The organism is Hyphobacterium marinum (genome assembly GCF_036330325.1).
Lineage (GTDB): Bacteria > Pseudomonadota > Alphaproteobacteria > Caulobacterales > Maricaulaceae > Hyphobacterium > Hyphobacterium marinum.
In genome coordinates this window covers 281411-337645 of record NZ_JAZDRO010000001.1, presented here as the reverse complement: position 1 = coordinate 337645, position 56235 = coordinate 281411, and the positions used below count along the sequence as shown (strand labels likewise).

The window sequence follows — 56235 nt, the reverse complement described above, 5'->3', positions numbered from 1 at the left end:
GGGCTGGAAACCGCATCCCGCCAGAAGTGCGGTGAAAGCCAGAAGGGCGGCGAACGGGAGGAATCGGATCAGGGTCATGTCGCCACTATATTCACGATCCGCCCGGGAACCACGATCACTTTTCTGACCGTCAGCCCTTCAAGCGCCCGAACAACCCCTTGGGTCGCCAGTGCGGCGGCCTCCGCGGCGTCTTTTCCGGCGTCTTTGGCAAGCACGATCTCGTCGCGCCGCTTGCCATTGACCTGTACGGCAATGGTGACGGTATCGTCCTGCAACAGGGCCGGATCGGCGTCCGGCCAGGGTGTTTCGACCAGAAGGCGCGAGCCACCCAGGCGGCTCCAGCATTCCTCGGCGAGGTGCGGCATGAAGGGCGAAATCATGCGCGCCAGCAGGCCGAGCGCTTCGCTGCGTGCCGCCAGAGCCGGTCCGTCAACCGGTTCGGTGTTCAAACGGCGCAGCGCATTGACCAGGTCGTGAACGCGGGCAACGGCATTGTTGAACCGGAAGCCCTCGATGGCCGCCGAAACATCGTGAAGCGCCTTGTGGGCGGCCCGGCGCAGTTCCAGCGCGTCACCCTCGGCATCTGTTGCAACCGAATCAGGCCCGGGTGCGCCCCCGGGGTGCGCGTCGACCAGCGACCAGATCCGCTGGATAAAACGCCATACGCCTTCTACGCCTTCATCAGTGTACTCGACATCACGTTCGGGCGGAGAGTCCGACAGAACGAACCAGCGTGCGGCATCGGCTCCGAAATCCTCGATGAAAGCGTCCAGATCGACGACATTCTTCTTCGATTTCGACATCTTTTCGACCGCGCCGACCGTGACCGGTTTGCCGGTCGCAATTTCGACGATCTTGCCTGACCGGCTCTCCACCTCTTCCGGTAGTAGCCAGCGGCCATCTGCGGCCCGATAGGTCTCGTGGGTCACCATGCCTTGCGTGAAGAGGCCGGCAAACGGCTCACCGCCGGGCATGTCGATCAGACCGCAATCATGCAGGGCCCGCGTAAAGAAGCGCGCATAAAGCAGGTGGAGAATGGCGTGTTCGACACCGCCGACATACTGGTCGACCGGCATCCAGGCGGCCGCCTCGGCCGGATCGAACGGTGTGTCCGTCGTCCACGGCGAGGTAAAGCGCAGGAAATACCAGGACGAACACACGAAGGTGTCCAGCGTATCGGTCTCGCGCCGCGCCGGCTGGCCGCACTCCGGACAGTCCACCGCTTTCCAGCTCTCGTGCCGGGTAAGCGGATTGCCTGGCTTGTCGAACGTGACGTCTTCAGGAAGGGTCACCGGAAGCTGGTCCTCGGGCACCGGAACCACACCGCAGCTGTCGCAGTGGATGATCGGGATCGGGCAACCCCAATAGCGCTGGCGGGAGACCAGCCAGTCGCGCAGCCGGTACGTGGTCGCGCCCTCGCCCAGCTTCAGCGATTCCAGCCTGGCAATCGCGGCCTCAATCGCCTCGGCGGACGTCAGCCCGTTGAGGAATTTCGAATTATAGATCGTACCGTCACCGGTATAGGCGGTGTCGTCGATCGCGTGACTGTCGGCATCCGCACCCGGTGGCAGCACAACCGGCGTCACCGGAAGATCATATTTACGCGCGAAGTCGAGATCGCGCTGATCGCCGGCTGGCGAGCCGAAAATGGCTCCGGTTCCATAGGAGGACAGCACGAAATTGGCTGACCAGACGGGGATTTCCCATTTCGGATCAAAGGGGTGGCGTACCTTGACCGACAAATCGAACCCGCGCTTGGGCGCCTTCTCGATCTCTTCCTGCGAGACGCCGGTGCGCTGGCAGTAGTCGGCAAAGGCCTCGATCGACGGATCGTCTTCGGCAAGCGCCTTGACGATGGCATGGTCGGGTGCAAGTGCCAGGAAGCTGGCCCCGAACAGCGTATCGGGCCGGGTCGTGAACACCTCGATCCCCGGTGCGCCGAAACGTTTCTCGTCGTCCTTTTCCACGAAGGGGAAAAGGACTTTCGCGCCGCGCGACCGTCCGATCCAGTTGCGCTGCATGACCCGGACCTTGTCCGGCCAGCGCTCGAGCGTGTCGAGCCCGTCCAGAAGCGCGTCGGCATAGTCGGTAATCTTGAAGAACCACTGGTCGAGTTCACGGGTCACCACTATGGCCCCGGAGCGCCAGCCGCGGCCGTCGACGACCTGCTCATTGGCCAACACGGTCTGGTCGACCGGGTCCCAGTTCACACTCGCCTTCTTGCGGTGAACCAGTCCGGCCTTGAACAGCTTCACGAAAATCGCTTGCTGGTGCTTGTAATAATCCGGGTCGCAGGTGGCGACTTCACGGGACCAGTCGATGGCCAGGCCCAGCCGCTTGAGCTGGTCGCGCATGACCCGGATATTCTCATGGGTCCAGGCACCGGGATGTACGCCCCGGTCGCGCGCCGCATTCTCAGCCGGAAGGCCGAACGCATCCCACCCCATCGGATGCAGGACGTTAAACCCCTTGGACCGCTTGTAGCGGGCAATGACGTCGCCCATGGCGTAATTGCGGGAATGGCCGACATGGATGCGCCCCGACGGATAGGGGAACATCTCCAGCACATAGTAATTCTCGCGATCGCCGCCGGTGGCCGGACCGGCTGTGTCCACACCGGACTCAGCCCAGCGGGCCCGCCATTTCGGCTCGGATTCGCGCGGATTGTATCGGGTCATGACTTTCGGGTGCGCCGACTCTTCAGACTCGAAACGGCGCGACCGGCTCCCTAGCCCTCAAGTGTCGCGATACGCAGCTGGCGCGCGCGCGTGAGGATGGCGTTCTCGATCTCGATGGCGGTTTCCGGGTTGACGTTGGCGTCGACCCATTGACCGTCCGCGCCCTGTTCCTGGCGGAACACGCGCACGGCCAGCGCATCGGCGCGTAGTCGTGTATCCAGGATATAGACCGTCGCCTTGAACCGTTCGCTGGGAAGCTGGGGATTGGCATACCAGTCAGTGATGATGACACCGCCGAACGGATCGACTTCCTGCAGCGGCATGAAGCTGATCGTGTCGAGACTGGCGCGCCACAGGAAGCTGTTCACGCCGATCCCGGCCACTTCCTCATTCTGCGAACCGCCAAAGCCCGGAACGCTGGGAAGCCGCAGACCGCTTCCGGACCGGGCTTCGGTTTCGGCGTCATCGCCGCCGCCAAAGGTCGAGCAGGCCGGCGTCAGGGCCAGCGCCGCGCCCAGCAGCGCCCAGGATATGATACGGTGAGCGGTCATCAGGCGGAACTCCCTAGAAGGTCGGGTAAAAATCTCTTTTCCACGCGTTCGGATCAAATGCGCAAGCCCGCTCTATAACACGCAGCGCGCGCGGCGCCAGCGCCAAAGGGCACTCGCCCCCACCACCGCCGTCTGTTGCGGCCCAGCAACAGCCCGCCACCGTTTCGCCGCAATTGTCGTCAGCCAGCCTTGACGGCAAGCGCGGGCTCGCCTCCCTTAGCGCTCGAACGTCCGGGGGGACGGGGCCGATCGGTGAGGCCGCGAGCATCACATGCCGAACGCAGGCGCAATATATTCCGGCGCCGTGATCGCCATGCTCGCGGCCACGCCGGCGCACTCTCAGTCAGACAATTCCACTACGAATAGTGCCCGTTTGGGAGCGTTCGAGCTCGAGTCCGATTTCGACGCCGGACTGGTCGCTGCTGCGGGGGATTCCTTCGGCCGGTTCTCAGGCCTGTTTGCCGATCTTGATGCCCGCATACAGGCCGAGGCGATCACCGATGCCGGCGTACGCTGGGGTGCCGTCGTGCGCCTGCGCGCGCAGGCGGATCATGGCCGTAACGGGTTTGACGGCCAGGCCGGAAGCTGTCTTGCCACCGGGCCGGGTTCGGATTGTCACGGATTTGGGGCGCGCAGCCTCGCCACGGGCCGCTACAATTCCGTCGAGACCGGTTCGCCGGACCGGATCCAGGCCGCTGCCGAAGCGGCCTATGGCTATGTCCGCTTCGGCTGGGGCGAGATCCGCGCCGGGCGGACGCAGGGCGCGGCCGCGCTCGACCAGCCCCTGCCGCCGTCGGCCTTCCGCCTGGTCAACGCCGGTGGCGGACCGATCGACCCGACGGGCCTGGAAGCCGGCCTAGCGCGCAACTCGCTTTCGGGGTTTAGCACGCGGGTCCTGGTGCGCAGCGAGCGCGTTCTGGGCCTGCGCGCGGCGCTTTCCTATACCGGTCAAAGCGAAGGCTGCGGGGTCGATTATTGCGTTCACGAGACCACAGACGGGACCGTCACACCGCCGGTGGGTGCCCCGGTGCCGGTCCGGCTGCAGGGCAATACGCTCAACTCCGTGATCGAGGCGGGCGTGAGTTTCGACCACACCTTCCGTGATGCGGGCCGGGTCGAACTGGGCGCCGGCCTTCTGCTGGCCGAACCGGACCGCGCCGCGCCGGGTTCCGATGATGTTCGGTCCTGGTCGGTCTCCGGGCGCTGGACGTTCGAAGACTGGTCAGCCGGTTTCTCCCATCTCGACGTGCGCCAGACCGCCGGTCAGGCCTATCAGGCGACGGCCGCCGCGATCAGCCTCGACCGGGGCGACTGGCGGTTTGCCGCCGAGGGCGCGCTGTCCAGCGACGATTTCCTGCATGAGGAGTCCCGGCTGGTGCAGATTGGTGCGTCGCGCCTGGTCGGCGATCATGCGCTGATTGGAGCAGGGGTTCGAACCATCGACACCGATGGCGCGTTGAGTACGGCGGGCGGGCGCGTACAGGTGCGCCGGTCGGCAACCAGTTTTTTCGTAGAGCTGGGAGTCCGTTACTGAGAATCCTCACCTGGGGGAAAAATCACAACGAGGACCTTCGCAGGCGCGAGTCATTATCGTATATTGGAGTCCGTTGAGGGAGCAGTTTCGTGGACAAGATCACGAAATTCAAAGGGTTAGCGACTGTTTTGTCGGCTGCGGCTTTGCTGGCTGCGGCCCCGTGCGCCTTTGCGGACCCCGACTTGACAGCCGGTGATGACGCCCAGCCCTGGTATGAGGCCTTCACCTTCTCGACCGATGCGACCATCGCGCCGGGTGTGACTCTCAACGACACCGAGACCCAGATCGACTGGAATGCCGGTGAGCGCTGGGGCTTCACCCTCGGCATCGATAGCGATCCGGATTCCCAGCTCAATCTCGATACGATCGAGACGGGCGTCTATTTTGACGTCGGCAGCCGTTTCCGCTTTCGCGGTGCGGTCCGCCTGACTGCTCCCGATGCGCTCTATGTCGGCACCCATGACGACGAACGCGCCCCGGAAGTGAAGTTCGAATCCGCGCTCCGCTTCTAGTCTTTCACACCTGACACCGTGGCAATGCCGGCCAGGCCGAGCCGATTGGCATGCGCGATATCCCGCGCGCGCATCCCGCCCAGCGCATAAACCGGAAGGCCCGCACGCCGGGCCATCAGGCCTGCCCGATGCAGGCCCAATGGCGAACCGGCGCCCGGGCTGAGCGTGGGACGAACGGGTGACAGAAAGGCCGCGTCCATACCGGCCTGACCGGCACGGCGCAGGGCGGAGGCCGAATGCGCCGATGCAGTCATGACAAATCCTGGACAGCGGCGCTGCCACGCGGCGGCATGGGTCAGGCGCGCTTCCGGCCAGTGCACACCCGCCGCACCGCACTCAAGGGCAAGGTCAGCATCGGCGGCGATCAACAGTGTCCAGCCCCGGCGAACAGCCTGTCGGGACAGCCAGCCCGCCTCGTTGAAGCGCTGCGAATTGCCAAAATGGCGATAAACGAGCCCCCAGTCCTCCGGTACGCGCCGCGCCCAGGCCGTGAGGTCAGGGAAACGGCGCGGATCGCTGAAGGCAAAGGCGGACGGCAATTCACGAGCGCTTGCCGCGCGCCCGCCTCTGCCATAACACCGCCTCGTCATGTCCGATTCCGCCTCCGATATCGCGTCCCGCCGCGCCGCAATCCTGTCGCAAGCCGCCCGCGCGGCACAAGAGGCCGGGCGCAAAGCCGATGACGTGACACTGGTCGCGGTCTCCAAGCGCCAGCCCGACGCCCGGATCGATGCCGCCCTGAAGGCCGGGCAGCGCGTCTTCGGGGAAAACCGCGTCCAGGAAGCACAAGCCCACTGGGCCGTGCGGCGTGCCGATTATCCGGATCTCGAATTACGCCTGATCGGATCTTTGCAGAGCAACAAGGCCGCCGATGCAGCCGAACTCTTTGATGTCATCGAGACGCTGGACCGGGACTCGCTCGCCAAGGCCCTGCGCAAGGCGTTTGATGCCGGTTCACCGGTGCCGCGCCTCTATGTGCAGGTCAATACCGGCGCGGAAGACCAGAAATCGGGCGTCGCCGTGGCTGAGACACAGGCTTTTGTTGACCGGATGCGGCACGAGTTCGGGTTTGAGATCGAGGGTCTGATGTGCATTCCGCCGGTCGGGGAACCCGCCGGGCCGCACTTCGCCCTGCTGGCCGGTCTCGCACAGGCCGCCGGTGTCGAGAAACTCTCCATGGGGATGAGCGCGGACTTCGAGACCGCGATCCGCTTTGGTGCGACCTCGATCCGCGTCGGCTCGGCACTCTTCGGGGCGCGCGAGGCCTAAGCGATCACGAGATGATCGCCGGGCTGTGCCCTGGCGAGAAAGGCTTCAAGATCGGATTTCTGCAGCGCGATGCAGCCTTCGGTCGGCGCGTAATCTTCCCGCGCGCAATGCAGAAAGATTGCGGAGCCCATTCCCGGCACCGGCGGGTCGTCATTATGCCCCAGGACAACGACGATGTCGTAAAGCCCGTCCTCCCGGATCATGCGCTCGCAGGACGCCGGATAGGGCAGTCGGACCGGTCGGTTATAGCCCGGGTCGCCGGGCGCATCGCACCAGCCATCGTCAGCCTGAATGGCGCGAACCGGCAACGCGGTTGCGGGCCGGTCACCCCGGTCCGCGCGATAGAGAACCCGGCGGATCGCGTACCGCCCCAGCGGGGTCGCGCCATCGCCCTCGGCCTTGTCGGTTTCGGGTTTGATGCCCCCCTTGCCCAATGCGGCGCGGACACCCAGCCCGTCAGGATCGAACAGGCCTTTCGCGGTGACAGTCCAGTCGGTCATGACGGAATCCCTGCCGGGAATGGCGGACAGCGGAGCGGTGGTCGGCGCGGGACGCCGCTTCCGGCCCGAACGGTCCAGACCGGCGTCCCGATGCGCCTCCCCCACCACGGAGGTTCCGCACGGTGGGAACTCCGCCGCGCGTTGAGCGTTAACCCTGCAATTTCCTTGCCGTTTCACCAGGCTGTGATTGGCCTTCTGCACCATGTCCGGGCAGTAAGAACCGGCAGAATGTGCCGGGCAAGCGCGTCCGGTCGGCAGGAATTGCCTAAGTCAGAAAAACCGGCATGATCAGGCGCGATGACCGTACAGAAGACCATTCTCATCATCGATGATGATGACGATCTGCGCGAAACGCTCGGCGAGCAATTCGCGCTTCACCAGGAATTCAATGTCCGCGATGCGGCCACGGCCGGCGGCGGCATGCAGGCGGCCCGTGACGAACGCATCGACGTGATCCTGCTCGACGTGGACCTGCCCGACATGGATGGCCGCGAAGCCTGCCGCATGATGCGCAAGAATGGCGTCACGGCACCGATCTGCATGCTGACGGGACAGAACACCGATGCCGACCAGATCCTTGGTCTCGATTCCGGTGCCAATGACTATGTCACCAAGCCGTTCAAATTCTCGGTTCTTCTGGCCCGGGTGCGCGCACACCTTCGCAGCCATGAGCAAAGCGAGGACGCCGTTTTCCAGATTGGCCCGTATGAATTCCGGCCCTCGATGAAATTGCTCCTGACGGCGGACGAGAAGAAAATCCGTCTGACCGAGAAGGAGGCCAATATCCTCAAATACCTCTATCGCGCGGGCGGCAAACCGGTCCCGCGTGATGAGTTGCTGCACGAAGTCTGGGGCTATAATCCGGCGGTGACGACCCACACGCTCGAAACCCATGTCTACCGGCTGCGCCAGAAGATCGAACCGGATCCGGCCCATGCCCGCATCCTGATTACCGAGAGCGGCGGCTACCGCCTGCAGGGGTAGAGCCGATGCCGGGGGGCGGGATTTTGTCACTTGCAGCCATCCCGACGACCGACCGGTTGACCGTCCTGGCCGGGGCACTGGCGGTGTTCATTTTCGTGTCGGGTGCCAGTGCCAGTCAGGATGGACGCGTGACGATCTCCGAATCCGAAAGCGAAAGCCATTACGAGGTCACCGGCCTGACGCCGCGCCACCTGGCCAACTCCTTCCGCAACCAGCCCCGGCGCGGGGAAATGGCCCGCACCGATGGCGGCCTGTCGCTGGCCTTTGATTTTGCCTATGGCGGTGAGGGCTGCCGCCTCACCGGCGGTGACATCGCCATTACCATCCACACCACCTATCCGCGCTGGCGCGAACGGGATCGGGGTCCGCAAGTCATGCGCGAGGAGTGGGATCGCTTCATGGCCGCCTTGCGTGAACACGAGACCATCCATGGCGACCTGTTCCGCGACGAGGCGCACCGGCTGGCGGGCCGGCTCGAAAACCTGCCGCCATCCCCCAGCTGCGACGGGTTGCACCAGTCCATCGCAGCCGAGCGTGAGCGCTTTGACCGCGATATCAATGCGGCGCAGGCGGCCTATGAGATCCGGACCCGCAATGGCGCCAGCCAGGGTGCCCGGCTGCGATTCCGCGAGATGGGCAGCGCTGACTAGAGCGACAGCCGCAAGGTGACCGGGACGTGGTCGGAGGGCTTCTCCCGGCCGCGTTCGGCTTCCCAGATGGTGAAGGCGTCCCGTCCGGCAGACAGGGCCGCATCACGCAGGGCCGGCGAGACCCAGATATGGTCGAGCCGGCGGCCCCGGTTCGAGGCGCGGTAATCCCGGCTGCGGTAACTCCACCACGTGTAGAGTTTTTCTGGCTCGGGAATGAGTTCGCGCGCGACGTCGAGGAAATCAGCGGATTTGCGGACCCGGTCCAGGCCTTCGGTTTCGACCGGCGTGTGGGACACCACTTTCAGCAACTGCTTATGTGACCAGACATCGTGCTCATACGGCGCAATATTGAAATCCCCGACCAGCACCATCGGCGCGTTCTCGGCCTTGCGGGCCGCGAAACAGTCCGCCATGCGCGCGATGAAATCGAGCTTGTGTTCAAAGCGCGGATTGATGGCCGGATCGGGTTCGTCTCCACCTGCCGGTACATAGAAATTATGCAATTCCACACCGGCGACCCGGACGCGTTGATGGCGGGCTTCGCCGCGCAGGCACATGTCTTCGTCCGGCAGGTCTTCCAGCGGCAGGCGCGAGGCGATGGCCACACCATGCATCCCCTTCTGCCCGCGGACATGGAAGTGGGAATACCCCATCTCGCGGAAGGCGGCCTCGGGAAACTCCTCGGTCCGGCACTTGATTTCCTGCAGGCAGAGCACGTCGGGCTTCACCCGCTCGACATAGGGCGCGATCAGCGGCCCGGCCCTCAGGCGCACCGAATTAACATTCCAGGTGGCGATAGTGATCGCGGCCATGGGCAAATTCCTCGGGTTTCTCGGTCCTACAGAATGTTCAGCGTCGTGCCGGCCAGCCCGATCGGCCAGCGTCCGCGGGCAAAGAGCCGCCAGCGGGCAAGGAAAGGATGGGCCGGATCGTCGTCTTCGGCCTCAGCCAGGATGACCAGCGCGGCTCCGTCCGCAGCGCGCACGATCATGCCGGCCGCGGCATTGCGCAGCGCCTCGTCCTCGACATCCTCGAACAGCGAGCCTTCCCCGGTCGCATATTGCGCGGCTTCTCCGGCCTGCATGGAGACATAGGCCAGCAGGGCCTGGATCGCTTCTTCGTCCAGCCGTTCGGCTGCCCGGTCGACAAGGCCGGCGCGCAACATCTCCTCGGCCTCCCAGCCTTCTGGGTCGCGGTCCAGCGCTTCGGCCGCATCAGCCGCCTCGTCCCAGTCCGATACCAGCGCGGCCTCGGCATGGGGAAAGCCCAGCCCGTCGAGATAAGCGCGGGCGAGGTCGGCTTCGCGGGCGTCGAGCCGCTCACCGAGCCGGGCCATCAGCGGCAGGGTCGCAAATCCGTCGGCAAAGGCCCGGGCCTTGTAGAGCAGCGGGATTTCATCAAGCAGGCGCGGAAGGTCGATATCGGACATGGGACAATCGGGCCGGATGGGTTCGGGAGGGCCCTGTCTAGCTTTCCTGCGCCCGGCCCGCCACCATGAAAAACGCCCGGCCGCGAGGGGGAGCGGCCGGGCGTCAATCAGAGCTCTGCGCAAGGCCTGCGCAAACGCCAGAAGGGGTTAGTCTCTCCAGCGTGGCCAGCCATCCTCCAGATCCGCAAGCGGGGGGACGACGCCGATCCAGTGACGGCCAACCAGCCGTCACATTAAAGACACGCCAGAAAACTTTTTCAAATGAAAAATTCGTCAGCTATTGCGCGTTGCAATAACGCAACATTGCAAACTGTTTCAGCGACGCCGGTCGCGGCGATCCCCGGTGTCATCCTCAAGGACAAAAAGCCGCGGATCGAGATCGATGCCGGTCTCGATATCCTCGAGCATGACCCGTGTAGTCAGGCCCAGGGAATCCACGGCAAACCATTGCGTCAGCTGGTAGGTGGCGGCGTCGAACAGGAACACCACCTCGCCGTCCATCTCGCCGTCGGGGTCGGCCAGGGTCGCGTAAACAAAGCCGTCCTCTTCCCAGAGACTGACAATCTCGGCGTCGGCCGCCAGGTCGACCTCGTCCTTCAGCAACCACCAGAGCGGCGTGGACCGCAACGGCGCGCGATCTGTCGTGCCAAGCTCGGCGTCACGAATCGCGACCGTGCCGCCGCCCGCCACGACCAGCAGCGGTGACGGTTCGGCATATTCGAAGCGCAGCCGGCCCGGGCGGCGCAGGCTCAGTACGCCATGCTCGGCCGTCCCGTCGGGCGAGACCTGGGTGAAGTTCGCGCGCAGCGTCTCAACATCATTGAGCGCGGCATTGATCCGGTCGAGCGCGGCCTCGGGGTCGAAAGCGTCCGACGTCACAACGGCCTCGCTCCCAGCCGCATCGGCAGACGCGGTACTGGCCGGTTCAGCCTCCTGGGCGAAAAGCGTCAAGGCGAGAAGAAGTGCGTGTGTCATGGCGGTCTTTTAACGCGCCGATTGCGGCGCGGTCATGGCGAAACCGTACAGGACTCAGTCATTCACGACGATGTCAGCGGCGCTAACCTCGCCTGAATTGAAGTGAGGCGTATAGACCCGGTTTCCGACGATGGTGAAATCATTGGTATAGGTCTCGTCCGCACGGACGTCTTCCAGCACCGTCACCGTGCCATCCTCAGCGATATGATAGGTCTGGCCCGGCCATTCATTCCCCAGATAACCGCCACCGGGCAGAGGCGCGATGCCGTCCCCATCCCCAATGCCGGTGGCGATCTCGGTGACGTTCCGGCTCTCCCGGTCTATGGCAACCAGGCGGCCGGCCATCGTGATCAGCAGCATGCGATCCTCTTCCAGCCACAATCCATTGGCCGCGGCCATCAGCGGGTCTTCGGCCCAGACGCTGACGATACCGCCGGAAAGCTGGTAGATGCGCGCCGTTCCGGAATCCGAGACATAGATCGTGCCGTCCGCCCCGGCGATGGCGTCATTCAGGAAACGCGACCCCTCAGCCAGGTGCCGGCTCAGCACAGCGCCGGTGGCCAGGTCGATTTCCACAATATCGGTGATATCGGTGACATAGATCCGGTCTCCATGACGGGCGAGGCCTTTCGGCGCGTTCAGCCCCTCTTCGGCCCAGCGCAAGGTCTCGATCTCACCATCGAGCGTCATCCGGGAAATATAGCCGTTCCCGTCCACATCGCCGCCTTCGCCTGCGACGTTCGACACGTAGAGAAAACCGGTTTCGGAGACGAATAGCGCACTTTCGGGATTCTCGAACCCGCCCGTGCGCCACACCGGCTCCAATGTGACCGCCAGCGCACCAGCGTCCTGGGCCCAGACCGGTGTCGTGGCAGTACCGTACAGCAGAATTCCGGCAATGAGTGAACGCATGAAAAAGCCCTCCGCGAGATGATCTGGCGGAAAGCTGGCACAGGCCCGCCCATGTCCCATCTTAAATTCTATTAAGGCGTCAGGCGGCACCGCGTTCAGGTAGCAGGATTTCACGGCGTCCGGCGTGGTCGGCAGGCCCGATCATGCCTTCTTCTTCCATCTGTTCGATGAGGGTGGCGGCGCGGTTATAGCCGATCTGCAGACGGCGCTGGATATAGCTGGTCGAGGCCTTGCGGTCGCGCGCGACGACGGCGACGGCCTGGTCAAAGAGCGCGTCGCCCGTGCCTTCATCGTCGCCGAAGAGACTGCCCTCGCCGCCCTCGCCATCATCTTCTGTAATCGCGTCGAGATAGTCCGGCGCGCCCTGTTTGCGCAGGTAGGCGGCGACGTCCTCAACTTCCCGGTCCGAGACGAACGGGCCGTGCAGGCGCCTTATACGGCCACCGCCGGCCATGTAGAGGAGGTCACCCATCCCCAGCAGCTGTTCGGCCCCCTGGTCGCCCAGAATGGTGCGTGAATCGATCTTGGAGGTGACCTGGTAGGAAATCCGGGTCGGGAAATTGGCCTTGATCGTGCCGGTAATAACGTCGACCGAGGGGCGCTGGGTCGCCATGACGACATGGATACCCGCCGCGCGCGCCATCTGGGCGAGGCGCTGGACCGCGCCCTCGATTTCCTTGCCCGCAACCATCATCAGATCGGCCATCTCGTCGATCACGACGACGATGAAGGGCATTTTCACCGCTTCGATGGATTCGGTCTCGTAGACCGGTTCACCGGTTTCCCGGTCGTATCCGGTCTGCACGGTGCGCTCGAGCGGCTCACCCGTCTCCAGCGCCTCGGCGACCTTCTCGTTGAAGCCGGCCACATTACGCACGCCGATCTTGGACATGCGCAGATAGCGGCTCTCCATCTCGCGCACCGTCCATTTCAGGGCGGCGACGGCCTTCTTCGGATCGGTGACGACCGGCGAGAGCAGGTGCGGAATTCCGTCATAGACGGACAATTCCAGCATTTTCGGGTCGATCATGATCAGCCGGCACTCTTCGGGCGGCAGCCTGTAGAGCAGCGACAGGATCATCGCATTGATCCCCACCGACTTGCCCGACCCGGTCGTCCCGGCGATCAGCAGGTGCGGCATGCGCGCGAGATCGGCCACGAAGGGCTCCCCGCCAATCGTTTCACCGAGCGCCATGGGCAGCTCGGCCTTGGCGTCCTCGAACGCCTTCGAATTCAGAAGTGCGCGCAGGAAAACCGTCTCGCGGCGCGGATTGGGCAATTCGATACCGATTGCATTTCGGCCTGGAACGACGGCCACGCGCGCCGCCGTCGCGCTCATCGAGCGGGCGATGTCGTCGGCCAGATTGATGACGCGGGAGGATTTCACACCCGGGGCCGGTTCGAACTCGTAGAGCGTCACCACCGGTCCGGGGCGGACTTTCACGATATCACCCTTGACGCCGAAATCGCCGAGCACGCCTTGCAGCAGTTCGGCGTTTTGTTGCAGCGCGGCTTCATCGATGGTCTCGGCGCGCGCCTTCGGCCGGGCCAGCAGATCGAGCCGCGGCATCTTGAACGCATCGGATTTGACGAAGGGCAGCGCGCCTTGCGCCTCGCGGGCTTCGCGGCTCGATTCGGCCGGCTTGCGCTGGGGCGCGACCTTGACCGCGGGGGTGTCGGCCACGCGCCGCGGCCTGGGTGTCCGCGATGGGCTGGGCCGCCGGGCCGGAGCCGTCACCACGTCCTCGGACATCGTCTCTTCCTCGCCGCTCCGCCAGGGAATGCGGCCGAGCGCACTGTCCCACCAGACCCGAAGCGTGGCCCAGGCCAGGGCCGCGGCATCACCAGCGGCAACCAGATCACTGGTCCGCAGGCCGAAGGTGAAGAAGACGCCGGCGACCGCAAGCATGAGGCCTAGGGTCACCGTCACACCGGTCGCCGCGGGCAATCCGAGACCGGCCAGCGGTTCGGCAATGGAAAAGAGCATCAGATCGCCAAACGCACCGCCCAGGCCGGCGGCGAAGGGCCAAGCGTCCGGAATGGGCAGGGCCGAGAGCGCGGCGGCAAATCCGGTCACGCCCAGGCAGCCGGAGATGAAGCGCAGCGTCATCATCGACCCGGAGCGTTTGCGCGGGCCCCGGACCAGCAGGATTCCGCCCCAGACGATGAGCGCCAGGACCGGACCGCCAGCGGCCCAGCCCAGCGTCTGCAACAGCAAATCGGCCCCGATGGCGCCGGGCAGGCCCAGCGGATTGAGCGGGCTGGCCGATGTCGCGACATTCCAGCTGGGGTCGAGCGGGTTGTGCCCGAAGATGGCGGCCCCCAGGCCGGCCCCGGCGGCAATCATGACAAGTCCGAAAAAGCCGGTACGCAGCCGCGCGCCCAGCCCGCGGTCTCCGCTGGCGCGGACACGGGAGGTCAGATCATCTTGCGGGGCGGCGTCACCGGCTTTCATGACAGCAAATCTAGCGGGCAAAGCGTGAGTCAGAGGTAAACACGCGTTAACGTCATCACAGCCGGATTCGCCGGTAGCCGGAGGTCGCGCCCGCCATGAAGAATTTCAATTTCCACGACACGGTCGGCGCGCTGCGCCCGATGATCGAACGCGCCGGTTTTGTCGAGGCGCCGCGCCAGACTCCCGGTCACAAGAAACGCCCGGTCTACAACGACCATGCCGATGCGACGCGCTTTACGCTCGGCGACCGGGAGATCGCGCTCGCCAGCGAAAAGGGCGATATCCGGATCATCCTTGTTGAGGCCGATGAAGACCCCGACCGCATCGACCTCGATTGCCCGAAGCGTAGCGCCGGAAAGGCGCCCTCGCCGGTCTATACCGCCTCGACCCTGCGCTGCCTGAAGCGCAAGCTAAACCGCTGGTTGTAGGCTCGGGCCGCACCTGCGGCAGCGCGCCCGCTTTCCTTCTGCGCCCGCACGCCTAAACTCGCGTGCCATGACGCAATCTTATGCCTTCGATGGAGATGTGACGGTTCTGGGCGGCGGCCTCGCTGGCCAGACGCTGGCGCTCGCGCTGGATCAGGCCGGGCTCTCGGTTGCACTTGTCGACGTCCTGCCGTTCGAAACCCAGCTCGAGCCCGAATTCGATGGCCGCGCCTCGGCGCTCGCCTATACCAGTTTCCGTATGCTCGATGCGCTGGGGGCCGGTACGGCGCTGCGGCCCCATACCCAGCGGATCGAGGATATTCTCGTTGCTGATGGCCGGGCACATGGCGGATCTCGGCCCGGCGGACCCGGCCCCTTCACCCTGCATTTCGACCGGCGCGAAATTCACCCCGATGCCGACGGCGAACCGCTCGGCTGGATGGCCGAGAACCGGCATATCCGCCAGGCCCTGTCGCTGACGCTTCAGGACCGGCCCGGCATAAATCTTTTCGCTCCGGCGCGCGCCGACCGCTGGGAGCGGGTCCCGGGCGGTATGCATCTCCACCTTGCCGATGGACGGGTTTTGAAATCCTCGGTTCTGGCCGCCTGCGACGGCCGGTTCTCGCGCAGCCGCCGGCAGGACGGAATCCGGTCTGCGGGTTGGAGCTATGGCCAGAAGGGCATTGTCGCCACAGTCGAGCATGAGCAGCCCCACAACGGGGTCGCTTATGAATATTTTCTGCCCGGCGGTCCGTTTGCGATCCTGCCACTTCCCGGAAACCGGGCCTCTCTGGTCTGGACCGAGAAATCCGGCACCGCCGATGCAATCGTGAAACTGGACGTGAGCGGATTCCAGCGCGAGCTTGATGCCCGTTTCGGCGATTTCCTGGGATCCGTGAAAGAGACCGGGCCGCGCTGGGCCTATCCGCTGGGCCTGACCATCGCCGAGCAATTCTGTTCCGACGGGATCGCCTATTGCGGTGACGCGGCGCGCGGCATTCATCCGCTGGCCGGGCAGGGCTTCAATCTCGGGATCCGCGATGCCGCCGCGCTGGCCGAGACGCTCGCTGAAGCCAAACGCCTGGGACTCGACCTCGGATCGCGGGTCACGCTACGGCGCTATGAATCCTGGCGGAAATTCGATTCCCTGTCGCTTGCGGCCGGGACTGACCTTTTCAACCGTCTGTTTTCCAATGACATTACACCGCTTCGGCTGGCGCGGGGCGTCGGTATGTCAGTAGTTGACAGGATACCGGCGGCGCGGAAATTCTTCATGCGCCAGGCGGGCGGAGAGACCGGCGACCTGCCACGACTCCTCAAGGGTGAACGCCTCGACGCCGCTTAGGGTCGCGACTCCCCGAGCGCATAGAGATAGTCCCAGGTGAAGATGCCGCTGTCATGGCCGTCGTCGAAAGTCAGGCGGACGGCGTAGCGACCAACCGGATCGGCCGCTGTGACCTGAACGTGTTCCTTGCCCGTCACGGTCTTCTTCTCGCCGGGGCCATGACCCTGCACTTCGGCGCTGGGCGATTCGGTGCGCAGCGTCTCGAAGGGAATGGAGAATCGCTTGCCGTCGTCAAAGTTGATGTCGAGGGCCCGGTTTTGACGCGAAAACCGCAGCAATTCTGGCCAGGGGCGCGTCTCTACCGGCATTCCGCGTCACTCAGTTCGCGGGCTTCGTCAGCCAGCATGATCGGCACACCGTCGCGGATCGGATAGGCGAGCCTTGCCTGCTTGGAAACCAGTTCTCCGGCCTTGCGGTCATAGGTCAAAGGCCCGCGCGTGACCGGGCAGACCAGGATTTCCAGAAGCCGCGGATCCACCGCGCTGTCGCCCCCGGTCATTCCGGCGTCTGTCCGGCCGGCGTCTGTCTGGGGTGTGTCACTCATGGCGAAGCTCCTGTCAGCCGGTCCGAGCGGTCCGGGTCAGTTGGCCGACCCGTTCGCGCCCTCGGCGATACGGTGTTCAAGTATGTCCGACATCACGTCAAGGCGGCGGCGGACATGGCGCGCCTCCAGGAGGCGCTGGCGTTCGGCCGCGGTAAAGGGGGCGACCATGGCCATGCGGTCGACGACCCGCGCCAGCGGCGCAGCCGCGACGCTGTCCCAGTCGGTCTCGACATGTTCATTGGCAAACCAGAGGCGCAACAGTGACTCCAGTCGCTGCCGATCAGTATCCAGCAGGGTTTCCGGGACGTCGAGATCGGCGGCGAAACCGGCATAATCGGCCACGCCGGTTCGGTAGGGGGCGGGCCGGTCCGCTTCGCCGGTAAGCCGGAAACGCGACAGGCCTTCCAGTGTGATCAGATAGCGCCCGTCCGGCGTCTCAGAATGTTCGCCGATACGCCCGGCCCCGCCGATGGATTCCAGGTCGGGACGATCCAGTGTGCCGCCGGGGCGTGTCTGCACGATGCCGATCATCCGGTCGGATTTGAGCGCATCATCGACCATGTTGAGATAACGCGGTTCGAACACGTTGAGCGGCAGGACCTCGCCAGGCAGGAGGATCGTTCCGCCAAGCGGAAACAGCGGGATTTCACGGGGCAAAACCTGTGTCATGCCTTGAAAAATAGGGCCTAGCCCGCGGCCCGCCAAGGCCTGTGCTTCAGGAAAACAGGATGGAGGACAGCTTCCGCCGCCCGGTCTTCGCGGTCTGTGACGCCGCCCCGGCCGCGTCGAAGACACGCAGCAGCAGCGCCTTGGCCGCCCCGTTTTTCCACTCGCGGTCCCGCGCGATCATGCCGAGCAACACCTCGCTCGCCGCATCCAGCGCGCCGCGCGAGATATAGGCTCGTGCGAGTCGCAGGCAGGCGTCCGGGTCGTCGGTTCGGGTGGAGTCTTCGAGATCATCAGGATCGCCCGCATCAGCGGTTTCCTCGGCCAGCGCCAGCGCGGTTTCCACGCCCTGGACTGCCGCGTCCGACCGCTTGTCTTCGGGCACATGGGCCAACGCGGCGCGCGCCTGTTCCAGTTCGCCGCCGGCCATGTAGCAACGGGCGAGACCGGCAATCGCGGCCGGGTTCTCCGGGTCGGTCTGGGCCGCCGTGGCAAAATCCTGCGCCGCGCCGCCGATATCGCCGGCATCCAGGCATTCCTGTGCCCGCTTGAGCAGCGCCTCGATCGCTTCGGCATCCGGCCCATCGCCAGTCAGGCGGGCGATGAAATCCTTGATCTGGCTTTCAGGCAGCGCACCCATGAAACCATCGACCGGCTGGCCGTTGCGGAAAGCATAGACGGCCGGGATCGATTTGACCTGCAGCCGCCCGGCAATCTGGTTGTGCTCGTCGATATTGATCTTCACCAGCCGGATCTTGCCGCCGGCCTTGCGCACGGCGTTCTCGATGGCCGGGCCGAGCTGGCGGCAGGGACCACACCACGGGGCCCAGAAATCAACGAGAACCGGGACCTCTTTTGACGGCTCGATCACGTCGTCCATGAAGCTCTGGTCGGTCCCGTCACGCACTAGCACATCCGCGTCGGATTGCGGTTGGGGTTGGGAACCGGCGGTGAAGGTGAAGTCAGTCATGGCGGAACTCTCGGGCCAGCGGGTATCGGCCCCCTACTTGGCGCGCCGCGACCATTCGTGCAAGCCGGTCAGGCGTCTTCGGCCAGTTCGGCGAAGTCGATAATCACCGGCTCGTGGCCGGTATCGCGGGCGAAGGCGAGGAGGTCTTCTGCGGAAACGGCGGTGGTGGCGGTGTTTTCCAGCGGGTGGAAATTGACCGGGTCGGTCGCGAGGAGCGCCTTGTCGACAACAAAACGCACCGCGCCCTCGGTATCGTTGATCAGCGCGAAGGCGGTGACCGAACCGGGCCGTACGCCCAGCGCCTCGAACAGCACGTCCTCGCGCGCAAAGGAGAACCGGGCACAGCCCAGCCGCTTGTGCAGGCGATTGACCGGAACCGCCGTGTCGCCGAGCGCCGACACCAGGACCAGCGTGCCTTTCTTGTCCTTCAGGAACAAATTCTTGGTATGGCCGCCGGGCAATTGCGCCTTGATGGCCTGACCTTCCTCGACGGTGAAAACGGCGTCGTGCTCGACCGTGGAATGGGAAATCCCGAGACTGTCGAGACGGGCGAAGAGATCGGAACGGGTGGCGGTCATGGTGGTGTTGAAACCCGCCGCGCGGGCCCGATCAAGCGCTTCTTTCGCGCGGTGCACTCAGCCGCTTGCAATCGGGCGCACTTTGCGCGATATACCCCGCCTCCCGGCGCACAGCCGGTACCCTTGTTGAGCGGGCGTAGCTCAGGGGTAGAGCGTCACCTTGCCAAGGTGAATGTCGTGAGTTCGAATCTCATCGCCCGCTCCATTCTCTTCCCTCGTTTTATCAAACAGTCGCGTCTAGTGCCGATTGCCGCCATGAAACCGCCGCCAAACGGTTTAGGCTTGGTTTCTCCTGATCATTCCGGAGCGCGTCCATGATCCCCTATCGCCCCGTGCTGGCGGCCCTGTTTCTGATGGCCCTGCCGGCTCACGCCACGGCGAACGAGCCAGCGCCCGTTCGGGTTTCCGCCGATTATTCCGCTTCGGTCCTGATTTTCGAGGTCGGCGAGATCACCCTGTCCGCCGAGCTGGGCCACACCCATTACCGCGCCAGCGCGCATGTCGAGGCGGCGGGGCTCGCCGCCCTCTTCACCGATTTCGAGATTGATTCCGAAGTGGCCGGGCAGCGCTCGGCAGCCGGTCCCCAGCCGGGACGCTATGCCCATATCGAGCGCACGGGCCGCAAGCGCCGTGATATCGAGGTGACGTTTGACGGGGGTACCGCCCGATCCGTTGCCACGCCGGAGTTTTCCAGCTGGGGTGAGCCGCCCGCCAGCGAGGCCGACCGGACCGGCGTGGTCGATCCGATGACGGCGACGCTGCTCTTGTCCGAGATGGTCTCGGCCTCGGGCGGAGAACCGTGTTCGGGCTCGATCCCGGTCTTTGACGGCAAGCAGCGCTACAATCTTCGCCTCACGTCTCAGGGGCAGGAGACAATCCGGACCCGCGCCTGGCGGGGCGAAGCGCTGGTGTGTGACGCCTACTATGAGCCGCTGTCGGGCTATGATCCGGAGGACTGGCCGACGCCGGGAGAGACCCGGCACCCCTTGCGGATGTGGATCGCGCCGATTGCGGACGGACGCGCCTATCTGCCGGTCCGCCTGCATACCCGCGCCGGCTTTGGCGGGGTCACGATCGAAGCCCGGCGAATCCGCGTGAGCGACTGATTTTCCTTGGAATCTGAATGCTCTGTAACTTTCCTGTGAACCTGTCGCAACACGCACCGCCTATGTCTTAGTGTGACGCGGAATTTGCGGGGGGAGCAGGCAGTGGACATCTCATGTACCGGTCTTTGATCGTCGTCGACGACGTTCTCGACAATGTCGATGAATTGCGTCGGGCTGCGCTCGGGCTGGACTTCCCCGAGCCGGATGCGCCGACCTATTTCCCGGGCCGGAATTCATCCCAGGCCTTGCGCGTGCAATTGCTCGAGGAAGCGGCGATGCGCCTGACCGGCGAACGCCTCTACCCGGCGACCGACAGCCACGCGAAATGCCGGATCACGCTCGCCAAAGACGTTGGCGAAGGCGATGTCCATGTCGATGAATGCCACTGGTCGGGGATCTATTACCTCTCCAAACCCGAAGACTGTCAGGGCGGGACCGACTTCTTCCGTCACATCCCGACCGACAGCGAGCATGCTCCCTATCACCCGGACCATTTGAAAGCGTGGGGGTATGAGAGCTATGCCGACTTTGTCGAGAAGGTCTCCAAGCCGCACTCGAAAGACCCCAGCCAGTGGGAACGCGTCATGCGTGTCCCCATGAAATATAACCGGCTCATCCTGTTCCGGCCCTGGCTCTGGCATACGGCCGGCCCGGCCTTCGGCGACCGGCTCGACAATGGCCGGCTGATCTACCTGCTCTTCTTCGGCTCGGACGGCCCGCTCTAGTCCACGAAGGGATCAGAAAAACGCGGATCGGTCAGGAAGCTGTTATCGGTCAGCGTGTGCAGGAAGGCTTCCAGCGCCGCCTTCTCGTCATCGGTCAGGTTCAGCCGCAGCGGCTGGCCTGGCCCCTGCCGCAGGCGCGGGTCCAGATCGGGGCTACCCACCACACCGGAATTATAGTGCTCGATCACTTCGGCGAGCGAGCTGAACCGCCCGTCATGCATGAAGTGGGTCCGTACCGCGACATTGCGCAGTGACGGTGCCTTGAACGCGCCATTGCCCGCACCGTCGTCAACCGGCGGATTTTCAAGACCGATATTGTGGACCGCGTCGCTGATATGGGCGAGCGTGTTGTGGCAGGCCCCACAGCCGACATCATCAATCGCGGAACCCGGCACCGGCATGAAAAGCTGGAGCCCCAGGAATTCCTCGGCGGTGAAATTGGCTTCAAACGCCGCCGACCCCAGCGGACCGTCTGCAAGGGCCTGGTCGAAGCGTGAATTGGCCGAGGTCATGGCCCGGACAAATTGCGCCATGGCCAGCGACATGCGTTCCGACGTCACCTCCGGATCACCGAACGCGGCCTGGAACAGCGCGCCGTAGAAATCTTCCGCGGCGACGCGCGCAACCGCCTCTTCCAGTGTCAGGCCCATCTCCACCTCGCTCTGGATCGGTGCGAGCACCTGGTCTTCGAGCGTGGCGGCGCGCTCGTCCCAGAAGAAACGGCCATTGTCGTAATAGCGGGCGTTGGACAGCCCCGGCGAATGCCGGCCCGTCAGCTCGCCGGCGAAACCGGCCGAGAATTGCGCGCCTTCGGAAAAGCCCGTGGCCTGGGTGTGGCAGCTGGCGCAGGAGACCGTGTTGTTGGCCGACAGCCGCCGGTCATAGAAGAGCACGCGGCCCAGCGTTGCTCCGGCATTGGTGATGGCATTGTCGATCGGCGTGTTGTCCGCTGCCGCAACCGGTCCATTGCGGAAATGGGCGGGCAGGGTGACGTCGGAATCCGAATAAAGGAAGGAAATGTCCGGAAGGACCGGTTCGCTCATCAGCGTGCGCACCGCCACCGTGGTTGAGCCGCGCAAGGCGGCCCCTTCACGGAAGGACACCTGGATCCGGTTCGTCGCCGGGGCAAAAGCGACCGGAATGTCGCCGATGGCGAAAAAGGCGAAGGTCGGGGTCGCGCCCGGCCCGATGGTCAGGCTGACACTGTCGGTAGGTGTGGCCAGACAGGCCCCGGTGCCCGGATTGGTCTGGCAGACGCGGACCGAAACCGGCAGGGCTTCATTGGTCGGCGCAGCCGAAACCGTGATCTCTCCGGAAACACCGACATTGGTCGTGGCCACCACGAAGGCCCCGTTGCGCTGGCGGTCGATAATGTCGACGACACCCGCCGTTGTATTGAGGCCGGACCCCGCGCCAACCTCGGAAATGGCGATGATGTCGGGAACGGCGGCGGCAGACGCCGAGAACCACAGCGTGTTCACACCCGGCGTAATGGCGGCCGAGGCCTGGTTGGTACAGGCAAATTCGAGCGGCAGGTTTCCGCCCGGCTCGAACACGGCCGAAGGCGTGAACGCGAAGAGGAAGCTCTGCGCTGCGCCCGGTCCGATATCGACCGTTCCGTTGACCGCGCCGACCGGCGTGTTGGCCGCATCCGTGGTCTGAAAGCTGAACGTGCCGGCCGGGTCGGCCCCGGTCAGTTGCAGGCCGCAGGACGTGGCTGTTTCCGCTCCGGCATTGATGATGGTGGCGAAGGCCGTGGCCGTGTCGCCGACCTGAACCGCCCGGCTGTTGGGCAGTACGGCAGCGACGATGATTTCCGCTGACATCGTATCGAGCGTGGCAAAGGCAATACCGGGTTCACCGCCATCCGGCGTTTCCCGGACAGCACCGAGCGTCACGCGCCTGTCCGACCCCGTTTCGGCCAGTTCGGAATTGACCACTTCGGCGAGATACTGGGCGCGCAATTGCGCGGCGAGGCCGTGACGGCGGACGAAGGCGGGGGAAAGCCGCGCTTCCAGCGTGACCGGACCGGCCTCCTCACCGAGCAGGCGCCGCGCAGCTGAAACAACCTGTCTTTCCTCGGCGGCGAGGTCGCGCGCGCGCAAGGAGGACGCCTCGAGCCAGACACTTCCGCCCGCACCATCAGGGGCGAGATAACCGGTGCCCGCATCGCCCGTGACACGTCCGAACGCGCCCATGCCGCCGGAGACCAGCAGAACCCCGGTTTCGCTGCCAATGCCCGATGCGGTCAGGATATGCTGACCCAGAAGCCCGTAGTCCGCGCGGCTGATCGCGACCGCGTCGCGGTGACTGCCGATCACGACAGAGGCCGCATCACCCGGTCGGAATTCAGCTGTGCGCAAATCTGTCGCGCGGCCGTCAGCGGAGACTGTCCAGACCGGAGCGCCGGGCGCAAACGGTATCGGACCGGCCTGGCCGTCCGATGGTGCGGTGATGAAAAGAAAAGCAAAAGCCAGACCCGTCCCGGCCTGGCGGACACAATCCTGCAAACCCATGTCGCGCGGTCCTTCCCTGTCCTCGACACGCGCCGTCCCCGAACACTGTTACGGGCCGGACGGGTAATTCCGTCGCGGGAAAGGAAAAAATATCGCTAAGAAAGCCGGAAAACCGTCACCGCCGGTTCAGTCGGTACGGTGACCTTCAGCCCCTTCGGCCACGTCATCGGGCTGATGGGTGAAGCCTTCAAGGTCACCCACATCATCAGCATCACGCCGGATTTCGACCTCGCTGAGTGCATAGGCGGTGAGCAGACGCGCCACCGAGTCCAGCGCATCGATATGCGTGCGCTCATAGCCGTGCGAGGCATCCACGCCGAAGGTGACAAGGGCGGTGCGCACGTCGGCCCCGCCTTCCACAGCCGAGGCATTGTCCGAGCGGTAATGGCGGAAATGATCGCGCTGATGACCGATATCATGGGTCTCGCAGAGCTTGATCAGCTTGCGCGTCAGGTGAAAGTCGAACGGGCCGGTCATGTCGCCCATCCCGATCGTCACACCGGTTTCGCGTGAGCCCTGTCCCGGTGCCACCGCGCCATTGTCCACCGCGACCAGCGAGGCGATGTCGTGGGTCAGGATGGAGGACGCGCCCGAACCGACCTCTTCGGAAATCGAGAACAGGAAGACGGTCCGCACCACCGGAACCGACCCGCTGTCGATCAGCGCCTTCATGGCCGCGAGGACGGCGGCCACGCCGGCCTTGTCGTCGAGATGGCGCGAGACGATGAACCCGTTGTCGAAGAATTCCGGTTGGGGGTCGACGGCGAGAATGTCGCCGACACCGATCCCGGCGGCCTCGGTGTCTGCCGCGCTGGCAAAGGGCGCATCGATGCGCACTTCGACCTGGTCCCAGTTGACCGGTTGTTCGTCGATGGCGTCGGCATAGACATGGCCGGACGCTTTCAGCGGCAAAATGGTGCCGCGATAGGCCCCGTCAGGGGCGAAAATCGTTACCCGCGCGCCTTCGGCAAACCGGGAAGACCAGTGCCCCACCGGCGCGACCGCAAGCCGGCCATTGTCCTTGATCCGCGTGATGATCGCGCCCAGCGTATCGAGATGGGAAACGATGGCGCGCGCCGGCTGGTCGTCCCGCCCCTCCAGCGTCGCCCGGATCGCCCCGCGCCGCGTGATCTCGACCTGAAGCCCCAGCCGCTCCAGCTCGTCGCCGACCCAGTGCACAATCCGGTCGGTGTAGCCGCTGGGGCTGGCAATGGAGAGCAGCGTCTCCAGCGTGTGGGAAAGATAGTCGGTATCGATATTCGGCAGGCTCATTTCGAAGTTGTCTCCGTCGTGTCGGTCCGGGCGGTCTGGGGGAAGAGCAGGTCGACAAAGCGCTCTGCGGTCGGCTGGGGTTCATGATTGGCCAGACCCGGGCGTTCATTCGCTTCAATCAGCACAAAGTCGTCGCTTGCCGGGTCCGGTGCCATGAAATCGAGGCCGACGACCGGGATGCCGATGGTCTCGGCGGCTTTTAGCGACGCCTCGGCGATGGCCGGTCCGAGCTCGGCGGTCACGTCATGCAGCGTGCCCCCGGTATGCAGGTTCGCTGTCCTGCGGACTTCGAGGATCTCGTCTTTGGGCAGGATGTCGTCAAACCCATAACCAGCGGCGGCAATGCAGCGCTCGGTCTCGGCATCGAGGGGGATCGCAGACTCCCCGTCGCTGGCCGCCACGCGGCGTCGCGACAGGCCCTCGGTCAGCTTGCGGATCGTGGTTTTCCCGTCGCCCAGGATGGAAGGCCGGCGGCGCAGAGCCGCAGCGACAACCTCGCCGCCAATGACGATGACACGCAAATCCTCGCCTTCGGCGACCTCCTCGACGATGACGTCGGGGCACAGCTTGCGGGCTTCGGCGACGGCCCCCGAAACCTCATCCGGTGTCGACACGCCGACGGTCACGCCCCGCCCCTGCTCGCCGCGCGCCGGTTTGACGACGACCGCACCCGAGCGGTCCAGGAGCGCCTTAACGGCGGTCTCGTCTTCAGCATCAACCGCTTCGGGAACCGGCAGCCCCGCTCCGGCCAGCAGGCGGCGGGTCGCGGACTTGTCGTCACACAGACTCATCGCCACGGCGGTGGTCAGTTCGCTCAGGGATTCCCGGCACACAATCGTTCGTCCGCCATGCGAGAGGCGGAAAAACCCGCTCTCGGCATCCAGGACCTCGACATGCACGCCGCGGCGGCGCGCCTCGTCCGTGATGATGCGGGCATAGATGTTGAGCTCGGCTTCGGGTGCCGGTCCGGTAAACAGCCGCTCATTGATCGGGTTCTTCCGCTTGATCGAGAAAAAGGGAATGCGCTTGAAACCAAGCCGTTCGTAAAGCGCGATCGCGCCTTCATTGTCGTGCAGGACCGAGAGGTCCATGAAGGCCGCGCCCCTTGCCCGGAAATGGTCGGCGAGATGCAGCGTCAGGCTCTCCCCGATGCGCGGCCGTCGCGCGCGGGGGTCGATGGCCAGGCACCAGAGCGAGGAACCCTTCTGCGGGTCATTGAAGGCGCGGGCATGGTCGACCCCGGTGACCGATCCGATCACGTCACCGGTGCGTACATCCTCGGCCACGAAAATCGTCATCTGGCGGGAGTCCCGCTTCGTCCACAGAAAACCGGGATCGACCGTGACCATGTTGCAGGCCGCATAGATCCGGTTGACCGCTTCGGCATCGGCTTCGGACGCCAGCCGCCGGATCACAAAGCCGCTGGGCCGTTCCGGCGCGGCTCGCTTCTCGGTCAGGCTGAGCCGGTAGGTGTGTGACGGGTCGAGAAACAATTCCTGCGGTGCGAGCGCCAGCAGCACGTGCGGGTCGCGAATGTAGAAGGCGATGTCGCGCCGGGACTGGCCTTCACCGCGCAACTCCCCGGCGATGGACTCGTTGTCAGGAAAGGTCTGGGCGAAGACCAGCCGGCCCCAGCCGCAATCGACGACAGCCTGTTCACGCAACGGTTCCGCGCCGGGGTCGCGGCGCTTGACCGGTTCGCGCCCGGATGTGTCGCGCAAGCGGCGCAGCCGGTGACCAAGCCGGCGGGGGGCCTGCCCCGGCCTCATGCGGCCCGGGCGCGGGCACGGGCCGGCGCGTCATGTTCGGCAAGCCACAAGGCGAGCACCCCGACCTGCCAGAGTTTCGATCCGCGCAGGCGGGTGATCTGGCCTTCCGGGTCGGCGAGCAGTTGATCGATATAGCCCGGCTGGATCAGGCCACGATCACGAAAGGCGGACGATGTCACGGCGTCGCGTACCATTTCCAGATAGGGGCCGCGCAGATATTTCAGCGCCGGGACCGGGAAATAACCTTTCGGCCGGTCGATGACGGCATGGGGGACATGGTCCCGGGCGATGGTCTTGAGTATCCCCTTGCCGTCTTCGGCCAGCTTGAGCCGCGCCGGGCAGCGGGCGGCCAGTTCAACCAACTCGTGATCGAGGAAGGGGACACGCGCTTCGAGCCCCCAGGCCATGGTCATGTTGTCGACCCGTTTGACCGGGTCATCGACCAGCATCACGTGGGTATCGATGCGCAGCGCCTTATTGACCGCGTCGATGGCCCCGGCTTCCTCGAAATGCGCGCGGACATAGGCCGCTGCGTGATCCTCCCCGATGTGGGCAGCGTGCAGGACGTCGCCCATCTCCGCGTGGTCGCGATCAAAGAAGGATTGCGCATAGGTGTCGAAGGCGTCATTCGCGCCATCCATGGGCGGATACCAGTGATAGCCAGCGAACACCTCGTCCGCGCCCTGGCCGGACTGGACCACCTTCACGTGCTTCGAGACTTCCTGGGACAGGAGATAGAAGCCGACACAGTCATGGCTGGTCATCGGTTCGGACATCGCCTGAATGGCCCCGGAAAGTGCCGGCAGGGCCTGGGAGGTCTCGACCGGGATCTTGTGGTGGGTCGTGCCGAAAGCGTCCGCGACGATGTCGGAATACTCGAATTCGTCGCCCTTCTCCTCGCCGACGGTCTCAAACCCGATGGAGAAAGTGTTCAGCCCGGTCGCCCCGGCTTCCGCGAGCAGGGCCACAATCAACGAGGAATCGAGCCCGCCCGACAACAGCACGCCAACCGGGACGTCGGCGACGAGCCGCCGCTTCACCGAGGCGCGCAGTGCCGCTTCGATGCGTTCGCGCCAGTCCGTATCGGACAGCGATGTTTCGTCATCTCGCGGTGCATAATGGGGCGACCAATAGTGTTGTTCGCGGCGCTGACCGTCCGGCTCGATTTCCAGAACGGTCGCGGGTGGCAGCTTGCGCACACCGGCGAACAGGGTGCGGGGCGGCGGCACCACGGCGTGAAAACTGAAATAGTGGTGCAGCGCCACCGGATCGATGGTCCGGTCGATATCGTCGCCCGAGGCCAGCAGCGCGGGCAGCGATGACGCGAATCGCAGCCCGTCGGGCGTGTCAGCCAGATAGAGCGGCTTGATCCCTAAACGGTCGCGCGCCAGCGTCACCCGGCCTGAATCGCGCTCGACAATGGCAAAGGCGAACATGCCGTTGAGACGGTCAACGACCTTCGTACCCCAGGCATGGAACCCTTTCAGGATGACTTCGGAATCCGACGTCGAGAAGAAACGGTAGCCCTTGCCTTCAAGTTCGCCGCGCAGTTCGCGGTGATTGTAGATGCAGCCGTTGAAAACCAGAGTCAGGCCGAGCTCGGCATCCTCCATGGGCTGCCGGCCGGCCTCGGACAGATCGATGATTTTCAGCCGCCTGTGGGCCAGTCCTGCGCTGCCGCGAAAGACAAGACCCTTGCCGTCAGGTCCTCGCGGAGACAGGCAGTCGGACATGCGCATCAATGCTTCGACACTGGACGGATTTGAAGTAAAACTTAAATCTCCGGCAATGCCGCACATGCTCAACCCTGCTTTTGTCTTTGTTAAACACCAAAAATCACCGTGCACGGAAAGCCCCCGCGCGCGGTGATGTTGGTAGTCAACGCAGACGCTACATTCAAGGTTCCATCCAGATGGGAACGAAATCTGGAATTATCCGTTGAATTACTGTGATGGCAGCCTCATATGGTTGCCAGGCGTGACGGGATTGCCTATCCCCCGCCTGATCAGACCAAAGTTGCGTTTGCCGTTTCCGCGCAGAGTGCGAGGAAGCCGCCTGCGCTCGAAGGAGGATTTGTGAATAGATATTCCCGCAAGAAAGCGCCCCGCCGGGGGCATATCGCCGCGATCGCACCGCAAGGCTTCAATGCCGACGATCTGATGCTGGCGACCGGTCCGCTCGACCGGGCCGGTTTCGACGTCGCGGTCGTGTCCGACACGGACGGCATGCTGTCCGCCCGTGCTGGCGAAACGGATGTGAATTACGTGCCGGCCTCGACGATCGGCGACATGGATTTCGACCGCTATGCCGGGCTTATTCTGCCGGGCGGGTCGAGCAAGATCGCGGACTCGGCGAAAGCTGCTGTCGCGGTATTCCTGAAAGCCGGCAAGCCGGTGATCGCGCTGTCAGACGGCGTCGGCCTGCTGGCCGAGGCGGCTAATGCGCCCGATACGGCCGAGGCGACAGCGGCGATCTCAGCGCGCGGCCAGGTCTTCGCCGCCGGCGGCGAAACCGCAGCGGAAGATGCCGTTCAGGTCTTCGCCGACGCGGTCCTCAGTGCCGTTACCGAGACCCGGGCGGCCTGACCGCCCGAGGGCAATACGCATTGGCGCGGGTGACCGCCCACACGATGATGTCAACGCCCTGTCCGAATATTCATTTTCGGGCAGGGCGTTGTTGCGTTTAGGCTTCCGCGACCGGGGCGGGCTGTCCGCCGGAAAGTCTGTCTGAAACCGTCGCCGAGGCCAAACCATGATCCGTACGTTCAAACTCGCCGCCAGCGCGCTGGCGCTCGCAACCGCTGTGCCTGCCCTGCTCGTCGCCTCACCGGCGTACGCCATCCAGGCCGAAAGCGCCGACCCGGCTCCAGTGGTCTGGGACCTGACCGATCTCTATGCCTCGCCGGACGCCTGGCGCGCGGCCTATGACGAGCTGCAGCCGCAGATAGACGCTCTGGCCGATCTGGAAACCCGTTTCTCGGAATCGGCTGAAGGCATGGCCGAGGCGCAGGAGACGATGAATGATGTCGGCAAGGAAGCGGTCCGCCTTTTTGTCTATGCGACACTTCTCGCCGATGAAGACACCCGCATCACTGATAACCAGGCCATCCGGGCCCTTGGCGCGCAGATGTTCTCCCGCTTTGGCCGGGCCACGTCCTGGACCGGACCGGCGACGCTGGCGCTGGGCGAAGACACGGTCGAGGCGTGGATCGCGTCAGAACCGCGTCTTGAACCTTATGCCTTTGGCCTGCGCGGCACGCTGCGTCTTGCGCCGCACACGCTGACACCCGACCAGGAACAGATCATGGCGCTCGCCTCCTCGGTGACGAATGGCGCTGGGACGATCTATGGCCAGTTGTCGAACTCCGACATTCCCTGGCCGGAAATCGAGATCGAGGGCGAGACGGTCACGCTGAACTCGCAAGGCTATGCTTTCCACCGCGCCAATGGCGACCGGGAAGTGCGCCGTGACGTGTTCCAGACCTTCTGGGGCGCGTGGATGCAGTACCAGTCCTCGATGGGGGCTGCGCTCAACACCCATATCCAGGGCCATATTTTCAATGCCCGCGCCCGCAATTATGAAACCGCGCGCGAAGCCGCCCTGTCGCCCAGCAATGTGCCGGTCGCGGTCTATGACCAGCTGATCGCCCAGACGCGGGAAGGCCTGCCGACCCTGCACCGCTATTTCGAGCTGCGCGGCCGTATCCTCGGCGTCGATGACCTCGCTTATCACGACATCTATCCGCCGCTGGTCTCGCTGGGGACGGAATTCACGCTTGAGGACGCAGAACGCCTCACGCTCGCCGGTCTCGAACCCTTCGGCGAGGAATATATCGACATCCTCGAACACGGATTCTCGCAGGACTGGATGCATGCCTATCCGCAACCGGGCAAGACGTCCGGGGCCTACATGTTCGGGGCGGCCTACGATGTGCACCCCTATCTGCTCCTGAACTTCCAGGGCGATTATGACGGAGTGTCGACCTTCGCCCACGAATGGGGCCATGCGGTCCACTCGGTCCTCGCCAACCGCAACCAGCCCTTCGCCACGGCGGGCTATGCGACATTCGTTGCGGAGATGGCCTCGACCATCAATGAATTCCTGCTCCTGGAATACATGGTCGAAAACGCGCAAAGCGACGAGGAACGCCTCTTCTATCTCGGCGAGGCGCTCGAACAGTATCGCGGCACCTATTTCCGCCAGGCCATGTTCGCCGAATTCGAGATGCGGGCACACGAACTCGCCGAATCCGGTGAAGCCGTCACCGGTGCGGCCCTGACCGATATCTATCTCGAACTCTTGCGCGACTATCACGGCGCGGACGCGGGCGTGATGGAGATCGACCCGGCCTATGCGATGGAATGGGCCTACATTCCCCACTTCTACTCGAACTTCTACGTCTTCCAGTACGCCACCTCGATCACGGCCGCGACGACCTTCGCCCAGCGCCTTCTGGCCGGTGAGGACGGTGTCCAGGAGGACGTTCTCAACCTCCTGCGTGCAGGCGGTTCGGACTATGCCTATGACATGTTTGTGGAGGCCGGCGTGGATCTGGCCGAGCCCGGCCCCTACCAGACGGTTCTGGTTCGCATGAACACGATCATGGACGAGATGGAAGCCATTCTCGACCGGCGCGCGGAGTAGCGCAGGGCAATAAAAGAGAAGACTGGACGCGCGGCGGCAACGGGTTAGCCTTGCGGGCATGAAAGCCCTTAGACCCCTCGCCGCCGCGCTCGTCCTTGCTTCGGCCGGCGCGGCCCAGGCCCAGGAGACTGGAGCCATGCCGGTAACCGAACCCGGTCTCAATGACCGTTTCGCCGCGCTCGCGCTCGATTGCGTGCACCGCGAATATCCCAACAAGATCAGCCATGTGCTGCAGGGGGACGGGGACGCCCTGACCCCGCGCGAACTCTATCCGGTCTTCCATGGCTGTTATGACTGGCACTCGGCAGTGCATGGCCACTGGCTACTGGTGCGCCTGTTGCGCACCGATCCGGACGGCGATTTCGCGCCGCGCGCCGAGGCCGCCCTCGACATCAGTTTCACGCCTGCCCGCGTGGCGGGCGAGGTCGCCTATTTCGCCGGTGAGGGGCGCGGCAGTTTCGAGCGTCCTTACGGGCTGGGCTGGCTGCTGCAATTGACAGCCGAGCTGCGCGAATGGGACGACCCGCGCGCCCAACGCTGGCTCGCCGCGCTCGAACCGCTGGAGACCGTCGTCGCCGACCGCTACCGGAGCTGGCTGCCCAATCTTGCCTATCCGATCCGCATCGGCACCCATAACCAGTCCGCCTTCGGTTTTGCGCTGGCGCTCGACTGGGCGCGCACGGCGGGCGATGCCGAACTGGAAGCTCTTCTGGTCGCCAAGACGCTGGAATTCCATGCCGGCGATCAGAATTGCCCGCTTTCCTATGAGCCGTCTGGCGAGGATTTCCTCTCGCCCTGCCTGATGGAGGCCGACCTGATGCGCCGGGTGATGCCGCAGGACGCGTTCGCGGCCTGGCTTTCCGCCTTCCTGCCCGGCATCCCCGAGGACGGCCGCGCGGACTGGCTGGCACCGGGTGTCGTCCTCGACCCCAGCGACGGCAAGCTGGTCCATCTCGATGGCGTGAACCTCTCGCGCGCCTGGAATCTCGAAGCCATTGCCAATGCCCTGCCCGACGACGACGCCCGCAGGGCCGCCCTGTTGGCGGCTGCTGATGTCCATCGCCAGACGGGTATCGCGTCGGTCTCGGGCGAGCATTACGAGGGCGGACACTGGCTGGCGAGTTTTGCCACCTATCTCGTGACCGGCCGCGCACTGGATGCGCCCGTCGCGTCAGGCGGATAGACACGACACAACCACGTCCGGGTGGAGGCTGTCCGGCCCATGACCTCTGCGACTGCCCTTCGTCATCACCGGTTCGAGACGCCCTTTGGCGGCTGGCGGGTCAGTGTCATGGATGCACCGCCCGACCTGGAGCCGGCGGTCGCCGAGTTCTGGGACACGTCAGGCCGGTTCGCGTTTGCGCGCGAACAACTCCTGCCGCGGGGTTCGCTCTTCCTTGTGTTCAATCTGGGCACGCGCCAGCTGCGTCACGGCGGACGAGACGAACGCGAGCGCCTGCCCCGCGCCTATATCTGGGGGCTCCAGGATGGGCCGGTCTGGACTGCGCCAGACACCGCTCAGCCCGGGTTTGATGGCGCGTCGGTCGGGGCGCGCCTGCATGCCGGTGGTACTGCGGCCCTGTTCGGTATTCCCGGAAGCTCATTCCGCGGCCGCGTCGTCGCGCTGGAGGATATTCTCCCCCGCGCGACCGTGGAACGCTGTCTTGACCGGCTTTCGCGGCTGGCGGATCCGGCGGGCCGGATACAGTGTGTCGCAGCCTTTCTGCGCCGTTTGGGTATGCTCAGGGCCGATCCGGAAATCGACTGGGCCGTCGCCATGATCCGGCAGAGCCGGGGCGGGTTGCCCATTGGCCAGATTGCGGACGCGGCCGGCCTTTCGCGCCGGGTTCTGACCCGGCGCTTCCGCGAGCGAATTGGTACCGCTCCGAAACGCTATGCAAGGGTGGTCAAATTCTTTGCCGCCATCGAGGCAATCAAGCCGGAATCCGTCGTCGACTGGGCCGGCCTGGCGGTGGATGCCGGGTATTTCGATCAGCCGCACATGATCCGCGATTTTCGCGAATTTTCAGGCCTGACGCCCGCTGATTTCCTGAAGGAACGTGCGGCCGATGGCGAAACCATTGTCGATCCGGGATGAGGCCGGGTCCTTTTTTACAATCGTCCGTCCCGGTCTAAGGGCAGACTGCCGGTCGATAACACTCGCCAGACAAGGAGCCTGACATGGCAACCCCTGAAGAAATGGCCGCGACAATGGAAGCCAATCTCGCCGAGAAGACCGGCAAATCGATGGAGGCCTGGCTCTCGGTCCTGTCGTCCTGGCCCGAGAAAAAGCATGGCGAGATCGTCAAGCGACTGAAGAGCGAGCATGGCGTCACCCACGGCTTTGCCAATCTGATTGCCCACAAGGCGCTGAAATCATCGGCCGCCGATGCGGATGAGGGTGACCTGGTTGCCGCGCAATATGCGGGCAAGAAGGCGGGTCTCAAACCGGTCTATGACCAGCTGGTCGCGATGGTTGAAGGGTTCGGGTCCGACGTCGAACTGGCTCCGAAAAAAGCCTATGTCTCGGTGCGCCGGAAAAAGCAGTTCGCGATCTTCCAGCCCTCGACTGCTTCCCGTCTCGACGTCGGGATCAATCTGAAAGGCGTTGAGCCGTCAGGCCGCCTTGAAGCCTCGGGCTCGTTCAACGCGATGGTGTCCCATCGCGTGCGGCTGGAAGCGCCCTGCGATGTCGATGGCGCGCTGAAAGACTGGCTGAAAGCCGCTTACGACGCGGCCGGCTAATCGCAGCCGCGGGCGGGCAGGACCGGGCTCACGGCGGCGTGAAGACCGGGGCGCATTTCCGCCCCTTCCATTTCGCCGCGCACGCCCCATATCTGGCTCAACAGGTCCTTGCAATGCGTCCCCCCAACCTGCATCCGGGACCTGTCAGGCACCGCCGGGCAACTCCTCCCCTGTCCCGCCCGGCGGTGCCGCATTTCCCCGCTTACCAGGCCAGGAATTCACCGGACTGGTGACGGAATTCTCCCGTGTTTTCCAGCGTCAGCGCCTCGATCAGCGCCTTTTCGGTTTCCGCGCTTTCGCGCGCCGAGATCAGCCCGTTTGACCCACCCATATCGGTCCGGACCCAGCCCGGGTGCAGGATGGCGACGGCGATACCGTGCGGTTTCAGGTCGATCGCCAGGGATCGGCCGGTGGCGTTCAGCGCCGCTTTCGAGGCGCGATAGATATAATAACCCCCGGACGTATTGTCCGATATCGAGCCCATCCGGCTCGATTGCAGCACGAGTTTGCCGGCCTTCGATGCCGCGAGCAGATCGGCGAAGGCCTCGGCCAGCAGAAGCGGGCCCAGCGCGTTGATCTTCAGCGTATCAACCCAGGCGCCCGGATCGGTATTGCCTAGGCTCTGGCCGTCCCGCGGCCCCATCACCCCGGCATTGGCCAGCAGGACATCGACCGGTTTCCCGACCGCAGCGGCGAGCGCCTTGCCGGCCTCCGGTGCGGCGGCGTCATAAGCGTGAACGGTCAACTGTCCATCCCCCGGATCAAGGGCCTTGAGGGCATCGGCCCGGTCCGGCGTGCGGCAGGCGGCATGGACTTCGGCTCCGGTTTCCAGCCACAGGCGGGCATGTTCAAGCCCGATTCCGCGATTAGCTCCCGTGATGACGATGCAGGTCATCGGCATTTCCTTCTTGTCAGCGTGTCAAGAATGGGAAACTAGCGGTCTTGCCGGGAACGTCGAGGCCTGAAGATCGGCCCGCCTTGCGCTTGCGTGCCGCGCCTAGGTGGCTAGGCTCGCAACGTATCCGGATTCGGATGCGGAACCTTGATGAGGGGAAAGTACATATGACGGCTGTCGTCGGCGTGGCCCACGCCTACAAGCGGGCGGCGTATTTCAAAGCCGTAAAGGCCGTCTGGCAGGACCGGTTCGGGTCCGAGCCCGGCAGCGACGCCGTCCGGGAATTTCTCGACGAAGTCTTCGAAGACGCGCTGGCCGAGGATCTCGAAAACATTTCCGCGACCGAGCTGGCCCGGCAGATCGCCGAATTCTGGGACTGGTCCCGCAAGCGCAAGGCCGGTGCCATCGCAGTCCGGGTCCGGCCGTCCAAACTCGACGGCGACACCGACATGCGCCGCGACATTCTCGAGGTTGCCGGTCCGGACCGGCCTTTCCTGGTCGATTCCATCATGGGCGAGATCGGCGCGCAGGGCCTTGATGTCCTGGCCATGTTCCACCCCATCGTGCCGACAGAGGATGGCAGCCCGGAATCCCTGATCCAGGTTCATGTTGAACAGCGCGACGATCTGGCCCGGAAACATCTCGAGGACGGCATCCGCGACACGCTCGCCGATGTCGAGAACTCGACCAATGACTGGGCCGACATGCGCGCGGCCATGGACATGGCCATCTCGCATCTCGAAGCGGCCCATACGCCCGCGACGCTGGAAGAGAAGGCCGAGGCCATCGAATTCCTGCGCTGGCTGCGGAATGACCATTTCGCCTTCCTGGGGTGCCGGAATTACCGCTTCGACGTCGACGAGAAAGGCCGCATTCAGAACCGCGAGCCGGACGTCCAGACCGGCTCGGGCCGGGGCATTCTGCGCGATCCCAAGCGCCAGGTGCTGCGCAAGGCGTCAGAACCGTCCCACCTCACCCCGGCCATCGAATCCTTCTTGAGCGATTCCTCGCCACTCATCGTGGCGAAGGCCAATATCAAGTCGCGCGTCCACCGGCGCGTCTACATGGATTATGTCGGGGTCAAGAAATACCGCGAAGACGGTGCAGTGATCGGCGAGGACCGCTTCGTCGGCCTGTTCACCGCAGATGCCTATGACCGCATGGCCCGCGATGTGCCGCTGATTCGGCGCAAGGTGCGCAATGTGCTCGAACGGGCCGGCAAGATTCCCGGCACGCACAGCGAAAAGAAGCTGCGCAATATCGTCGAGAATTATCCGCGCGACGAGCTTTTCCAGACCGACGAGGATGACCTGCTCGCCATTGGGCTGGGCATTCTTCACCTCTATGACCGTCCGCGGACCAAGATCTTCATCCGCCGGGACCGGTTCGACCGCTTCATCTCGGTCCTGCTGTTCGTGCCGCGCGACCGCTACAATTCCAAGGTCCGCGAACAGGCCGGCGAGATGATCCGGGCCGCCTTCGATGGGCGGCTTTCGGCCTATTACCCGCAATTCGGTGACGGACCGCTGGCGCGGGTCCATTTCATTGTCGGTCTCAACCCGTTCGATCACCCCGAGCCGGACGTGGCCGATCTGGAGCGCCGTATCGCCCAGCTGGCGCGGACCTGGGAGGATGACTTCGAATCCCTTGCCCGTAACACGCTGCCGGATTCCGCGCGCCGCAATCTGCGTGGCTATGACGGCGCGTTCAGCGCCGGCTACCGGGAAGCTTATGCGCCGGCCGAGGCAGTCGCGGACGTCGAAAAGATCGAGGGTCTGACCGAGGCCGCCCCGCTCGCCGTGCGCGCCTATGGCGGTGAGGACGGCTCGAATGCGCTGCGGTTGAAAATCTACCGGGCCGGCGAAGCTGTTCCGCTGTCCACCGTGATGCCGGTCCTGGAGAATATGGGCCTGACGGTCCTTCAGGAATCCGGTTTCGAGGTCAGCCGCGATTCGCTGGGCGAGGATCGCACCCCGCCCGTCGTCCATGTCCATGATTTCGAGATGGAGCGCACCGCGCCCGGCGGTGACAGCGAAGACGCCATCGCCGTTTTCGAGGACGCCCTGCTCGCGGTGCTGGAAAACCGCGCCGAGGATGACGGCTTCAACCGTCTGATCCCGCAGCTGGGCGTGACCTGGCGCGATGCAGCCTTCCTGCGTACCTGCGCGCGCTACCGCCAGCAGACCGGGCTCGACCCGTCGCAATCGGTCCAGGAAGAGGCGCTGGCCGCCAATCCGGAAATCGCCCGCGGTCTTCTGCAACTGGCAAAGACCAAGTTCGACCCTTCGCTTTCCCTGACGCGCGAGGCGCGCAAGGAAGCCGCCGACGAACTGGCAAGGGATATCCGCTCCCGGCTCGATTCGGTCGCCAGTATCGACCACGACCGCGTGCTGCGCCGGCTCTTGCGCCTGATCGAGGCGAGCCTGCGGACCAATTACTACCAGACCGACACCGAAGGACGGCCCAAGGCGCACATCTCGCTGAAAATCGCCAGCCGCGAACTCGAAGAACTGCCGCTGCCGAAACCCTATCGCGAGATTTTCGTCTGGGCCCCGAATGTCGAGGGCGTCCATATCCGCTTCGGCCCGGTGGCGCGCGGCGGGCTGCGCTGGTCAGACCGGCGCGAGGATTTCCGCACCGAGGTGCTGGGCCTGGTCAAGGCGCAGCAGGTTAAGAATGCGGTCATCGTTCCGGTCGGATCGAAAGGCGGATTCTATCCCAAGCAATTGCCCAAATCGGGGACACGCGACGAATGGCTGGCCGAAGGCGTCAATGCCTACAAGACCTTCATTCGCGGCCTTCTGGACATCACCGACAATATTGAGGGTGATGAGGTCGTCCATCCCGACAATGCGGTGTTGTGGGACGAGGATGATCCCTATCTCGTCGTTGCCGCGGACAAGGGCACGGCGAGCTTCTCCGATATCGCCAATGGCGTGGCGACGGACGAATTCGACTTCTGGCTCGGCGACGCGTTCGCGTCCGGCGGTTCGGCCGGCTACGACCACAAGGCCATGGGCATTACCGCCCGAGGGGCCTGGGAATCGGTCAAGCGCCACTTCCGGGAAATGGGCAAGGACATCCAGTCCGAGCCCTTCACCGTCATTGGCGTCGGCGACATGTCCGGCGATGTGTTCGGCAACGGCATGCTGTTGTCAAAGAAGATCAAGCTGCAGGCCGCCTTCGACCACCGCGACATCTTCATCGATCCGGATCCGGCCGATACGGACGCCAGCTGGGACGAACGCAAACGCCTGTTCGAAACGCCGCGATCCTCCTGGCAGGACTATGACAAGGCGTTGATTTCCAAGGGGGGCGGCGTGTTTTCGCGATCGGCGAAATCCATACCGCTCAGCCCCGAAATGAAAGCCCTGACCGGGCTGGACGCGGACAAGGTGGCACCGGTCGAGCTGATCAGTGCCCTGCTCAAGGCCCCGTCCGAACTCCTCTGGTTTGGCGGCATCGGCACCTATGTGAAAGCCAGCGACGAGCAGCATTGGGAAGTCGGTGACAAGGCCAATGACGCCTTGCGGGTCGACGCCACCGAAGTCGGTGCATCGGTTGTCGGCGAAGGGGCCAATCTCGGCTTTACCCAGGCGGCCCGGATCGAATTCGCGCGCAAGGGCGGGCGGGTCAATGCCGATTTCGTGGACAATTCCGCAGGCGTCGATACGTCCGACCACGAGGTCAATATCAAGATCCTGCTCAACCCCTTCCTGCGCTCGGGCGAACTGACCCGGAAGAAGCGCGACAATCTGCTGGGCCGGATGACCGACACGGTCGCCGAACACGTCCTGTCGCACAATTACGACCAGACGCTCGCCATCACACTGTCGGAGACCAGCGCTCCGGCCGATATCGATGCGCAGGAACGCTTCATGCTGGCGCTGGAAGCCCAGGGCCGTCTCGACCGCACGGTCGAAGGCCTGCCGACGTCTGAAGAAATCCGCCTGTTGAAGGAACAGGGTCTGGGGCTGACCCGGCCCGAACTGGCGCTGCTCATTTCTTATGCCAAGAGTACGCTGTTTGATGCGCTGGTGGCCTCAAGCGTACCGGACGACCCGCATTTCGTCGCCACGCTGCACGGCTATTTCCCCGAAGACCTCGCCGGCTATGGCGAGGCCATGGCCTCCCACCGCCTGCGCCGGGAAATCATCTCCACCGTGCTCGCCAATGACATGATCAATCTGGGTGGGCCGACCTTCGTCCACCGCGCCAAGGAATCCACCGGCGCGAACGTTGCCTCTGTGGCGCGGGCCTTCGAGGCCGGGCGGCAGATTTTCCGCTTTGCCGACCTCACCGACCGCATCAATGCGCTCGACAACAAGGCCCCGGCGAGCGTGCAGATTGACCTGCACGAGGAAATCATCCGCCTGCTGCGCCGCCAGACCTACTGGCTGGCCCGGCGGGGACGCGGGCGTGAGGCCGACCAGCCCATGCCGATCCGTGACGTCATCGACGCCTATCGTGACGGGATCGACCAGCTCAAGGAGCATGCCGGGGCGATCTTCTCCGACTACGAGCGGGAACGCGTGTCGCGGCAGGCGAAAGCCTTCGTCAAGGCCGGGGCACCGAAGGACCTGGCCCGCGAAATCGCGACCTTGCGGCCGCTGACCTCGTCCTCGGACGTGGTCGATCTCGCGCTGCGCAAGGACTGGCCGCTGGAATCGGCCGCGCACATCTATCACGCCGCCGGGGCCCGCTTTGCCTTCGACCGGCTGCGGGGTGTCGCCGGGGAAGTGTCTTCCGACCTGCACTGGGACCGGCTCGCGGTGCGCCGCCTGATCGAGGACCTCTATGCCAGCCAGCAAACGGTTGCCGGATCGGTGATGCGCCATGCCAAGACAGCAGGCGGGTCGCTGGCCAAGGGGATCGAACAGCCCGATGCCGACTGGGCGCGTAACCTCATCGATTCCTGGTCGATCATAAACGCGGAAGAAGCGGGCCGGGTCGATGCCACGCTGGCCGAAATGGAAGGCGCGGGCGTGTGGACTTTGTCCAAGCTCTCGATCGCCTCGACCCAGCTTCGGGAAATGGCGCAGAACGCCGAACCCTAGAGAAGTGTCCGTTTCAGGAAGGCGAGGAGTTTCTCCTCGCCTTTCCGCGCCAGGTCGCGGTCAAAGGTGAGGCCCGAACCGGGCAGGTGGTCCGGCTCATCAAATCCGTGGGTGGCACCCTCCATCCAGTCCCACGCCGTATCGGATCCGGCGGCCCGGCGCGCCTCGAGCATTTTGACCGAGTCCGCGTCGTCACAAACCGTGTCACCGGGCACGAGAAGGGCTTCGACCCGGATGCCGGCCGGCCAGTCATGGCCGCGCGAGCGGGCGAGGAAACCGCTATAGGGATAGAAGGCGTAAACGCCTTTCACGCCCGACACGCCAGCTTTGGGAAGGCGTTGCAGGCTCGGCGGCGGGCGTCTTTCCGCCGCCCAGGTCAGCGCATCGAGAATGGTCCACGCGCCATGGCTCCACCCGGCGAGCGCGATCCGGGTCTGGTCGACGCGGCGGTCGACCCGGGCGATCTCGAGGGCCGCAAAGACATCCCCCGCCCGCTCGCCGGCCCGCAAACACGCGCCAGTGCAGACTTTCGACACCGCCTCCCGGTAGCCAATTCCGCGCAAGGCCAGCGAATCCGGGGCAAAGGCGATGAAACCGGCCTCCGCGCAACGCCGGCCATAAGCCTCCGTCACCCCGCGCGGGCCGCCGCACCCATGCAGCAGGATAACGGCGGGAAAAGGCCCCGGTCCCGGCGGCGCATAAATCGCCGTATGCGGCTTCAGCCGTCTGGCCAGGGCGGATGGGGACTGCCGCTCGATCCGGACAAACACGCCGCGATGACGCATCAGCCAGGCCAGGCCGCCCAGCACCACAAACGTCACCGCAAAGGCAATGAAAAGCACCGGACCCGGGGTCACGGCGCGGCCAGTTCGTCAAGCCGGCCGATCAGGCGCTGATGGGCGGCGCGGGCCGCCTCGGCATCGTATTGCATGCGCGGATCGGGGTTGCCGGGCTCGTCAAAGGCGTGGGTCAGGCCCGGCCAGACTTCCCAACTGACAGTGACACCGGCATCCGAGGCACGCTCCAGCACATGCCGGCAATCCGCGGTCGAGGCAACGAGATCGCGCCCGGCCAGGACCGCATCAATCGCGACCCCGGCGTCGATGCTGTGCCGCCGCGCGCGCGCCGGAAAGCTGCAATAGGGATACATCAGCACGGCGGCCTGCACGCCCTCGAGCCCCGGCATGGCTGAAAGACCGGGCGGCAGATCGCCGTCAGCGGCAAATGTCAGGGCATCGAGAATGGCCCAGCCGCCATGGCTCCAGCCCACCAAAACCAGCCGGTCCGGGTCGATCCCGGTAGTCCGGCGCGCGAGGTCTACAGCCGCGAAGACGTCGGCAGCGCGGGCCTGCCCACGCAGGCGCAGCGCCGTACAGACCTGCGTCATCGCGCCCGCCCGTCCGATCCCGCGCGGGGCCATGGAATCGATGATGATCGCGCCATAACCGGCGGCATTCAGCGCCGCAGCATAATCCTCCTGCATGCTGCGCAGCCCGCCGCATCCATGAAACAGAAGCGCTGTTGGAACCGGACCGCTGGCAGTCTCCGGCAATCGGACCGCGGCATGCGGAGCGAGCCACACGGCATGGGCGTCCACGTATCGGCGCTCGGCGGCGGCCCTGGCGGGCGATGCTGACGCCAGCACGATGGCTGCCGCGACAAGAGAAAGCCCGGTCCGGAGAAGGGCGCCGGTCATCGGCCTAGTGCCGGAAATGGCGCATGCCGGTGAAGACCATGGCGATGCCGGCCTCGTTGGCCGCCTCGATCACCGCCTCGTCCTTGATCGAGCCGCCTGGCTGAATGACGGCGGTGGCCCCGGCTTCAACCGCGGTCAGCAAACCATCCGGGAAGGGAAAGAAGGCGTCGGACGCACAGACCGAGCCTTTTGTGGCCGGTTCATCCCAGCCGTTCTCCTTCGCCGTGGCCTCGGCCTTGGCGGCGGCCAGCCGTGCGGCTTCCAGCCGGCTGGTCTGGCCCATGCCGACCCCCGCCGTGGCATCGCCCCTGGCGTAGACAATGGCGTTCGACTTGACGTGTTTGCAGACTTTCCAGGCAAAGAGGAGGTCACGCATTTCGTCTTCGGTCGGGGCGCGTTCGGTCGCCACGGTCAGTTCGGTCTCGGTGATCCGGCCCGCATCGCGCGCCTGAACCAGCAGGCCCCCGGCGACGGATTTCACCGTCCAGCCTGATTGCTCGGCGTCAGGCATGCCGCCGGTCAGGAGAACCCGCAGATTGGCCTTGCCGCTCAGCACATCGAGCGCGGCGGCATCAGCATCCGGTGCGATCACGACTTCAAGAAAAATCTTGGTCAGTGCGTTGGCCGTCTCGGCATCGAGCACCTGGTTGAAGGCGACAATGCCGCCAAAGGCCGACACCGGGTCGGCCGCAAAGGCCCGCTCATAGGCATCCAGCACGCTCTCGCCGCGCGCCACGCCACACGGATTGGCATGCTTGACGATGACGGCCACAGCGCCGTCTGCCGGATCGAACTCGGCAGCGAGTTCAAACGCGGCGTCGGCATCGGCGAGATTGTTGTAAGAGAGTGCCTTGCCCTGGATCTGGCGGGCGCTGGCGACGCCGGGACGGCCTTCGCCCGACGCATAGAAAGCCGCCGACTGGTGCGGGTTCTCACCGTAGCGCAGCGCGTCAATCCGCCGTCCGCCAAAGACGCGATAGTCCGGCGCGTCCTCGCCCAATTCGCCGGCAAACCAGCTTGATACCGCGGCGTCGTATGCACCGGTCCGCGCATAGGCTTTCGCGGCCAGGCGTTTGCGCAAGTCCAGCGGGGTCGCTCCGTCATGGGTCTTCATGGCGGCGATCACCGCATCGGCGTCATCATTGTCGACACAAACCGCCACGAAGGGGTGGTTCTTCGCCGCCGCGCGCAGCATGGCCGGTCCGCCGATATCGATATTCTCGATGCACTCATCGAACGGCGCGCCGGCGGCGACAGTCGATTCGAACGGGTAGAGATTGACAAAGAGCAGGTCGATTTCCGGGATGGCATGGGTCTCCATCGCGGTCCGGTCGGCCTCAAGATCGCGGCGGCCCAGCAGCCCGCCATGCACGCGCGGGTGCAGCGTCTTCAGCCGCCCGTCCATCATCTCGGGGAAGCCAGTCATCTCGGCGACATCGATGGCCTCGACTCCCGCCTCGCGCAGCGTCCGCAGCGTGCCGCCCGTCGACAGGATTTCCACGCCGAATTCGGTGAGCGTGCGGGCGCGGTCGACGAGTCCGTCCTTGTCAGAAAGGGAGATAAGAGCGCGTCGGACGGGAACGAGATCGGTTTGGGCCATGTCAGGTCTCTGCTGGGGATGCCGGAAAAGGGGAGGGTGGATCAGGGAGCCGGAAGGGCCATTCTAGCGGCCCGATCCCGCGCGGTCACGCATGTCAGGCGGGTGGCGGTGCGTATTCGGGTATCAGCGCGGCCAGCGCGGCGCGCACGGCCTCGGGGCTTCCCTCTCGGGCCGCCTCGACCAGTGCGTCCAGCCGGGGCAGGGTCTCGGCCGGATCGGGCAGGCCGCCGCTGACCTCCAGAACGCCGGGCGCTTCGGTATCGGCCATGCGCTCGAAGTCGTAGACCAGCGCCTCGTGCAGCTTCTCGCCGGGCCGGAGGCCGGTATATCGGATGGCACCGGGCGCGGATGGGTCCTTGCCGCGCAGCCGCATCAGTCCGGCGGCCAGTTGCGGGATCGGCACCGGGTCGCCCATGTCAAAGACGAAGAGCGCGCCATTACCGGCGTCCGGCCTGGCGGCGAGCGCAGCCGCGTCAAGGACCAGGCCGCAGGCTTCCTCCACCGTCATGAAGAAGCGCGTCGCCTTGGGATCAGTGATCGTCACGGGTTGGCCCGCCGCGATCTGGCGTTCGAACAGGGGTACGACCGACCCGGCACTGCCCAGTACATTGCCGAACCGCGTCACGCAGAGTTTCGGCATGCCGGGATCCTGCGCCGCACAGCGCACATAGAGCTCCGCCGCCCGCTTTGCGGCACCCATCACGCTCGATGGATTGACCGCCTTGTCGGTGGAAATGAGCGCAACGACCTTGACGCCCGCAGCCTTGGCCGCCGCGATGACGCGCCGCGTGCCTTCGACATTGGTCATCACCACTTCGGCGGCGTTTTCTTCCATCAGCGGCACGTGTTTCAGCGCGGCGGCATGCAGGACGATATCGGGCTTTTCCTCGTCGAAGAGGCGCGCGAGACGGCGCTGATCGCGAATGTCACCGAGAACGGAGCGCCAGGACGGCGCGCCCTCCGTCCGGCTCATCTCCATGTCGATTTCGTAGAGGCTGACTTCGGCAGAATCATACAGCACCAGCCGGGCCGGTTTCAGCCGGGCGGCATGGCGCACCAGTTCGGATCCGATCGTGCCCCCAGCCCCCGTGACCAGCACGGTGCGTCCCTCGATCAGGGATTCGGCAAAGGCACTGGTTCCCGTCCGCGGCGGACGGTTCAGAAGGTCGGCTGCCTCGATCGGCGAAAAGGCGTTCGCCGCATTCCCCGCCGGCCGGCTGCGCGACACCTTCACACCCTCCGCGCCGGCGACCTGAAGGATCTGGCGCAGCAGGTCCGGGTCGGGCCGGGCGTCCGCCAGGACAAGGCGGGGCTTGGCGCGTTCGGCGCGCTCGATCCGCCTGACCGTGCGAAGCAGGTCGGGCAGTCCGCCTGCGACCGGCGTGCCGTGGATTGCCCGCCCCGCATGCCCGCCGCCGGTTTCAATCAGCGCCTTGATGCGGAAGGGCGCGCTGCCATTGCGGCGTTCGACATCGCTCAGTGCGGTATCGAGCGCGGCTTCGCCGCCGATCAGGATGGCTGGCTCTTTCGCGCGGTCCTCGAAGCGGAAGACATTGGCCAGCGCGCCGGTTCGCAGAAAGACTGCGCCCAGGCGCGGCATTATCATGAGCACGCTGAGGATCGGGACCACGAGGAAGATCGCCGTTCGCGGCAGATCATCCCCGCGATTGAGGAAGAAGATCAGCGGCAGAAAGACAAGATTGGCGAGGATCACCGCCTGGATCATGCGGATCACGTCATTGAGCGCGGTATAGCGCCAGACGCCGCGATGCAGGCCCATCAGGGGAAACACGACGGCACAGGCGAACGCGAAGATGGCGGCAGCCTTCAGCGTGATGAAATCCGGGGCCGGCTTCTGCTCAAGGATATAGCGGACATGGACCGCCACCCCCATCGAGGCGGCCCCCGCCAGCACGTCATAGACATAGCTGGCCGCCATCATGGCCAGGGCACGCGGGCGCAGCCGCTGCCAGGGGCGCGCGGGCGTACTCATTCGCCTTTCCCCGTGGCGCTGCCGACCCGTCCCAGGCGCTGGAAGGCCCAGCGCACCCGGTTGGGCGGGCGCTCGCCTGCACCATAGGGTTCAGCCTCGCCCTGGATGACGATCTGTGCGGTGCGTTTGGGCGGCGCACCGGCGGCAAGATAAACCGAGCGCTCGATCCGGACCGGTCCGCCATCGGTGCGGAAGCGCCAGCCATCGCCGCTGGGCAGGACCAGGAGCGCGCTCATCGCATCACGCGACAGCGAGGCGCGCACGCCCGGATGCAGGTGGAAGCGGATGGCGAAGGGGTGATGGGTTTCCGGGTCCTCGGGCGGGCCATCCTCGGCGGGACGAAACAGCGCATCCTCACCGCGCAAATCCCCGCCATCGGCGGCGAGGAAGACGCGGCGCCGGTGCGACAGGCCGAAAACCTCCCGGTAGCCGTCATGGCTGCCCTCCAGCCAGACGCCGATCTCTTCCTCGTTGCGCCGTACCGAGACCTGACCGGGAACGTCGGAGAAGCGTGCACCGAGCAGCCGCCGTTTCCAGCCCGGCTCGACAAACCGGGAGGACGAGGTCTCTTCCAGTGTCAGGGTGGAATGGGCTGCGGTAGCACGCACGGCATGACGCCAGCTCGGCGGCTGATCGGGCGACCAGCCGCAATTGACGATCAGACGGCCACCCGGCGCGCTGAATTCGAAGGCCAGTGCGCTGGCATGGGCATTCGCGCTCGAGGGGCCGGCCGGGCCTCCGGCGCTGTCCATGATTATGCTGGCCCCGCCGGCATCGACGCGGTGATAGCCGGAATGCGGGGCGAAACCGAAGGTGCGCTTGGCGGTATTGTTGACCGAGAGCGCGGTCTCGATGGCGCGCTTGTTACCCTCGCCCCCGCCATGAAAACCGGCAAGGGTTGCATCCGTCATGCGGAAAAACCGCACGATCGGGCCCAGCCGGTCGAGCGCCCTGTGAACGCAGTCCGGCAAGGCGCGGCCCGCTGCCTCGGCCATCTGGTCGAGCCGGGTGAGATCAATGAACACATCCGCGGCTGCTTCCGGGGACCGCGAAATATGGCCGCCATCGGGAAGGATCTGGCGCGGGATTTCCTGTTTCAGAAGGGCCAGGCCCCGCGCTTCGCTGCGGCTGAGGCCTGGATAGACGAGCCCGGCCATCACCACCGCAATTGCCCCCCTCAGGACCGGCAAGTCGTCCGGGGCAAGCCGGGCCGTGCGCGCCAGATGGCGAACCTGGCGGACCAGGGACAGGGTCCGTCCGGGCTGGTCGGCGAACACGGAGGGACCGGCGGACAACCATGCGTGAAGGCGGTCAGTGAGGATTTCCGGGGCCCAGGAAAACCCGTTCCACCCGCCATAAGTGGCGATCCACATGTCGATCAGCGTGCCGGCCCGGTCCGCGGCCGTATCGTCCTCGCAGGCCAGGAGGTCGGCGAGCCAGGAAAAGCCGTGCAGATGCGCAGCGAAAGTCCGCGAGGGGGCCGCGCTCGTCCACGGGTCGCCATCGGGACCGGTATCGAGAACGTCACCGCAAAAGGCGAAACGCCCATCGAGAATGGCCGCCCCGTGTGCCGCGCTGCCCGTCCGGATGGCAGGGTTTGCGATATCCGCTGCAGCAGGGGACGCCCCGCCCAGTGTCAGCATGCGGACCGCCGGAAGCGCATGCGTCGTCCGGACGGTTTCGCGGCGCAGTGCGCGCAAGGCCGCGCCGGCATAGTCGGAAAGCTGGACGGCGCTGGCCATCGCGATCACCCGCCCCGCAAAGCCTTCAGATTGTCGGCATAGCAGTCGCGGCCGCCGGTGAAGGCAGCGGTTCCGGCGACCAGCACGTCAGCGCCGGCCCGTTCGCAGTCGCGCGCGGTTTGCGGGGTCACGCCGCCGTCGACTTCGACAATCGTGTCGAGCCCCCGCTTGGTGATCAGGGTTTTCAGATACTCGATCTTGCGCAGCTGGGAGGTGATGAAGCTCTGCCCGCCAAAACCCGGATTGACACTCATCACCAGAACGAGATCGAGCTCGTCAAGGACATAGTCGATGGCGGACGGATCGGTCGACGGGTTCAGCGCGGCACCGGCCTTGGCTCCGGCCGATTTGATCGCCTGTACCGTGCGGTGGAAATGCGGCCCGGCTTCGGGGTGGGCGGTGATGTAGTCCGCCCCGGCCTTGGCGAAGGCCTCGATGAAGGGGTCGACCGGCGTGATCATCAGATGCACGTCGAACGGCTTTTCCGAGTGCGGGCGCAGGGCTTTCACCACGCCCGGCCCGATGGTCAGATTGGGCACGTAATGCCCGTCCATCACATCGATATGAATCCAGTCCGCGCCGGCAGCGTCGATATCGCGGACCTCCTCGCCCAGTCGGGCGAAATCGGCGGACAGAATGGACGGGGCAAGTCGCAAGGTCGCGGTCATGGCAAAAGGGCATAACAGCGCCCTTGGAGGGGCGCAAGCAAGCCGCCTCAGGCCGGTTCGCTCAAGCCGCGGCCTTGTGCAACCGGGCGATGAAAAATCCGTCGATCCCGCCCTGCTCTGACCACATGTCCGGGGTCAGCCGGACCGCGCCAGACGGAAGTATGGCCGCTTCCAGACCGGGCAGCTCTTCCGGCCGGACCGGGTCGGTCGTGAGGCCGGGATGGGCGGCAAGACTGCGGGCCAGCCAGTCCTCGCCCTCTTCGGGCTGGAGCGAACAGGTGCAGATAACCAGACGCCCGCCGGGCCGAAGCGCCGTGACGGCTGTCGCGGCAAGATCGTCCTGGATGGGCATCAGCGAGGCCGCATCTCCGGCCTGTTTCGTCCAGGCGGCGTCCGGCCGGCGGCGCAGCGTTCCCGTTGCCGTGCAGGGCGCGTCGAGCAGTATGGCGTCATATTGCGCCTCGCTACGCCAGGTCCGCCCATTTGTGGCGATTATGTCGGCACTCAAATCCGTGCGCGCCAGATTGGCCGACAGGCGTTTGAGCCGTTTGGGCGAGGCATCGAGCGCGGTGACGTCCGCACCAGAAGCCGCAAGCTGGAGCGTCTTGCCGCCCGGTGCCGCGCACAGGTCGAGCACGCGTTCGCCCGGTGTCACGCACAGAAGGCGCGCAGGAAGGGCCGCGCCGGCATCCTGCGCCCACCACGCGCCGTCCTCATAGCCGGGCAGGGCGGTGAGATCGCCGATGGAGCGCTTGCGCAGCGAGCCGCCAGGAAGGCTCTCGGCACCGAGCGCTTCGGCCCAGTGCGCCGCGCTGGCCGGGTCTCTCAGCGACAGGTCGAGTGTGGGTTCACGGGCACAGGCCGCGGCGATCGCCTCGGTCCGGTCAGTGCCATAGGCGGCCCGCCAGCTGGCCGCGAGCCAGTCCGGCAGATTGGCGCTGGGGGGCGTGCCTCGAGCGATCGGCGCGCCCTGCTGGTCAATCTTGCGCAGGATCGCATTGAAGAGACCGGCAAAACGCGCGGTCGCCGGATCTTCCTTGGCCAGGCCGACCGTCGCGGAGACGGCGGCATGGGCCGCTGTCCCCAGCCAGATGAGTTGCGCGGCACCGGTCTGTAGCAGCGCTCGGGCCATGTGGGCGTCGTCGGGCAGCGGCTTGTTCAGAAAGGTGTCGAGCGCGGCCTGTGTCTGGCCGGTGCGCCTAACGGCAGTCGCCGCGAGCAGGCGCGCAAACGCCCGGTCGCGGGGTTCCAGCGCGTCGAACCCCGGCGCGGCAGCAAGGCTTTCGTCAAGCGGTCCCTTGCCGCGAATGGCGCGGTCATAGGCAAGTGCCGCGATACGGCGGGCAGCATATCCTTCACTCATGTCCTGCCGCCTAGCATGAAGCCGCCTGTCCCGCGAGCCACTTGGCGCAGGGCCGAAGCCGGACTATCTCCCCACCCATGACCGAGACGCCCAAATCCGACACGGATCGTTCGCTGAGCCCGGCAGCGCGCCGCGCCCTGGCCGAAGCGGACGCCCGCCGCGCTGCTGAAACCGAGGCTGCGCCGACAGGCGAGACAGGCGGCCCCTCCGGCCCCGAACCTACGCGCTATGGCGACTGGGAACGAAAAGGCATCGCCAGCGATTTTTAACGATTTCGCTCGCCCGGAAAGGGAAAGCATTTCCGGCCAGGTGTTAATTCGCGTTAACGTATGGCCATGAAACCGTATTTTGCCGCCCTTCTGCTTTCCGGCCTGCTGGCAGCGCCCGCGCTGGCCCAGGATGATTCGCGCCTGGCCGGTGGGCCCGGTGGCGACAGGGCGGAGTATTCTGGAAGTCCGGTCGGCCCGGTCACGGGATCGGTACCCGGTCCGCAAGTCATTGAGATCTGGGATGGCCAGCAATGGCGGTCCTATGACTATTGCCGTGCGCGCGGCGGCTGCGTGTCCGATACGCCGCCGCCCGATTATGTCCCGCGCCAGCAGGTCAGCCATCGCACCGATGTGCGGATTCCCGACCATGCGCCGCGCCGCTTTGCGGATTGCCCGGACGGCACGCGCCGCGAAACACCAGCTGGCGGCGGCGATCCGATCTGTATCGTTGTCCATTCCGGCAGCGGTTATCGCGCAGCGGAATACCGCGAGCCCGCGCCGCGCCCTGTGGCGCGTCCGATCTATCACGTCGAAGCGCCGCGATACGAGGAACGCCCCCGCCATGTGGCGCCGCCCCGTTACGTCGAACCGCCGCGTCAGGTCTCGCCGTGTTCCTATCGCGAGCCGCGCCCGGACTACCGGGACTGCGGCGGTTATCGCGATGTCGAATATGCGGACACCTACCGCTATACCGAGCACCGCAGCTATAACCGCGAATGGTATGGGCAGGACGGGCGCTACTGGCGCGTCGTCGATGTCTACAGCCACGGGGCGGACGCCTGCCCCTGTGCCCGTCGCGGCTATGGCTATTCAGCCTGTGATCACCGCCACGAGAGCGATTATCGCTACCGCGAAGAGGCTTATGGCTATTACCAGGACGGGTATTACAGCGATGACCTGGCCTGGTCCTACGCGGGGGTGCGCTCACCGGTCTATTACGGCGGCGGTGGCGGCGGCGGAGCCCGCGTCTTCGGAAGTCTGAACTTCCCCAGCGCCGGAGCCCGCGCGCGGTCCTTCGCTGGCGCAGGTGCCGGGGCCGGAGCGGGTGCCAGCGCGACCGTCAACACCTCGACCCGCGTCAACGTCAATGTCGGCGTGCGCGGCGGCTATGGCGGCCGGGGCGGTCATGGAGGACATGGCGGCGGCGGCGGGAATTCCGGCGGCTACTGACCGGAACTAAAGCCCCCGGATTTCCTCCTGAATGCGCAAGGCTGCCGCGTGTGGATCGTCGGCAGCATTGACCGGACGCCCCACCACGATGCGTGCTGCGCCATTGCGGATCGCGTCGGCCGGTGTCGCCACGCGCGCCTGATCATCCTTCGTTGACCAGACCGGGCGCACGCCGGGCGTCACCACCTCGATCGCATCACCAAAGCGCTGCTTGATCTCCTCGGCCTCGTGCGGGCTGGCGATCACGCCTTCCACGCCGCAGGCGATCGCCTGTTCTACCCGGCGCAGGACCAGGTCACGCGCGCCATAGGCATAGCCCATCTCGGTCAGCATTGCGTCGTCATAGGAGGTCAGCACGGTCACACCGAGGATTTTCAGATGCGGGTCGTCGCCGCGCCCGGCGACGGCGGCCCGCATCACGGCGGGTTCGGCATGGACGGTCAGGTAGTCCGCCTTGGCCCGCGTCACGGTGCGGGTGGCCTTCTCGACCGTGGCGGGGATGTCGTGGAATTTGAAATCGAGGAAGATTTTCGCGCCGCGCTCTTTTAGCGCAATGGCGAGGTCCATCCCGCCAATGGGCATGAGCTGCAGCCCGATCTTGAAAAAGGACGCGGCACCCTCAAGGCGCTCGGCGAGCGCTCTCGCGGCCGGAACTTCCGGCAGGTCGAGCGCGACAATCAGCTTGTCGGAAACAGGGTTCGTCATGGCGAACCGAGCGTCTAGACCGCATTGCGCATGAAGAGCAAGCGCAAACCGAGCGCGGCGAAGGCCGTGGCGGCCAGACCATTGAGCGCGCGCCGCCAGAATCGCGACCGGACGAGCACCGCTCGCGCCGATCCTGCGGCCAGCGCGACGACGACCAGAACAGTTGTGCCGATGGCGAAAAACAAGGTGCCCAGAATGACGATCTGCAGCCAGACCGGCCCGATTTCCGGATTGGTGAATTGCGGCAGGAAGGCCATGAAGAACAGGCCGATCTTCGGATTGAGCAGATTGGTCAGCATGCCGCGCCGGAAGGCCGAGGACAGCCGCTGTGCCGGGTTGGCTTCGGGCACATCATCCATATGGCGGATCGCCTGCACTGCGAGAAAGAGCAGATAGGCTCCGCCGATCCAGCGTATAGCGGTCAGCGCGTGTTCGAACGTCGCCAGCAGCGCCGCCAGGCCCATCGCCGTCGCGGCGACCCAGAAGGCGGCCCCGGTGCAGATACCGGCTGCCGCGACCAACCCGGCCCGGCGTCCCTGCGAGGCGGCGGTCGCCAGCGTGAACGCCATGTCCGGGCCCGGCGCGAGCGCCAGTGCGATGCCGCCGGCGAGAAAGAGCGGCAGAAGGGAGAGATCGATCATCCGCGTGCCGCCGAACGTTTCGCCATCTGCAGCACCAGCCATTCGCCAACCGGGTCGGGCAGGATGCGCGCCATGGCGGTCATGAATTTGTACCACGCCCCCGGTACGCGGATGGCGACATTGCGCTCAACCGCGTCATAGGCGGTCGAGGCGACGTCTTCGGCGGTCAGCATCCAGTAGGAGGGCAGGCGCGAGACGGACTCGCGCGCGCCGTTCACATCGTGGAATTCCGACCAGGTGTAGCCGGGGCAGACCGCCGTCACGTGCACATTCTTGCCGGTCATTTCCGACCGCAGGCTCTGGGAGAATTTGATCAGCAGGCTTTTCGCGCCCGGATAGACCGTTCCGGAATACTGGGTGTGACCCGGCGAGATCGGCAACAGGGCCGAAACCGAGGACACATTGATGATGCGGCCGAATTTGCGCGCTTCCATGCCCGGCAGGACGAGATGGGTGAGTTTGAGGTAATTCGTCACCATCAGGCGCAGGAAACGCTCCTGATCGGACCATTTCGTGCTGGTGAAGACGCCATTGAGTCCGGCCCCGGCATTGTTGACGAGGCCGTCAATCTGACGGCCCGCATCGGTCACGGTCTTGACGATGGTGTCGGGCGCGTTGGCCTTCGACAGATCGGCGGCAATGACGAGGCTGTCGACGCCATATTGCGCCTTCATTTCCTCGGCCAGATCGTTGAGTCGGTCCTCGCGGCGCGCAACCAGTGCCAGGTCCCAGCCCTTGGCCGCAAACTGGCGGACGAAGGCGGCTCCGATGCCTGAACTGGCTCCGGTGATGAGGACAAGGCGGCGTGTCATGAGGAATCCTTCGGGGTCTGCTGTGTCCGGATCAAAGTGATGCGGCGTGCCGCCCCTGTCCAGCGTCTGGAAGATGCGAATCCGATTCCGGTTTTGCCGAGACCGATTTGTGGGCTAGTCAGGCTTCCCGCCACCTGCCGAGAGTGCGCCCATGCCATCCGTTGCTGCCGTCATTGGCTCGATATTCCGCTGGACCGGGGCGTGGGCCTTTGCCGTCGTCGCCTCGAGCGGTGTCCTTATGGCCGGATTCATGATCGCCGCCGGCGTGGTCCCCGAAACGGTCGGGGCCTGGGTGGGCTTTGCTTTCGTCCTGATCCTTTATGTCGGAACGATCAGCATCCTGCCCGCCCTTGTCCTGACGGCGCTGCTGCGCCTGTCGCGCCTGCCGCGCGGCTGGACCGACGCATTTGTCTTCGCAATCGCCGCGCCGATCCTCTACCATGCCATCATTCTGGGATGGGATTTTTCGCCGGCATCCTTTGCGCTCGCCGATCCAATATTCGCACTGGGCGGTGCGGTGGCGGGCTTCGTCTACTGGTGGCTCGCCGGGCGGCCCGCCCCGCCCTATCCGGGCTGGTTCGGACCGGACTAGTTGCAGGCCTGCCCGATCAGCGCTTCAGCCGCATCGGCAATCGCCTCTAGTGCGCGCGGTGCCATGGCATGCGGGGCCGAGGCGTACTCATCCGGCAGGCCGGTTTCGGCATCCTGGAAAAGGTGGCTGACGCCGTCAATGACGGTGACCTCGGTCGGCAGATCGCCGCGCGCCTCCCGGATCCGCGCCGCATTGGGTTCGGGCAGGACCTGCAGGTCGCGTTCCCCGAAAAAGGCGTGGACCGGCCCGTCATAGGCGGCCATGGCCTCCGACGGATCGAGATCCAGTCCGGCGAGGGCATAGGGCTGGCCCCAGATCGCGCCCTGCTGGCGTGCGCCGTCCTCCGGGAAGCCGCGTTCAATGAGCGCCGCCTCGAGCGCGGCCGGAGCCTCTTCGGCAGGTGTGGTGCGCATCACCGCGAACATGGCGTCCTGCAGCACGCGGTTGGCGTCCGCACCCGCCGGTCCGCCTCCCGCGGCGAGGATCAGCGCTTCGGACTGTTCGTACAGCGTCTCGGCCATGGTTCCGGCCATGCCGGCGAGCGTGATGATATAGGCCGGATGGGCCTCCTCAGCCGCGAGGAAGGCAATGAGTCCGCCTTCGGAATGGCCGAGAATGGCGGCGCACTCACCGCTCACACCGGGATCTGCTCGTAGCGCGCGCAGAGCGGCGGCGGCATCCTCGGCGAGGTCGTAGGGGCTGTCCGGAGCCACGGCATCGCTGCCACCCACGCCGCGGTCATCGAGCCGCAAGGAGGCGATTCCGCGTTCGGCCAGCGTATCGGCGAGGACACCGAACACGCGGTGTCCGGCAATGGTCGCATCACGGTCCTGCGGACCGGAGCCGTTGAGCAAGAGTATGGCTGGAGCGGGCCCATCTCCTTCAGGAAGGCGCAGAGTGCCCGTCAGAGCGACGCTCCCGGACTCAACCTCGAATTCGTGGTCTATTCGGTCGCTGGCCGCCAAATCATAGGCAGCCCGGCTTATTAGGCCGTCGATCAATCGGCGCTGTTCGTCGCTGGCCCTTTGAAAAACAGATTCTTGAATTTCAATGCTTTCGGAAAATTCTCTTAGATGTTCGGAGGCGTCTGCCCCTTGGCTTTCTGGCAAGGCCCAATTGACGAGAAGAGTTTCGGCGTCGGCCAAAGCGAACTCCATCGTGGAGTTTTCTTCTTGATTCTCTGAATCCCCAATTCGCGCCTGTGCAATGTGGCCAATAAAGCTCAAGTGCGAATTTACCAACTCGCCGCCGCCCAAAAACGTATACCCCCTGGCTGTTTGGGTCTCGGTATCGATATGGAAACCCATCTCCATATGCATCGGCATCGCGGCAGTATTGAAATGAACGGTGCCGACCCAATAGCCGTCCATCAAATTCACATCGAGGCTAGGGTTCGCTTCTGGCGGTGCCGCATAAGGCGTCGGACCCCGCACAAGGGTAATCGGCAGCCGGCCCTGTCCCTGGATGAAGGTTCCACTCAATGTGTCAGGATTTGTCAGTGCCAACTCCATTGTGATCAGGGTTGGTGCAAAAGCCATCGCGAGCGCATCGCCATCAAGCGTGGCTGCGCTTGCCGCGATACGGGCATTGCCCTGATCAAGACTGATGAGCGCGGAAGCCTCCGGGCCAATCTCCAGCTCCAGACGAAGCTGCGGCCCGCCTGTGTCGAGCGTCCCGTGCCAGGTGCCGTGAAAGCGTGGATCATCGACTCCCTGAGCGAGCACGGCGGACGGGAAGAGAAACAGAATGACAAGGGCGAGCAGGCGCATGACGAAACTCTTTCGTAAAGTCACTAATTAGTCTTGACGCTAAATAAGGTTTCCGCAAAAGTCCAGCCCATGGCGGATGTCTTCAAAGCGCTGGCCCATCCGGTGCGGCGGCAAATCCTGAAAGTGCTGCGCGACGGGCCGATGTCGGCCGGCGAGCTGGCGGACCGGTTTCCGGTCTCCAAGCCGACCATGTCGGGTCATTTCGCGGCGCTGAAGGAGGCGGGCCTCGTCCGCGCCGAGCGCCATGGCACGACAATCCGTTACCGTTTGAATGCGGGGGCCGCCGAAGAGGCCATCGCCCTCATCATGGAACTGACCGGCGCGGGCCGGAGGGAGAGTGACACATGATCCGGACCGGACTTCTGATCACGCTGGTAGCCCTTGTCATCGCCGGAGCGTTCTCCTGGTATGGCTGGACGCACACCGAGCCGGGTGCGCAGATCCCGGTGCATTTCGACCTGAATGGTGAGCCGGATCGCTATGGCTCACGTGCCGAAGCCTTCCTCGTCATGCCGGCCTTCCTGGTTGGTCTTGCCTTCCTGATGAGTCTTGCACCCATGATCGATCCGCGCGGGGAGAATGTCCGCCGCTCGCGCCCGGTCTTTCTGGCCGGCTGGATCATCGGTGCCGCGGCGCTCGCCGGCGCGCAGGGCTTCGTCACCTGGACCGCGCTGGCCGGGGAGCCGGACGCGGACACCATGTCCCGCTCCGTCACGGGCCTGCTGGCCGGTATCATGCTTGTGCTCGGGGTGGTGATCGCCAAGGCGCGGCCGAATTTCTTCGTCGGTATCCGCACACCCTGGACATTGTCGTCCGACCTCGCCTGGGACAAGACCCATCGCTGGGGCAGCCGCCTGTTTCTGATAACCGGTCTCGCCGGTGCCGCGATTGCGGTGTGGGGGCCGGTTCCTCAGGGCACGATCATCCTGATGACGGCGCTTGTCCTTCTGGTTATCGGTCTCGCCGCCTATTCCTTCTGGGTCTGGAAGAATGATCCCGCCCGCGAGACACTCAGCCCGGAAGACGCCTGAAGCCCTTGCCACAGGCGGGGTGAAGCCCTAACCCGCATTCCCGAACGCCACCGGCCAACGGGAGACCTCTGACATGACCGCTCGCGACGTGAAAAAAATCGTTCTGGCCTATTCGGGCGGGCTCGACACCTCGGTCATCGTCAAATGGCTGCAGGACGCCTATGGCGCGGAGGTCGTGACCTTTACCGCCGATCTGGGACAGGGCGAGGAGATTGAACCGGCGCGCGCCAAGGCCAAGGCGTCCGGCGTGAAGGAGATTTTCATCGAGGACGTGCGCGAGGAATTTGTCCGCGACTATGTCTATCCGATGGTGCGGGCCAATGCGGTCTATGAAGGACTTTACCTGCTCGGCACCTCGATCGCCCGCCCGCTGATCTCCAAGCGGCTCGTTGAAATCGCCCATGAGACCGGTGCCGACGCGGTCGCCCATGGCGCAACCGGCAAGGGTAATGACCAGGTCCGCTTTGAGCTGGCCTTC

At 65.1% G+C, this 56235-nt stretch carries 52 protein-coding genes and 1 tRNA gene (2 of these 53 only partly in view); 22 read left to right on the top strand and 31 right to left on the bottom strand.

Annotation, left to right across the window (positions count from 1 at the left end):
- The 3 genes in view from lptE to V0U35_RS01600 are tightly spaced (at most 50 nt apart) and all read right to left on the bottom strand, a layout consistent with a single transcriptional unit that may run on beyond the window.
- A protein-coding gene (lptE, locus tag V0U35_RS01610; protein WP_330194897.1) for an LPS assembly lipoprotein LptE crosses the window boundary here: on the bottom strand, positions 1-78 show its start. Its footprint begins 426 nt before the window's first position; the window shows 78 of its 504 coding nt (coding positions 1-78); it begins with the start codon at positions 76-78; the stop codon falls past the left edge of the window.
- Positions 75-2678, bottom strand: a complete 2604-nt coding sequence (gene leuS, locus V0U35_RS01605; RefSeq protein WP_330194896.1) for a leucine--tRNA ligase — start codon at positions 2676-2678, stop codon at positions 75-77. The genes lptE and leuS overlap by 4 nt, the downstream gene beginning before the upstream one ends.
- Positions 2679-2728: 50 nt before the next feature.
- A complete protein-coding gene (locus V0U35_RS01600) occupies positions 2729-3229 on the bottom strand; it encodes a DUF3576 domain-containing protein (protein ID WP_330194895.1) in 501 nt (166 codons plus the stop codon).
- Between the two features lie 271 nt (positions 3230-3500).
- Between V0U35_RS01600 and V0U35_RS01595 the strand changes: the two genes are divergently transcribed.
- Entirely contained in the window at positions 3501-4763 is a 1263-nt protein-coding gene (locus V0U35_RS01595) for a porin (protein WP_330194894.1), read from the top strand.
- An 89-nt stretch (positions 4764-4852) separates the two neighbouring features.
- Entirely contained in the window at positions 4853-5275 is a 423-nt protein-coding gene (locus tag V0U35_RS01590) for an NtrZ family periplasmic regulatory protein (protein ID WP_330194893.1), read from the top strand.
- On the opposite strand, the gene V0U35_RS01585 is transcribed toward V0U35_RS01590, so the two are convergent.
- Positions 5272-5865: a thiamine phosphate synthase gene (locus V0U35_RS01585; RefSeq protein WP_330194892.1), complete on the bottom strand. Its 594-nt coding sequence runs from the start codon at positions 5863-5865 to the stop codon at positions 5272-5274. The two genes, V0U35_RS01590 and V0U35_RS01585, sit on opposite strands and share 4 nt — an antisense overlap.
- Between V0U35_RS01585 and V0U35_RS01580 the strand changes: the two genes are divergently transcribed.
- Complete coding sequence (locus V0U35_RS01580) at positions 5864-6544, top strand: YggS family pyridoxal phosphate-dependent enzyme (RefSeq protein WP_330194891.1); 681 nt, start codon at positions 5864-5866, stop codon at positions 6542-6544. The genes V0U35_RS01585 and V0U35_RS01580 overlap by 2 nt on opposite strands.
- On the opposite strand, the gene V0U35_RS01575 is transcribed toward V0U35_RS01580, so the two are convergent.
- A complete protein-coding gene (locus tag V0U35_RS01575) occupies positions 6541-7044 on the bottom strand; it encodes a L,D-transpeptidase family protein (RefSeq protein ID WP_330194890.1) in 504 nt (167 codons plus the stop codon). The two genes, V0U35_RS01580 and V0U35_RS01575, sit on opposite strands and share 4 nt — an antisense overlap.
- A gap of 297 nt (positions 7045-7341) precedes the next feature.
- On the opposite strand from V0U35_RS01575, the gene V0U35_RS01570 reads away from it, so the two are divergent.
- Positions 7342-8028: a response regulator transcription factor gene (locus V0U35_RS01570; protein WP_330194889.1), complete on the top strand. Its 687-nt coding sequence runs from the start codon at positions 7342-7344 to the stop codon at positions 8026-8028.
- A 23-nt stretch (positions 8029-8051) separates the two neighbouring features.
- Complete coding sequence (locus V0U35_RS01565; protein ID WP_330194888.1) at positions 8052-8678, top strand: DUF922 domain-containing protein; 627 nt, start codon at positions 8052-8054, stop codon at positions 8676-8678.
- Here V0U35_RS01565 and V0U35_RS01560 read toward each other — a convergent pair.
- The 5 genes from V0U35_RS01560 to V0U35_RS01540 all read right to left on the bottom strand — a co-directional run bounded on the left by V0U35_RS01560 (position 8675) and on the right by V0U35_RS01540 (position 14449).
- A complete protein-coding gene (locus V0U35_RS01560; protein WP_330194887.1) occupies positions 8675-9490 on the bottom strand; it encodes an exodeoxyribonuclease III in 816 nt (271 codons plus the stop codon). The genes V0U35_RS01565 and V0U35_RS01560 overlap by 4 nt on opposite strands.
- 26 nt (positions 9491-9516) lie before the next feature.
- Positions 9517-10107 carry a hypothetical protein gene (locus tag V0U35_RS01555; protein WP_330194886.1) on the bottom strand — a complete coding sequence of 197 codons (591 nt, stop codon included), beginning with the start codon at positions 10105-10107 and terminating at the stop codon, positions 9517-9519.
- A gap of 315 nt (positions 10108-10422) precedes the next feature.
- Positions 10423-11082, bottom strand: a complete 660-nt coding sequence (locus V0U35_RS01550) for a LolA family protein (protein ID WP_330194885.1) — start codon at positions 11080-11082, stop codon at positions 10423-10425.
- Positions 11083-11136: 54 nt separating this feature from the next.
- Entirely contained in the window at positions 11137-11994 is an 858-nt protein-coding gene (locus V0U35_RS01545; RefSeq protein ID WP_330194884.1) for an SMP-30/gluconolactonase/LRE family protein, read from the bottom strand.
- Between the two features lie 79 nt (positions 11995-12073).
- Entirely contained in the window at positions 12074-14449 is a 2376-nt protein-coding gene (locus V0U35_RS01540) for an FtsK/SpoIIIE family DNA translocase (RefSeq protein ID WP_330194883.1), read from the bottom strand.
- A 95-nt stretch (positions 14450-14544) separates the two neighbouring features.
- On the opposite strand from V0U35_RS01540, the gene V0U35_RS01535 reads away from it, so the two are divergent.
- Both V0U35_RS01535 and V0U35_RS01530 read left to right on the top strand, forming a co-directional pair.
- Complete coding sequence (locus V0U35_RS01535) at positions 14545-14877, top strand: hypothetical protein (protein ID WP_330194882.1); 333 nt, start codon at positions 14545-14547, stop codon at positions 14875-14877.
- Between the two features lie 67 nt (positions 14878-14944).
- Positions 14945-16219 carry a UbiH/UbiF/VisC/COQ6 family ubiquinone biosynthesis hydroxylase gene (locus V0U35_RS01530; protein WP_330194881.1) on the top strand — a complete coding sequence of 425 codons (1275 nt, stop codon included), beginning with the start codon at positions 14945-14947 and terminating at the stop codon, positions 16217-16219.
- Here the strand turns inward: V0U35_RS01530 and V0U35_RS01525 are convergent.
- The 5 genes from V0U35_RS01525 to V0U35_RS01505 form a co-directional block, all read right to left on the bottom strand.
- Entirely contained in the window at positions 16216-16527 is a 312-nt protein-coding gene (locus V0U35_RS01525) for a gamma-butyrobetaine hydroxylase family protein (protein WP_330194880.1), read from the bottom strand. The genes V0U35_RS01530 and V0U35_RS01525 overlap by 4 nt on opposite strands.
- On the bottom strand, positions 16518-16718 hold the full coding sequence (locus V0U35_RS01520) for a Trm112 family protein (protein WP_373696357.1): 201 nt from the start codon (positions 16716-16718) through the stop codon (positions 16518-16520). Before V0U35_RS01520 ends, V0U35_RS01525 begins: the two co-directional genes overlap by 10 nt.
- An 81-nt stretch (positions 16719-16799) precedes the next feature.
- Positions 16800-17432, bottom strand: a complete 633-nt coding sequence (locus V0U35_RS01515) for an LON peptidase substrate-binding domain-containing protein (RefSeq protein WP_330194879.1) — start codon at positions 17430-17432, stop codon at positions 16800-16802.
- A gap of 46 nt (positions 17433-17478) precedes the next feature.
- Positions 17479-18399, bottom strand: coding sequence for a thioredoxin (gene trxA / locus V0U35_RS01510; RefSeq protein ID WP_330194878.1), 921 nt, complete (start codon positions 18397-18399; stop codon positions 17479-17481).
- Positions 18400-18467: 68 nt separating this feature from the next.
- The gene (locus V0U35_RS01505) at positions 18468-18977 is read right to left on the bottom strand and encodes a prolyl-tRNA synthetase associated domain-containing protein (protein WP_330194877.1); all 510 of its coding nucleotides are present in this window, start codon (positions 18975-18977) and stop codon (positions 18468-18470) included.
- Between the two features lie 130 nt (positions 18978-19107).
- Here V0U35_RS01505 and V0U35_RS01500 point away from each other — a divergent pair.
- The 3 genes from V0U35_RS01500 to V0U35_RS01490 all read left to right on the top strand — a co-directional run bounded on the left by V0U35_RS01500 (position 19108) and on the right by V0U35_RS01490 (position 20808).
- Positions 19108-19182: transfer RNA gene (locus V0U35_RS01500), tRNA-Gly, on the top strand.
- Positions 19183-19291: 109 nt separating this feature from the next.
- Complete coding sequence (locus V0U35_RS01495) at positions 19292-20083, top strand: DUF3108 domain-containing protein (RefSeq protein ID WP_330194876.1); 792 nt, start codon at positions 19292-19294, stop codon at positions 20081-20083.
- Positions 20084-20196: 113 nt separating this feature from the next.
- The gene (locus V0U35_RS01490; RefSeq protein WP_330194875.1) at positions 20197-20808 is read left to right on the top strand and encodes a DUF6445 family protein; all 612 of its coding nucleotides are present in this window, start codon (positions 20197-20199) and stop codon (positions 20806-20808) included.
- On the opposite strand, the gene V0U35_RS01485 is transcribed toward V0U35_RS01490, so the two are convergent.
- From V0U35_RS01485 to V0U35_RS01470, 4 genes are all read right to left on the bottom strand, one after another.
- The gene (locus V0U35_RS01485) at positions 20805-23324 is read right to left on the bottom strand and encodes a cytochrome-c peroxidase (protein ID WP_330194874.1); all 2520 of its coding nucleotides are present in this window, start codon (positions 23322-23324) and stop codon (positions 20805-20807) included. The two genes, V0U35_RS01490 and V0U35_RS01485, sit on opposite strands and share 4 nt — an antisense overlap.
- A 126-nt stretch (positions 23325-23450) precedes the next feature.
- Positions 23451-24596 (bottom strand): osmoprotectant NAGGN system M42 family peptidase, encoded by a 1146-nt coding sequence (locus V0U35_RS01480; protein WP_330194873.1) that lies wholly within the window; start codon positions 24594-24596, stop codon positions 23451-23453.
- Positions 24593-26365: an N-acetylglutaminylglutamine synthetase gene (gene ngg / locus V0U35_RS01475; protein ID WP_373696339.1), complete on the bottom strand. Its 1773-nt coding sequence runs from the start codon at positions 26363-26365 to the stop codon at positions 24593-24595. Before ngg ends, V0U35_RS01480 begins: the two co-directional genes overlap by 4 nt.
- Positions 26362-28164: an N-acetylglutaminylglutamine amidotransferase gene (locus V0U35_RS01470; RefSeq protein ID WP_330194871.1), complete on the bottom strand. Its 1803-nt coding sequence runs from the start codon at positions 28162-28164 to the stop codon at positions 26362-26364. The genes ngg and V0U35_RS01470 overlap by 4 nt, the downstream gene beginning before the upstream one ends.
- Positions 28165-28440: 276 nt before the next feature.
- Between V0U35_RS01470 and V0U35_RS01465 the strand changes: the two genes are divergently transcribed.
- The 5 genes from V0U35_RS01465 (at position 28441) to V0U35_RS01445 (ending at position 33754) form a co-directional block, all read left to right on the top strand.
- Positions 28441-28950 carry a DJ-1/PfpI family protein gene (locus V0U35_RS01465; protein WP_330194870.1) on the top strand — a complete coding sequence of 170 codons (510 nt, stop codon included), beginning with the start codon at positions 28441-28443 and terminating at the stop codon, positions 28948-28950.
- Between the two features lie 166 nt (positions 28951-29116).
- On the top strand, positions 29117-31009 hold the full coding sequence (gene pepF / locus V0U35_RS01460) for an oligoendopeptidase F (RefSeq protein WP_330194869.1): 1893 nt from the start codon (positions 29117-29119) through the stop codon (positions 31007-31009).
- 58 nt (positions 31010-31067) lie between these two features.
- Positions 31068-32192, top strand: a complete 1125-nt coding sequence (locus V0U35_RS01455) for a DUF2891 domain-containing protein (protein WP_330194868.1) — start codon at positions 31068-31070, stop codon at positions 32190-32192.
- A gap of 39 nt (positions 32193-32231) precedes the next feature.
- Positions 32232-33107, top strand: a complete 876-nt coding sequence (locus tag V0U35_RS01450) for a helix-turn-helix domain-containing protein (RefSeq protein ID WP_330194867.1) — start codon at positions 32232-32234, stop codon at positions 33105-33107.
- A gap of 83 nt (positions 33108-33190) precedes the next feature.
- Positions 33191-33754, top strand: coding sequence for a DUF5655 domain-containing protein (locus V0U35_RS01445; protein WP_330194866.1), 564 nt, complete (start codon positions 33191-33193; stop codon positions 33752-33754).
- A 202-nt stretch (positions 33755-33956) separates the two neighbouring features.
- Here the strand turns inward: V0U35_RS01445 and V0U35_RS01440 are convergent, their stop codons facing one another.
- Positions 33957-34649 carry an SDR family oxidoreductase gene (locus V0U35_RS01440; RefSeq protein WP_330194865.1) on the bottom strand — a complete coding sequence of 231 codons (693 nt, stop codon included), beginning with the start codon at positions 34647-34649 and terminating at the stop codon, positions 33957-33959.
- Between the two features lie 167 nt (positions 34650-34816).
- On the opposite strand from V0U35_RS01440, the gene V0U35_RS01435 reads away from it, so the two are divergent.
- Positions 34817-39706, top strand: a complete 4890-nt coding sequence (locus V0U35_RS01435) for an NAD-glutamate dehydrogenase (protein WP_330194864.1) — start codon at positions 34817-34819, stop codon at positions 39704-39706.
- Here the strand turns inward: V0U35_RS01435 and V0U35_RS01430 are convergent.
- The 7 genes from V0U35_RS01430 to V0U35_RS01400 form a co-directional block, all read right to left on the bottom strand.
- On the bottom strand, positions 39703-40563 hold the full coding sequence (locus tag V0U35_RS01430) for a dienelactone hydrolase family protein (protein WP_330194863.1): 861 nt from the start codon (positions 40561-40563) through the stop codon (positions 39703-39705). The two genes, V0U35_RS01435 and V0U35_RS01430, sit on opposite strands and share 4 nt — an antisense overlap.
- On the bottom strand, positions 40560-41402 hold the full coding sequence (locus V0U35_RS01425) for a dienelactone hydrolase family protein (RefSeq protein ID WP_330194862.1): 843 nt from the start codon (positions 41400-41402) through the stop codon (positions 40560-40562). Before V0U35_RS01425 ends, V0U35_RS01430 begins: the two co-directional genes overlap by 4 nt.
- A 4-nt stretch (positions 41403-41406) precedes the next feature.
- Positions 41407-43002, bottom strand: coding sequence for a bifunctional phosphoribosylaminoimidazolecarboxamide formyltransferase/IMP cyclohydrolase (gene purH, locus V0U35_RS01420; RefSeq protein ID WP_330194861.1), 1596 nt, complete (start codon positions 43000-43002; stop codon positions 41407-41409).
- Positions 43003-43096: 94 nt separating this feature from the next.
- A complete protein-coding gene (locus tag V0U35_RS01415; protein ID WP_330194860.1) occupies positions 43097-44995 on the bottom strand; it encodes a polysaccharide biosynthesis protein in 1899 nt (632 codons plus the stop codon).
- Positions 44992-46737: a heparinase II/III family protein gene (locus V0U35_RS01410; RefSeq protein ID WP_330194859.1), complete on the bottom strand. Its 1746-nt coding sequence runs from the start codon at positions 46735-46737 to the stop codon at positions 44992-44994. The genes V0U35_RS01415 and V0U35_RS01410 overlap by 4 nt, the downstream gene beginning before the upstream one ends.
- A gap of 5 nt (positions 46738-46742) precedes the next feature.
- A complete protein-coding gene (gene rpe / locus V0U35_RS01405; protein ID WP_330194858.1) occupies positions 46743-47405 on the bottom strand; it encodes a ribulose-phosphate 3-epimerase in 663 nt (220 codons plus the stop codon).
- Between the two features lie 61 nt (positions 47406-47466).
- Positions 47467-48768 (bottom strand): RsmB/NOP family class I SAM-dependent RNA methyltransferase, encoded by a 1302-nt coding sequence (locus tag V0U35_RS01400; RefSeq protein ID WP_330194857.1) that lies wholly within the window; start codon positions 48766-48768, stop codon positions 47467-47469.
- A gap of 77 nt (positions 48769-48845) precedes the next feature.
- On the opposite strand from V0U35_RS01400, the gene V0U35_RS01395 reads away from it, so the two are divergent.
- Both V0U35_RS01395 and V0U35_RS01390 read left to right on the top strand, forming a co-directional pair.
- Positions 48846-49037, top strand: coding sequence for a succinate dehydrogenase assembly factor 4 (locus tag V0U35_RS01395; RefSeq protein ID WP_330194856.1), 192 nt, complete (start codon positions 48846-48848; stop codon positions 49035-49037).
- Positions 49038-49103: 66 nt separating this feature from the next.
- Positions 49104-50207, top strand: a complete 1104-nt coding sequence (locus tag V0U35_RS01390; RefSeq protein WP_330194855.1) for a hypothetical protein — start codon at positions 49104-49106, stop codon at positions 50205-50207.
- A 6-nt stretch (positions 50208-50213) separates the two neighbouring features.
- Here V0U35_RS01390 and pyrF read toward each other — a convergent pair whose 3' ends face one another.
- Genes pyrF through V0U35_RS01375 form a run of 3 tightly spaced genes read right to left on the bottom strand, consistent with a single transcriptional unit; the run spans position 50214 to position 52365 of the window.
- Complete coding sequence (gene pyrF, locus V0U35_RS01385) at positions 50214-50912, bottom strand: orotidine-5'-phosphate decarboxylase (protein WP_330194854.1); 699 nt, start codon at positions 50910-50912, stop codon at positions 50214-50216.
- A 14-nt stretch (positions 50913-50926) separates the two neighbouring features.
- Positions 50927-51595: a LysE family translocator gene (locus tag V0U35_RS01380; RefSeq protein WP_330194853.1), complete on the bottom strand. Its 669-nt coding sequence runs from the start codon at positions 51593-51595 to the stop codon at positions 50927-50929.
- Complete coding sequence (locus tag V0U35_RS01375; RefSeq protein WP_330194852.1) at positions 51550-52365, bottom strand: SDR family NAD(P)-dependent oxidoreductase; 816 nt, start codon at positions 52363-52365, stop codon at positions 51550-51552. Before V0U35_RS01375 ends, V0U35_RS01380 begins: the two co-directional genes overlap by 46 nt.
- Positions 52366-52516: 151 nt before the next feature.
- Between V0U35_RS01375 and V0U35_RS01370 the strand changes: the two genes are divergently transcribed.
- On the top strand, positions 52517-52957 hold the full coding sequence (locus tag V0U35_RS01370; protein WP_330194851.1) for a hypothetical protein: 441 nt from the start codon (positions 52517-52519) through the stop codon (positions 52955-52957).
- Here the strand turns inward: V0U35_RS01370 and V0U35_RS01365 are convergent.
- Positions 52954-54726: an alpha/beta hydrolase family protein gene (locus V0U35_RS01365; RefSeq protein ID WP_330194850.1), complete on the bottom strand. Its 1773-nt coding sequence runs from the start codon at positions 54724-54726 to the stop codon at positions 52954-52956. The genes V0U35_RS01370 and V0U35_RS01365 overlap by 4 nt on opposite strands.
- 69 nt (positions 54727-54795) lie before the next feature.
- On the opposite strand from V0U35_RS01365, the gene V0U35_RS01360 reads away from it, so the two are divergent.
- The 3 genes from V0U35_RS01360 to V0U35_RS01350 form a co-directional block, all read left to right on the top strand.
- Entirely contained in the window at positions 54796-55074 is a 279-nt protein-coding gene (locus tag V0U35_RS01360; protein ID WP_330194849.1) for a metalloregulator ArsR/SmtB family transcription factor, read from the top strand.
- On the top strand, positions 55071-55757 hold the full coding sequence (locus V0U35_RS01355; RefSeq protein ID WP_330194848.1) for an SdpI family protein: 687 nt from the start codon (positions 55071-55073) through the stop codon (positions 55755-55757). Before V0U35_RS01360 ends, V0U35_RS01355 begins: the two co-directional genes overlap by 4 nt.
- A 73-nt stretch (positions 55758-55830) precedes the next feature.
- Positions 55831-56235: the beginning of an argininosuccinate synthase gene (locus V0U35_RS01350; RefSeq protein ID WP_330194847.1), read on the top strand. It continues 825 nt past the right edge of the window; only the first 405 of its 1230 coding nucleotides appear in the window; its start codon is at positions 55831-55833; its stop codon lies beyond the right edge, outside the window.

Excerpts from the sequence above, each read along its gene's own strand:
- leuS (WP_330194896.1), bottom strand. The coding sequence starts at position 2,678 with ATGACCCGATACAATCCGCGCGAATCCGAGCCGAAATGGCGGGCCCGC.
- V0U35_RS01600 (WP_330194895.1), bottom strand. The coding sequence starts at position 3,229 with ATGACCGCTCACCGTATCATATCCTGGGCGCTGCTGGGCGCGGCGCTG.
- V0U35_RS01595 (WP_330194894.1), top strand. The coding sequence starts at position 3,501 with ATGCCGAACGCAGGCGCAATATATTCCGGCGCCGTGATCGCCATGCTC.
- V0U35_RS01580 (WP_330194891.1), top strand. The coding sequence starts at position 5,864 with ATGTCCGATTCCGCCTCCGATATCGCGTCCCGCCGCGCCGCAATCCTG.
- V0U35_RS01585 (WP_330194892.1), bottom strand. The coding sequence starts at position 5,865 with ATGACGAGGCGGTGTTATGGCAGAGGCGGGCGCGCGGCAAGCGCTCGT.
- V0U35_RS01575 (WP_330194890.1), bottom strand. The coding sequence starts at position 7,044 with ATGACCGACTGGACTGTCACCGCGAAAGGCCTGTTCGATCCTGACGGG.
- V0U35_RS01570 (WP_330194889.1), top strand. The coding sequence starts at position 7,342 with ATGACCGTACAGAAGACCATTCTCATCATCGATGATGATGACGATCTG.
- V0U35_RS01560 (WP_330194887.1), bottom strand. The coding sequence starts at position 9,490 with ATGGCCGCGATCACTATCGCCACCTGGAATGTTAATTCGGTGCGCCTG.
- V0U35_RS01555 (WP_330194886.1), bottom strand. The coding sequence starts at position 10,107 with ATGTCCGATATCGACCTTCCGCGCCTGCTTGATGAAATCCCGCTGCTC.
- V0U35_RS01550 (WP_330194885.1), bottom strand. The coding sequence starts at position 11,082 with ATGACACACGCACTTCTTCTCGCCTTGACGCTTTTCGCCCAGGAGGCT.
- V0U35_RS01545 (WP_330194884.1), bottom strand. The coding sequence starts at position 11,994 with ATGCGTTCACTCATTGCCGGAATTCTGCTGTACGGTACTGCCACGACA.
- V0U35_RS01540 (WP_330194883.1), bottom strand. The coding sequence starts at position 14,449 with ATGAAAGCCGGTGACGCCGCCCCGCAAGATGATCTGACCTCCCGTGTC.
- V0U35_RS01535 (WP_330194882.1), top strand. The coding sequence starts at position 14,545 with ATGAAGAATTTCAATTTCCACGACACGGTCGGCGCGCTGCGCCCGATG.
- V0U35_RS01530 (WP_330194881.1), top strand. The coding sequence starts at position 14,945 with ATGACGCAATCTTATGCCTTCGATGGAGATGTGACGGTTCTGGGCGGC.
- V0U35_RS01525 (WP_330194880.1), bottom strand. The coding sequence starts at position 16,527 with ATGCCGGTAGAGACGCGCCCCTGGCCAGAATTGCTGCGGTTTTCGCGT.
- V0U35_RS01520 (WP_373696357.1), bottom strand. The coding sequence starts at position 16,718 with ATGACCGGGGGCGACAGCGCGGTGGATCCGCGGCTTCTGGAAATCCTG.
- V0U35_RS01515 (WP_330194879.1), bottom strand. The coding sequence starts at position 17,432 with ATGACACAGGTTTTGCCCCGTGAAATCCCGCTGTTTCCGCTTGGCGGA.
- trxA (WP_330194878.1), bottom strand. The coding sequence starts at position 18,399 with ATGACTGACTTCACCTTCACCGCCGGTTCCCAACCCCAACCGCAATCC.
- V0U35_RS01505 (WP_330194877.1), bottom strand. The coding sequence starts at position 18,977 with ATGACCGCCACCCGTTCCGATCTCTTCGCCCGTCTCGACAGTCTCGGG.
- V0U35_RS01495 (WP_330194876.1), top strand. The coding sequence starts at position 19,292 with ATGATCCCCTATCGCCCCGTGCTGGCGGCCCTGTTTCTGATGGCCCTG.
- V0U35_RS01490 (WP_330194875.1), top strand. The coding sequence starts at position 20,197 with ATGTACCGGTCTTTGATCGTCGTCGACGACGTTCTCGACAATGTCGAT.
- V0U35_RS01485 (WP_330194874.1), bottom strand. The coding sequence starts at position 23,324 with ATGGGTTTGCAGGATTGTGTCCGCCAGGCCGGGACGGGTCTGGCTTTT.
- V0U35_RS01480 (WP_330194873.1), bottom strand. The coding sequence starts at position 24,596 with ATGAGCCTGCCGAATATCGATACCGACTATCTTTCCCACACGCTGGAG.
- ngg (WP_373696339.1), bottom strand. The coding sequence starts at position 26,365 with ATGAGGCCGGGGCAGGCCCCCCGCCGGCTTGGTCACCGGCTGCGCCGC.
- V0U35_RS01470 (WP_330194871.1), bottom strand. The coding sequence starts at position 28,164 with ATGTGCGGCATTGCCGGAGATTTAAGTTTTACTTCAAATCCGTCCAGT.
- pepF (WP_330194869.1), top strand. The coding sequence starts at position 29,117 with ATGATCCGTACGTTCAAACTCGCCGCCAGCGCGCTGGCGCTCGCAACC.
- V0U35_RS01455 (WP_330194868.1), top strand. The coding sequence starts at position 31,068 with ATGAAAGCCCTTAGACCCCTCGCCGCCGCGCTCGTCCTTGCTTCGGCC.
- V0U35_RS01450 (WP_330194867.1), top strand. The coding sequence starts at position 32,232 with ATGACCTCTGCGACTGCCCTTCGTCATCACCGGTTCGAGACGCCCTTT.
- V0U35_RS01445 (WP_330194866.1), top strand. The coding sequence starts at position 33,191 with ATGGCAACCCCTGAAGAAATGGCCGCGACAATGGAAGCCAATCTCGCC.
- V0U35_RS01440 (WP_330194865.1), bottom strand. The coding sequence starts at position 34,649 with ATGACCTGCATCGTCATCACGGGAGCTAATCGCGGAATCGGGCTTGAA.
- V0U35_RS01435 (WP_330194864.1), top strand. The coding sequence starts at position 34,817 with ATGACGGCTGTCGTCGGCGTGGCCCACGCCTACAAGCGGGCGGCGTAT.
- V0U35_RS01425 (WP_330194862.1), bottom strand. The coding sequence starts at position 41,402 with ATGACCGGCGCCCTTCTCCGGACCGGGCTTTCTCTTGTCGCGGCAGCC.
- purH (WP_330194861.1), bottom strand. The coding sequence starts at position 43,002 with ATGGCCCAAACCGATCTCGTTCCCGTCCGACGCGCTCTTATCTCCCTT.
- V0U35_RS01415 (WP_330194860.1), bottom strand. The coding sequence starts at position 44,995 with ATGAGTACGCCCGCGCGCCCCTGGCAGCGGCTGCGCCCGCGTGCCCTG.
- V0U35_RS01410 (WP_330194859.1), bottom strand. The coding sequence starts at position 46,737 with ATGGCCAGCGCCGTCCAGCTTTCCGACTATGCCGGCGCGGCCTTGCGC.
- rpe (WP_330194858.1), bottom strand. The coding sequence starts at position 47,405 with ATGACCGCGACCTTGCGACTTGCCCCGTCCATTCTGTCCGCCGATTTC.
- V0U35_RS01400 (WP_330194857.1), bottom strand. The coding sequence starts at position 48,768 with ATGAGTGAAGGATATGCTGCCCGCCGTATCGCGGCACTTGCCTATGAC.
- V0U35_RS01395 (WP_330194856.1), top strand. The coding sequence starts at position 48,846 with ATGACCGAGACGCCCAAATCCGACACGGATCGTTCGCTGAGCCCGGCA.
- V0U35_RS01390 (WP_330194855.1), top strand. The coding sequence starts at position 49,104 with ATGAAACCGTATTTTGCCGCCCTTCTGCTTTCCGGCCTGCTGGCAGCG.
- pyrF (WP_330194854.1), bottom strand. The coding sequence starts at position 50,912 with ATGACGAACCCTGTTTCCGACAAGCTGATTGTCGCGCTCGACCTGCCG.
- V0U35_RS01380 (WP_330194853.1), bottom strand. The coding sequence starts at position 51,595 with ATGGCTGGTGCTGCAGATGGCGAAACGTTCGGCGGCACGCGGATGATC.
- V0U35_RS01375 (WP_330194852.1), bottom strand. The coding sequence starts at position 52,365 with ATGACACGCCGCCTTGTCCTCATCACCGGAGCCAGTTCAGGCATCGGA.
- V0U35_RS01370 (WP_330194851.1), top strand. The coding sequence starts at position 52,517 with ATGCCATCCGTTGCTGCCGTCATTGGCTCGATATTCCGCTGGACCGGG.
- V0U35_RS01365 (WP_330194850.1), bottom strand. The coding sequence starts at position 54,726 with ATGCGCCTGCTCGCCCTTGTCATTCTGTTTCTCTTCCCGTCCGCCGTG.
- V0U35_RS01360 (WP_330194849.1), top strand. The coding sequence starts at position 54,796 with ATGGCGGATGTCTTCAAAGCGCTGGCCCATCCGGTGCGGCGGCAAATC.
- V0U35_RS01355 (WP_330194848.1), top strand. The coding sequence starts at position 55,071 with ATGATCCGGACCGGACTTCTGATCACGCTGGTAGCCCTTGTCATCGCC.